Annotated in this window: 48 protein-coding genes and 3 pseudogenes; 32 read left to right on the top strand and 19 right to left on the bottom strand. The window is 63.6% G+C overall.

Annotated features, from left to right (window positions below):
* Window positions 1-41 precede the first annotated feature (41 nt).
* From AB0P23_RS22485 to AB0P23_RS22460, 6 genes are all read left to right on the top strand, one after another.
* Window positions 42-443 (top strand): DUF302 domain-containing protein, encoded by a 402-nt coding sequence (locus AB0P23_RS22485; RefSeq protein ID WP_363799467.1) that lies wholly within the window; start codon window positions 42-44, stop codon window positions 441-443.
* Window positions 443-1,216 (top strand): sulfite exporter TauE/SafE family protein, encoded by a 774-nt coding sequence (locus AB0P23_RS22480; RefSeq protein WP_032374051.1) that lies wholly within the window; start codon window positions 443-445, stop codon window positions 1,214-1,216. Before AB0P23_RS22485 ends, AB0P23_RS22480 begins: the two co-directional genes overlap by 1 nt.
* 79 nt (window positions 1,217-1,295) lie before the next feature.
* Window positions 1,296-1,565 carry a metal-sensitive transcriptional regulator gene (locus tag AB0P23_RS22475; protein ID WP_027494148.1) on the top strand — a complete coding sequence of 90 codons (270 nt, stop codon included), beginning with the start codon at window positions 1,296-1,298 and terminating at the stop codon, window positions 1,563-1,565.
* A gap of 56 nt (window positions 1,566-1,621) precedes the next feature.
* Window positions 1,622-2,983, top strand: coding sequence for an MBL fold metallo-hydrolase (locus tag AB0P23_RS22470; RefSeq protein WP_363799465.1), 1,362 nt, complete (start codon window positions 1,622-1,624; stop codon window positions 2,981-2,983).
* Window positions 2,984-3,056: 73 nt separating this feature from the next.
* Window positions 3,057-3,479, top strand: coding sequence for a DUF6153 family protein (locus tag AB0P23_RS22465; RefSeq protein WP_027494146.1), 423 nt, complete (start codon window positions 3,057-3,059; stop codon window positions 3,477-3,479).
* An 85-nt stretch (window positions 3,480-3,564) separates the two neighbouring features.
* On the top strand, window positions 3,565-4,209 hold the full coding sequence (locus tag AB0P23_RS22460; RefSeq protein ID WP_008720034.1) for a DUF305 domain-containing protein: 645 nt from the start codon (window positions 3,565-3,567) through the stop codon (window positions 4,207-4,209).
* A 106-nt stretch (window positions 4,210-4,315) separates the two neighbouring features.
* Here the strand turns inward: AB0P23_RS22460 and AB0P23_RS22455 are convergent, their stop codons facing one another.
* Window positions 4,316-6,421 (bottom strand): heavy metal translocating P-type ATPase, encoded by a 2,106-nt coding sequence (locus AB0P23_RS22455; RefSeq protein WP_230593579.1) that lies wholly within the window; start codon window positions 6,419-6,421, stop codon window positions 4,316-4,318.
* A gap of 1,046 nt (window positions 6,422-7,467) precedes the next feature.
* Entirely contained in the window at window positions 7,468-7,719 is a 252-nt protein-coding gene (locus AB0P23_RS22450; RefSeq protein ID WP_032401334.1) for a hypothetical protein, read from the bottom strand.
* A gap of 296 nt (window positions 7,720-8,015) precedes the next feature.
* On the opposite strand from AB0P23_RS22450, the gene AB0P23_RS22445 reads away from it, so the two are divergent.
* Together AB0P23_RS22445 and AB0P23_RS22440 are read left to right on the top strand one after the other, a co-directional pair.
* Window positions 8,016-9,311 (top strand): prolipoprotein diacylglyceryl transferase family protein, encoded by a 1,296-nt coding sequence (locus AB0P23_RS22445; RefSeq protein WP_230595438.1) that lies wholly within the window; start codon window positions 8,016-8,018, stop codon window positions 9,309-9,311.
* A 17-nt stretch (window positions 9,312-9,328) separates the two neighbouring features.
* The gene (locus tag AB0P23_RS22440; RefSeq protein ID WP_231578189.1) at window positions 9,329-9,805 is read left to right on the top strand and encodes a rhodanese-like domain-containing protein; all 477 of its coding nucleotides are present in this window, start codon (window positions 9,329-9,331) and stop codon (window positions 9,803-9,805) included.
* Between the two features lie 670 nt (window positions 9,806-10,475).
* Here AB0P23_RS22440 and AB0P23_RS22435 read toward each other — a convergent pair.
* The 4 genes from AB0P23_RS22435 to AB0P23_RS22420 all read right to left on the bottom strand — a co-directional run bounded on the left by AB0P23_RS22435 (window position 10,476) and on the right by AB0P23_RS22420 (window position 14,097).
* Window positions 10,476-11,438 (bottom strand): M56 family metallopeptidase, encoded by a 963-nt coding sequence (locus AB0P23_RS22435; RefSeq protein WP_032375712.1) that lies wholly within the window; start codon window positions 11,436-11,438, stop codon window positions 10,476-10,478.
* A complete protein-coding gene (locus tag AB0P23_RS22430) occupies window positions 11,435-11,791 on the bottom strand; it encodes a BlaI/MecI/CopY family transcriptional regulator (RefSeq protein ID WP_032375711.1) in 357 nt (118 codons plus the stop codon). The genes AB0P23_RS22435 and AB0P23_RS22430 overlap by 4 nt, the downstream gene beginning before the upstream one ends.
* Window positions 11,792-11,912: 121 nt before the next feature.
* Complete coding sequence (locus tag AB0P23_RS22425; protein ID WP_045841174.1) at window positions 11,913-13,418, bottom strand: multicopper oxidase family protein; 1,506 nt, start codon at window positions 13,416-13,418, stop codon at window positions 11,913-11,915.
* A gap of 91 nt (window positions 13,419-13,509) precedes the next feature.
* Window positions 13,510-14,097 carry a TlpA disulfide reductase family protein gene (locus tag AB0P23_RS22420; RefSeq protein ID WP_080733473.1) on the bottom strand — a complete coding sequence of 196 codons (588 nt, stop codon included), beginning with the start codon at window positions 14,095-14,097 and terminating at the stop codon, window positions 13,510-13,512.
* Between the two features lie 496 nt (window positions 14,098-14,593).
* Between AB0P23_RS22420 and AB0P23_RS22415 the strand changes: the two genes are divergently transcribed.
* Window positions 14,594-15,781 carry a M23 family metallopeptidase gene (locus tag AB0P23_RS22415; RefSeq protein WP_230593571.1) on the top strand — a complete coding sequence of 396 codons (1,188 nt, stop codon included), beginning with the start codon at window positions 14,594-14,596 and terminating at the stop codon, window positions 15,779-15,781.
* A 201-nt stretch (window positions 15,782-15,982) separates the two neighbouring features.
* Here the strand turns inward: AB0P23_RS22415 and AB0P23_RS22410 are convergent, their stop codons facing one another.
* Together AB0P23_RS22410 and lnt are read right to left on the bottom strand one after the other, a co-directional pair.
* Window positions 15,983-16,768: a M23 family metallopeptidase gene (locus AB0P23_RS22410; protein ID WP_231911468.1), complete on the bottom strand. Its 786-nt coding sequence runs from the start codon at window positions 16,766-16,768 to the stop codon at window positions 15,983-15,985.
* A gap of 163 nt (window positions 16,769-16,931) precedes the next feature.
* The gene (lnt, locus tag AB0P23_RS22405; protein ID WP_230595449.1) at window positions 16,932-18,467 is read right to left on the bottom strand and encodes an apolipoprotein N-acyltransferase; all 1,536 of its coding nucleotides are present in this window, start codon (window positions 18,465-18,467) and stop codon (window positions 16,932-16,934) included.
* Between the two features lie 305 nt (window positions 18,468-18,772).
* Here lnt and AB0P23_RS22400 point away from each other — a divergent pair, with 305 nt between their 5' ends.
* From AB0P23_RS22400 to AB0P23_RS22385, 4 genes are all read left to right on the top strand, one after another.
* The gene (locus AB0P23_RS22400; RefSeq protein WP_141215005.1) at window positions 18,773-18,973 is read left to right on the top strand and encodes a hypothetical protein; all 201 of its coding nucleotides are present in this window, start codon (window positions 18,773-18,775) and stop codon (window positions 18,971-18,973) included.
* A gap of 46 nt (window positions 18,974-19,019) precedes the next feature.
* Entirely contained in the window at window positions 19,020-19,439 is a 420-nt protein-coding gene (locus tag AB0P23_RS22395) for a hypothetical protein (protein WP_230593569.1), read from the top strand.
* 159 nt (window positions 19,440-19,598) lie between these two features.
* The gene (locus AB0P23_RS22390) at window positions 19,599-20,678 is read left to right on the top strand and encodes a PLP-dependent cysteine synthase family protein (RefSeq protein ID WP_230558241.1); all 1,080 of its coding nucleotides are present in this window, start codon (window positions 19,599-19,601) and stop codon (window positions 20,676-20,678) included.
* On the top strand, window positions 20,675-21,964 hold the full coding sequence (locus AB0P23_RS22385; protein ID WP_032375707.1) for an MFS transporter: 1,290 nt from the start codon (window positions 20,675-20,677) through the stop codon (window positions 21,962-21,964). Before AB0P23_RS22390 ends, AB0P23_RS22385 begins: the two co-directional genes overlap by 4 nt.
* Window positions 21,965-22,111: 147 nt before the next feature.
* Here AB0P23_RS22385 and AB0P23_RS22380 read toward each other — a convergent pair whose 3' ends face one another.
* Window positions 22,112-22,351: a DUF4396 domain-containing protein gene (locus AB0P23_RS22380; RefSeq protein WP_032375706.1), complete on the bottom strand. Its 240-nt coding sequence runs from the start codon at window positions 22,349-22,351 to the stop codon at window positions 22,112-22,114.
* Window positions 22,352-22,754: 403 nt separating this feature from the next.
* Between AB0P23_RS22380 and AB0P23_RS22375 the strand changes: the two genes are divergently transcribed.
* The 6 genes from AB0P23_RS22375 (at window position 22,755) to AB0P23_RS22350 (ending at window position 27,001) form a co-directional block, all read left to right on the top strand.
* Window positions 22,755-22,958, top strand: coding sequence for a heavy metal-associated domain-containing protein (locus AB0P23_RS22375; protein ID WP_032375705.1), 204 nt, complete (start codon window positions 22,755-22,757; stop codon window positions 22,956-22,958).
* A 32-nt stretch (window positions 22,959-22,990) separates the two neighbouring features.
* Entirely contained in the window at window positions 22,991-23,254 is a 264-nt protein-coding gene (locus AB0P23_RS22370) for a hypothetical protein (RefSeq protein ID WP_032375704.1), read from the top strand.
* Between the two features lie 29 nt (window positions 23,255-23,283).
* Entirely contained in the window at window positions 23,284-25,548 is a 2,265-nt protein-coding gene (locus AB0P23_RS22365) for a heavy metal translocating P-type ATPase (RefSeq protein ID WP_032401333.1), read from the top strand.
* 108 nt (window positions 25,549-25,656) lie between these two features.
* Window positions 25,657-25,824, top strand: a complete 168-nt coding sequence (locus AB0P23_RS22360) for a hypothetical protein (protein WP_155288777.1) — start codon at window positions 25,657-25,659, stop codon at window positions 25,822-25,824.
* Between the two features lie 23 nt (window positions 25,825-25,847).
* Window positions 25,848-26,186 carry a metal-sensitive transcriptional regulator gene (locus tag AB0P23_RS22355; RefSeq protein ID WP_032375786.1) on the top strand — a complete coding sequence of 113 codons (339 nt, stop codon included), beginning with the start codon at window positions 25,848-25,850 and terminating at the stop codon, window positions 26,184-26,186.
* An 86-nt stretch (window positions 26,187-26,272) separates the two neighbouring features.
* Complete coding sequence (locus AB0P23_RS22350; RefSeq protein ID WP_045841173.1) at window positions 26,273-27,001, top strand: TVP38/TMEM64 family protein; 729 nt, start codon at window positions 26,273-26,275, stop codon at window positions 26,999-27,001.
* Between the two features lie 16 nt (window positions 27,002-27,017).
* Here the strand turns inward: AB0P23_RS22350 and AB0P23_RS22345 are convergent, their stop codons facing one another.
* Entirely contained in the window at window positions 27,018-27,521 is a 504-nt protein-coding gene (locus tag AB0P23_RS22345; RefSeq protein ID WP_176457804.1) for a hypothetical protein, read from the bottom strand.
* Window positions 27,522-27,922: 401 nt separating this feature from the next.
* Here AB0P23_RS22345 and AB0P23_RS22340 point away from each other — a divergent pair, with 401 nt between their 5' ends.
* The 3 genes from AB0P23_RS22340 to AB0P23_RS22330 all read left to right on the top strand — a co-directional run bounded on the left by AB0P23_RS22340 (window position 27,923) and on the right by AB0P23_RS22330 (window position 30,156).
* A complete protein-coding gene (locus AB0P23_RS22340) occupies window positions 27,923-28,870 on the top strand; it encodes an NlpC/P60 family protein (protein WP_032375702.1) in 948 nt (315 codons plus the stop codon).
* Window positions 28,871-28,874: 4 nt separating this feature from the next.
* Window positions 28,875-29,393, top strand: coding sequence for a DUF6153 family protein (locus tag AB0P23_RS22335; protein ID WP_353852273.1), 519 nt, complete (start codon window positions 28,875-28,877; stop codon window positions 29,391-29,393).
* 205 nt (window positions 29,394-29,598) lie between these two features.
* The gene (locus AB0P23_RS22330; RefSeq protein WP_308051299.1) at window positions 29,599-30,156 is read left to right on the top strand and encodes a DUF305 domain-containing protein; all 558 of its coding nucleotides are present in this window, start codon (window positions 29,599-29,601) and stop codon (window positions 30,154-30,156) included.
* 316 nt (window positions 30,157-30,472) lie between these two features.
* Here the strand turns inward: AB0P23_RS22330 and AB0P23_RS22325 are convergent, their stop codons facing one another.
* Entirely contained in the window at window positions 30,473-31,294 is an 822-nt protein-coding gene (locus AB0P23_RS22325) for a cytochrome c biogenesis CcdA family protein (protein WP_032375700.1), read from the bottom strand.
* Window positions 31,291-31,923, bottom strand: coding sequence for a TlpA disulfide reductase family protein (locus AB0P23_RS22320; protein ID WP_080736598.1), 633 nt, complete (start codon window positions 31,921-31,923; stop codon window positions 31,291-31,293). The genes AB0P23_RS22325 and AB0P23_RS22320 overlap by 4 nt, the downstream gene beginning before the upstream one ends.
* Before the next feature lie 151 nt (window positions 31,924-32,074).
* On the opposite strand from AB0P23_RS22320, the pseudogene AB0P23_RS22315 reads away from it, so the two are divergent.
* Window positions 32,075-32,209, top strand: a pseudogene (locus AB0P23_RS22315) (DUF3703 domain-containing protein); the annotation flags it as partial.
* A 9-nt stretch (window positions 32,210-32,218) separates the two neighbouring features.
* Here AB0P23_RS22315 and ccsB read toward each other — a convergent pair.
* On the bottom strand, window positions 32,219-33,190 hold the full coding sequence (ccsB, locus tag AB0P23_RS22310) for a c-type cytochrome biogenesis protein CcsB (RefSeq protein ID WP_206498882.1): 972 nt from the start codon (window positions 33,188-33,190) through the stop codon (window positions 32,219-32,221).
* A 4-nt stretch (window positions 33,191-33,194) separates the two neighbouring features.
* Window positions 33,195-34,820: a cytochrome c biogenesis protein ResB gene (locus tag AB0P23_RS22305; RefSeq protein WP_032375698.1), complete on the bottom strand. Its 1,626-nt coding sequence runs from the start codon at window positions 34,818-34,820 to the stop codon at window positions 33,195-33,197.
* A gap of 255 nt (window positions 34,821-35,075) precedes the next feature.
* Between AB0P23_RS22305 and AB0P23_RS22300 the strand changes: the two are divergent.
* Window positions 35,076-35,267, top strand: a pseudogene (locus AB0P23_RS22300) (hypothetical protein); the annotation flags it as partial.
* On the opposite strand, the gene AB0P23_RS22295 reads toward AB0P23_RS22300, so the two are convergent.
* Entirely contained in the window at window positions 35,190-35,357 is a 168-nt protein-coding gene (locus AB0P23_RS22295; RefSeq protein ID WP_155288775.1) for a hypothetical protein, read from the bottom strand. The pseudogene AB0P23_RS22300 and the gene AB0P23_RS22295 overlap by 78 nt on opposite strands.
* A gap of 115 nt (window positions 35,358-35,472) precedes the next feature.
* On the opposite strand from AB0P23_RS22295, the gene AB0P23_RS22290 reads away from it, so the two are divergent.
* The 8 genes and pseudogenes from AB0P23_RS22290 (at window position 35,473) to AB0P23_RS22255 (ending at window position 44,839) form a co-directional block, all read left to right on the top strand.
* The gene (locus tag AB0P23_RS22290; RefSeq protein ID WP_155288774.1) at window positions 35,473-35,850 is read left to right on the top strand and encodes a hypothetical protein; all 378 of its coding nucleotides are present in this window, start codon (window positions 35,473-35,475) and stop codon (window positions 35,848-35,850) included.
* Between the two features lie 91 nt (window positions 35,851-35,941).
* Window positions 35,942-36,772 carry a GNAT family N-acetyltransferase gene (locus tag AB0P23_RS22285; RefSeq protein ID WP_363799451.1) on the top strand — a complete coding sequence of 277 codons (831 nt, stop codon included), beginning with the start codon at window positions 35,942-35,944 and terminating at the stop codon, window positions 36,770-36,772.
* A 20-nt stretch (window positions 36,773-36,792) separates the two neighbouring features.
* A pseudogene (locus AB0P23_RS22280) lies at window positions 36,793-39,114 on the top strand (penicillin-binding protein).
* Window positions 39,115-39,352: 238 nt separating this feature from the next.
* Window positions 39,353-40,192, top strand: coding sequence for a hypothetical protein (locus AB0P23_RS22275; protein WP_094656082.1), 840 nt, complete (start codon window positions 39,353-39,355; stop codon window positions 40,190-40,192).
* Window positions 40,193-40,575: 383 nt separating this feature from the next.
* A complete protein-coding gene (locus AB0P23_RS22270; protein WP_032401329.1) occupies window positions 40,576-41,385 on the top strand; it encodes a F510_1955 family glycosylhydrolase in 810 nt (269 codons plus the stop codon).
* A 449-nt stretch (window positions 41,386-41,834) separates the two neighbouring features.
* On the top strand, window positions 41,835-42,503 hold the full coding sequence (locus tag AB0P23_RS22265; RefSeq protein WP_141215302.1) for a hypothetical protein: 669 nt from the start codon (window positions 41,835-41,837) through the stop codon (window positions 42,501-42,503).
* A gap of 505 nt (window positions 42,504-43,008) precedes the next feature.
* Window positions 43,009-44,007, top strand: a complete 999-nt coding sequence (locus AB0P23_RS22260) for a NucA/NucB deoxyribonuclease domain-containing protein (RefSeq protein ID WP_363799449.1) — start codon at window positions 43,009-43,011, stop codon at window positions 44,005-44,007.
* 58 nt (window positions 44,008-44,065) lie between these two features.
* Window positions 44,066-44,839 (top strand): hypothetical protein, encoded by a 774-nt coding sequence (locus tag AB0P23_RS22255; RefSeq protein WP_141216253.1) that lies wholly within the window; start codon window positions 44,066-44,068, stop codon window positions 44,837-44,839.
* 51 nt (window positions 44,840-44,890) lie between these two features.
* Here the strand turns inward: AB0P23_RS22255 and AB0P23_RS22250 are convergent, their stop codons facing one another.
* The 4 genes from AB0P23_RS22250 to AB0P23_RS22235 form a co-directional block, all read right to left on the bottom strand.
* Window positions 44,891-45,691 carry a hypothetical protein gene (locus tag AB0P23_RS22250; RefSeq protein ID WP_052061711.1) on the bottom strand — a complete coding sequence of 267 codons (801 nt, stop codon included), beginning with the start codon at window positions 45,689-45,691 and terminating at the stop codon, window positions 44,891-44,893.
* Window positions 45,692-45,768: 77 nt separating this feature from the next.
* Complete coding sequence (locus tag AB0P23_RS22245) at window positions 45,769-45,972, bottom strand: hypothetical protein (RefSeq protein WP_141215061.1); 204 nt, start codon at window positions 45,970-45,972, stop codon at window positions 45,769-45,771.
* 257 nt (window positions 45,973-46,229) lie between these two features.
* Entirely contained in the window at window positions 46,230-46,394 is a 165-nt protein-coding gene (locus AB0P23_RS22240; RefSeq protein ID WP_155288773.1) for a hypothetical protein, read from the bottom strand.
* Window positions 46,391-46,801: hypothetical protein (locus tag AB0P23_RS22235; RefSeq protein ID WP_363799446.1), on the bottom strand; the 411-nt coding region annotated here is incomplete at its 5' end. The genes AB0P23_RS22235 and AB0P23_RS22240, both read right to left, overlap by 4 nt.

The raw sequence follows: 46,801 nt of genomic DNA, 5'->3' as shown, positions 1-46,801 counted from the left end.
TCCTCGGGAAATGCTTTCGGCATGGTGAACATCCTTCCACCGTGAGGAGCGATCCTCACAGATCAGATGTCAACCAAAGCTGGGGCAGTCCCTCCCTCGCAGATCAGGGCTTCGGTGTTCTCACCGAAATCGACATGCAGGCCACGCTGAAGGCCAAACTCGACGAGGACATGGAGCAGTACCTCATCCTCGGTGCCTGCAATCCCACCCTCGCGCACCGCGCCGTCGGAGTCATGCGCCAGATCGGCTTGCTGCTGCCGTGCAATGTCGTCGTCCGCGCCGACACCGCCACACCCGGATCGGTCATCGTCGAAGCAATGAACCCCGACATCATGGTCCAAGCCACCGGCGAACCTGCACTCTCCGACGTCGCCGCAGAGGCCACCACCAAGCTCCAGGCCGCCATCGACGCACTCGGTGGCCAGGACACAGCCCACAGCTGATGACCCTGACGCTGGCCCTGGTCCTCGGCGTCGCCGTCGGCATCCTGCTCGGCCTCCTCGGCGGCGGCGGGTCAATCCTCGCCGTCCCGGTTCTTGTCTACGCCCTCGGAATGGACCTGTCGGAGGCGATACCGACATCGTTGCTGGTGATCGGTGTCGCCTCGGCGACCGGGGCCATCCCCAAGGTGCGGGCGAAGCTCGTCGAATGGCGACTGGCTGCGATTTTCGCCGCCACCGGTATCGTCGGCACCCTGGTCGGCAGCACCCTGGGCAAGCATCTGCCCGAGGCCGCAGTGATGATCGGCTTCGCGATCGTCATGATCATCGCCGGGGCGCGGATGCTGCGCAGCACCGACGATGTTGGAACCGCCTGCAAGACAGGAAATTCCGGGATCGACTGGCGACGATGCGCACCACGGTCCATACCGACCGGGTTCGGTGTCGGTGTTCTCACCGGACTGTTCGGCGTCGGCGGAGGATTTCTGATCATCCCCGCTCTGGTGCTGCTGCTGGGAATCGAGATGAGTGTCGCTGTCGGAACGTCGCTGGTGGTCATCGTCGCCAACTCCGCCGCCGGACTGATCGCTCAGGCCGACGGGCTCGGCGGAAACTGGGCACTGACAGCCACGTTCGCCGGTGCTGCGATCGCAGGCTCGCTGGTCGCCGGAAAACTGAGCACACGCATCGACACCGACAAGCTGCGAACGTGGTTCGCCTACCTGGTGTTCGCCGTCGCAGGCTACGTACTTGTCGACACCCTCGTTCTGTCATGACCGACTGCACACACCGAACCGATGCCCCCGGGGGTAATCTGGAACGACTACCACCATCACACACCCTCAGGAGACCGCAATGATCGGCGACGAAGACAGCATCGCATTGGTACTCAACCGTCTGCGCCGCGCACACGGCCAACTCGCCGGGGTGATCGGCATGATCGAGAACGGACGCGACTGCAAAGACGTCGTCACTCAACTCGCCGCCGTCTCCCGCGCCCTCGACAAAGCCGGATTCAAGATCGTCGCCACCGGCCTCCGCGAATGCATGACCGGCGACACCGCAGACAACAAAGAACCCATGACCGAAGCAGAACTGGAAAAACTCTTCCTCGCACTGGCCTGAACGACACATTTCACGTCAGAAACGAGGCCGACCCGACAACACCGTAGGAGTACCCCATGAGCACGACCGATCCAGATATCGCCATCATCGAAACCTCGAGCCTGGGCGACCGCAGCTATCTCATCAGCCACGACGGCGTTGCAGTGGTGATCGATCCCCAACGTGACATCGACCGCGTCCTGGCACTGGCCGCGGAGAAGAACGCCACCATCACCCACGTACTCGAAACCCACATCCACAACGACTACGTCACCGGCGGACTTGAGCTTGCACGCGCCACCGGAGCCGAATACGTTGTCCCCGAGGGAGACCCGGTCGAATACGAACGGCGCGCAGTGGGGGACGGCGATGTCGTCGACGCGGGATCGGCGACGTTTCAGGTCATGCACACCCCTGGCCATACCCATCATCACGTCAGCTACGTACTGCAACTCGGAGACGAACCGATCGCGATCTTCACCGGTGGCTCGATGCTCTACGGATCGACCGGCCGCACCGACCTGCTCGGCTCCGAGCACACCGACAAGCTCACCCACGCTCAGTTCCATTCGGTCCGTCGAATCGCCGCCGAACTGCCCGCTGATGTCGAGGTCTACCCCACCCACGGATTCGGTAGCTTCTGCTCCGCCACACCCACCAGCGGCGACTCGTCGACCATCGGTGAACAGCAACAGTCCAACCCTGCGCTGACGCAGGACGAGCAGACGTACGTCGACGAATTGATCGCAGGATTGTCGGCCTACCCCGCGTACTACGCCCACATGGGCGTCATCAACACCGAAGGTCCGGCCCCGATCGATCTGTCCACCCCAGAGCCCGTCGACCCCGACGAACTACGCAGGCGCATCGACGACGGCCAGTGGGTCGTCGACCTCCGCGCACGAACTGCCTTCGCAGCCGGGCATCTCGACGGTTCCCTGGGCTTCGAGCTGTCGACGACATTCGTCACCTACCTCGGCTGGCTCTACCAGTGGGGTGCGCCGCTGACCTTGATCGGCGACACATCCGATCAAATCGACGAGGCCACAAGGGAGTTGGCACGTATCGGCATCGACCACCCCTCCGGCTCCGCTGTCGGAGAGATTCATTCGCTCGCCAGCGACGGGCGCGTACGGTCCTACGAAGTGTCCGACTTCGCCGGACTCGCCGCAGAGGACTCGGACATTGCAGTGCTCGACACCCGTCAACAGTCCGAATACGCGGACGGCCACATCCCCGGTGCGATCAACATTCCCCTCCACGAACTGCCGCACCGACTCGCAGAAGTTCCCGACGGCAAAGTGTGGGTGCACTGCGCCTCCGGCTATCGCGCCTCGATCGCGGCCTCACTACTCGACCGGGAACATCGCAGCGTGGTGCTCATCGACGACGACTACAACCGCGCAACAGATCTCGGACTCGACACCTCGAAGACATGACGAAATGCTTCGACGACCGAACGCGACGAGACAGGCGTACCCCCAGGGGGTATATGTTGGTATCATCGGCCGCATGCACTCAGTGAATCGGCACGGTCGACGGGGCACAGCTCCGACGGCAGCTTTACTGATTGCACTGACGGTGTTCGGTGTCCTGTTGATGCATTCGGTGACACCGATGTCGATGCCCGTGACCGGCTCGATGTCCACATCGATGAGCGGCGGCCATGCCTCGTTCGCAGCACCGTCCCACACGGACGCCACGGTTCCGGTGATGACCGGGGAACATGACTGCCCGTCGGGGCACCAGATGATGCATCCCTGCGTCGGCACGACGGTGTCGTGGCCCGCGCTGACGGTCCCGGCGATGAGCGCAGCCCTCGACCTGGCGCCGACATCGGTGAACCGGATCATTGGACGGGCCGACTCCACGCTTGAGCGTGCGCCGCCGTGGACGTTATGGGAGTTGGACAGATCGGTGACCTTGCGAGTGTGACAGGGAGCCCGGCAGACGCGTGTCTGTCGGCGGATCGAACGACATCCAATTCTCTGCACTACCCACTCTTGCAAGGAGTTTCCTCATGCGTACCAAAGTCATTGCCTCGATCGCTGCTGCCGCCGCGAGCGCGTTCCTCGTCGTCGGCTGTAGCGACAACGCGGCCGATTCGTCGATGGACGGCCATGCGATGGGATCGATGTCCTCGGCACCGATGTCCTCGGCCCAAGCAAGCGCGTCCGCAGAGTTCAACGATGCCGACGTGATGTTCGCGCAGATGATGTACCCGCATCACGCCCAAGCAGTCGAGATGGCCGACATGGCGAACGGCCGCACCGACAACCCGGAGGTGCTGTCGCTGGCATCGGCGATCGCCGCCGCGCAACAGCCCGAGATGGACCAGATGACCACCTGGCTCACCGAGTGGGGCCAGCCCATGCCCGACATGGACAGGGGTGACATGGGTGACATGGGTGACATGGGCGGGATGGACCACAGCTCCGGCAGCGGCATGATGACCGCTCAGGACATGGACGCGTTGATGGCAGCGTCGGGACCGGAATTCGACCGCCAGTGGTTGACGATGATGATCGCCCACCACACCGGCGCCATCGAGATGGCCAACACCGAAATCGCAGACGGTTCCAATCCTGACGCCCTGGAGATGGCCCGCACCATCGTCGCCACCCAGCAGCAGGAAATCGACACCATGCAGCGGCTGCTCGGCTGACCCGGCCCGCTATAGACAACGATGGCCGCATCCTCTCCGGCGGAGAAGGTGCGGCCATCAACGTTCCACAATTGTCAGGGCTGCGTTCCCGGTACGAGATCAGCTCTCACAGTGACGGTGTGCGCTGCGACGGAGGGTTGGAACTCCCCTCGTTCACCGCTCCGGTGATGGTGTCGGGTGTGAGGTCGAGTCGACGCAGTAATTGTGCGTTCGCAGCGACGATGATCGTCGACAGCGACATCAGGATCGCGCCGATCGACATCGGCAGCACGAACCCGACCGGCGCGAGCACTCCTGCCGCGAGCGGAACCGAGATGAGGTTGTATCCCGCTGCCCACCAGAGGTTTTGCTTCATCTTTCGGTACGAGGCGCGCGAGAGTTCGATCACCGACAACACCGACCTCGGGTCGTCGCTGGCGAGGATCACTCCGGCCGATGCGATTGCGACGTCGGTGCCGGCCCCGATCGCGATACCGACATCGGCCTGCGCCAGAGCCGGGGCGTCGTTGACTCCGTCGCCGACCATCGCCACCGTACGGCCTTCGCTCTGGAGTTCAGCGACGTTGTGCGACTTGTCTTCCGGTTTCACCCCGGCGAAGTAGCGGTCCACACCGAGCTCGGTGGCGACGGACTTCGCGACGGCGTCGGCATCACCGGTGATCATCACGACCGCGATTCCTCGCGCGTGCAGCGCGTCTACCGCAGTGCGTGACTCGGACCGGATCTCATCGGCGAGCGCGAGGGCACCGATCACGGCCCCGTCGGCGAGGACGTGCAGGATGATCGCCCCGTCCCCGCGCCACCGGTCGGCGACAGCGAGTTCGGATCCGTGTTCCTGCTCGAGCAGTGCCGGCCCGCCGACCTGGATCCGGACGCCGTCGACGTCGGCTGCGACCCCGACGGCGGGGGACGACTGAAAGCCGGCTGCAGCCGGGACCGTCAGGTTCCGCGCGCGTGCGGCCTCGACGATGGCACGGGCGAGTGGATGTTCGGAATCTGCTTCTGCGGCAGCGGCCAGCGCGAGAACGTTGTCGGCGGTGCGCCCGCCGGTCACCTCGACTGCGGTGACGGTGGGTTCACCCTTGGTGAGGGTCCCGGTCTTGTCGAACAGCACGGTGTCCACCGTGCGCATGGTTTCGAGTGCGAGCCGGTCCTTGACCAGAACACCGCCGCGGGCGGCGCGTTCGGTGGCGATGGAGACCACCAGCGGAATCGCCAGTCCGAGTGCGTGCGGGCAGGCGATGACCAGCACGGTGATGGTGCGGATGACGGCGTCGTCGGGCATCCCGACCAGAGTCCACACCGCAGCGGTGATGATCGCGGCACCGAGAGCGAACCAGAACAGCCAGCCAGCGGCGGTGTCCGCGATGCGCTGAGCGCGCGAGGTCGAGTTCTGGGCGTCGGCGACCAAGCGGCCGATGCCGGCGAGGGCGGTGTCCTCCCCTACTGCAGTGACCTGGACGCGCAGACCTGAGTCGGTGGCGACAGTGCCGGCGACGACTTGATCGCCGTCGCTGCGGCGGACGGTGCGTGATTCCCCGGTGATCATCGATTCGTCCATGCTCGCCGATCCGGAGACGATGGTGCCGTCCGCCGGTACGCGGCCGCCGGGGCGGACGACAACGACATCACCGAGCTGCAGCTCGGACGGGGGCACCGGCACCACATCGTCGCCCTCGACGCGTTCGGCGACATCCGGGAGCAACGCCGCCAACGAGTCCAGAGCGGAGGTGGTCTGGGCGAGTGATCTCATCTCGATCCAGTGCCCGAGCAGCATGATCACGATCAGCAGGGCCAGTTCCCACCAGAAGTCGAGCTGATGATCGAGCAGGCCGAGGCTCGCTCCCATCGACGCAATGAATGCGACGGTAATCGCCAGGGCGATGAGCAGCATCATTCCCGGTGCACGGGAACGGATTTCGCTGACTGCTCCGGAGAGGAACGGAGACCCGCCCCAGGCGTACATCACCGTTCCGAACACCGGAGAGACCCAGGCAATCCACGCTGCGTCGGGCAATGAGTAGCCGAGGAGCATCGCGAACATGTTCGAGGCAACGATCACCGGAACGGCAAGGACCAGCATGACCCAGAACAGGCGACGAAACATACCGACGTGATCACCGTGACCGGTGTGCCCGCCGTGCTCTGCGTTGTGCCCGCCGGTGTCGTGGTCCGACTGCGGAGTCGCCTTCTCTGCCCCGTCCGTGTGCATTTCGGGTCCTTCTTCATGCCCGCTGTGCTGCAGTCTGTTCGGCGGATCCGTCCGCGCGGAGTCGACGTCGGAGTGTGTGTGATCGTTCATCGTGCAGTCCTCTCATCCATCGAGTTCGATATCCATTCATCCCATGAACTCGTGGGTTCTGGTTCGGCTGTGTATTCGGCGTCGAGGGCGACAATGATCTGCGCCTGGACGAGCGCGGCTGCACTGGTGACCGTGAATGTCCCTGCCGCCGCCGATAACGCGACAGTGTCCATTCCGATCACGGCGTTGACGTCGTTGCGGACCGACGGCTCACAGTGGCCGTACATCAATACCGGCGTAACTGACAGTGCGTGATGATCATGCGTAGCTTTCGACATCTCGGACAACATATACCCCATAGGGGTATATGTTGATCAAGTCGAACCATACCCCTTCCTGATCCCATTGGGAAGAACCGTCAGGGTGTTGTCAACGCGTGAGCGCCAGTCGGCTGGCCACCAGGTGCACCCGCGGTCGCTGTCATGCTCACGGACGGGCATGGATGTCGATACCGATTCGGTCAAGGGGCGCATGCATCCGCGGCACAGCTGAGCCTTACAGCGACGGGCGTACCTGCACACGCGCGTGGATCATCGGCGTTCGCTGCGATTTCCGTTACGAGTCTTCTCACCGACTGGAGGCAGGGCAGGGCGAATTACGCCGTGTCACGGCGCGCATGGCGAGCCCGCGTGTCGACTCTCGAAGATCGCGGAACTGCTCGTTCGGTCGATCGCTGACGCCGCAGATCGGACGGTGGAGCGATACTGTCTCGTTCACCATGGGGCTGCGGCGCCGCCGATGTAGCGTTGAGTAAGTCGTAGATGGGTGTATCACTCACGTTCGGTTCCACTTTCGATCTGATCGTTTCGGTGCGCCTTCGAACGCGCCGACAGTTGCCGCTCACCGGCCCCGGGCGAGCCCTGCCCTACCGGCCAGCCGGCGCGCACCGACATATCCAGTCCGCAAACTCGGTCACATGCGGTGAAAATGCCTGCCCGTCACACCGCAGTTGCTCTTTACCGAGTGTCGGCACGCTTGCGCAGCGCAGCGGTCGCCAATTCTGCGACCGCTGCGCGATAGAAATCTCGATCTATCTCCCCGGCCGCGAATCTACGATCGAGGATTTCCTGCGCGTCCTCCCCCGATTGCGGGCGAGCGGACATCAGCCGAACCGCACCCCAGATCAACAGAGCGATCACGACCAGCCAGAACGCGGCCATTCCTGCCATCATCGTCCATCCGCCACTCATGGTGCCCATATTCATCATTGCTGCTCCTCACTCTCGCACCAGCCACCTGCTGACCTGCGGAGTGTGGTCATCCCGCAGCTCCTACTATAACGCTTAGTAGTTCAGCTACTATCGAGCATAGTAGTTGACTGCTGTCGAGACGCCGTCGCCCGGACAGGCGATGATGGAGGCAACCTGTGGGAAAGAAATCCAGCAAGTCGCGATCGAAAGCGCACAAACGACGAACCACGGCGACACGATCCGGGGGCGGCCCACCGGCTCCCCACCCCGGTGCCATACGTACTGAGCCCCAGCCAAGGCATCCCCTCTCAGCGGTGGCCCCACATTCTGCGGTCAGCGTCGCCGCCGCCGATTATCTTCGAAGCAGGGGCCACTCGCCCGGCAGCGGTGCACTCCATCCCACTGTCGCCCGGGCTTTCGCGCCGGACTCCACTACCCCACCGCGAGCGTCGGCCCAGGCCGCAGAACCGACGATCGATACTGCAGCGCCGCCGGAGCGCCCACGTGCCCGCACGCCTGAAGCTGTTGCGCCCGCACCGCAGAGTTACGCACCCAAGCGCTCACCAGCCACCAGTTGTACCGATGAGATTTCCCAGGTCGAGCCGCTGGGGCTTGCGGTGACGTACTGGGGTGTCGGCGGGGCCGATGCCGAGCCCAGCCACGACGTGGCGATTCGCTTCACTGGATCGCGGGTGGAAGTCGAGGGCCATGCATCGACCGAGAAGGTCGGTTTCGATCGGACTCTGGTCGTGAAATCACGTCCTGCCGCTGGAGGCCGGTTCGCCGCGACCACCCGTATTCAGGGCATTGCCAGCGGGGAGTGGGAGGTGAGTGCGCGACGCATCGACGGGGGCGCAGACAGTAGCGAACGGCAGCAGAACTCTGTGCTCACCGCGCGCACTGCGCTACTGACATACGGTCCCGCTGTGCGGGTGTGGAGTTGGCCGGCGTTGGTAGCCGCGGGAGCGGTGGTTGCATTGATTGTTCAGGGATTCCTGCTCTCACGCATGGATGCCAATGTTGCTGCTGCTGTTGCAATTTCAGCTCTGAGTTGCGTTTTGGGATATATCGGTGCCAAGGTTTGGTACTTGATCTTGCACCGTCGACCGATATCTACTTTCATCCGCGCAGGAGCGTGCATACAAGGCTTCCTCCTCGTTTCGCTCGGCACCTTGGTCATCGGCGGAGCACTCGGGGGTATGGACGTCGGCGCAGTCCTGGATGCAACCACCCCGGGATTGTTTCTCGGCATGGCGATCGGTCGTCCGGGATGCTTCTTGGCGGGCTGCTGTTCGGGGCGTCCGACTCGATCTCGGTGGGGCCTGTTTTCGTCCGATCGCACCCTGGCGACGAGGAGGATTCCGGTTCAGCTCTACGAGGCCGCTGCAGCCCTGTTGATCGCGGGAGTTGCGCTCGCCGCGGTACTTCAGGTCGACCTTCCCGTCGGAGGGCTGGTCTTCCTGGGGAGTATTGCCGCATACACATTGGTCCGGCAAGGCCTGTTTCTGTTTCGAGTGGACGCGCACACTCGTCGAGGCCGACTCACTGTCTCGCTCATCTGCTGCGCGGTCCTCATCGGCGTCCTCGCAGCGTCGCAGGTGCTCTCGTGATCACCGAACGTATTTTTATGCGTGTGCCTTTCGGTGATCACCTCGATGCGATGGCACCGCATTCGGTGTCCCGATCGACGCTCCGTAGTCCGGCATCGATACTGACTGTCCTCGTCCTTGCACTCGCTGGATGTACCGGCGGCGAGGTCTCTGAGCCCACCGCGTCGATGCCCGTTGCTACACGGGCGGAACTGCTCGATCCCGCTGACTTCGCCGCCGCAATCGCCGATCCCGCCCGAGTCACGATCAACGTCCATACCCCCGACGAGGGCCAGCTCCCGGGAACCGACTCGAGCCTTCCCTTCGACCAGATCCGACAACAGGCCGCGACGTTGCCGCCCGACCGGACCACGCCGCTGGCGATCTACTGCCGTACCGGGACAATGAGCGCCACCGCTGCGAAAGAACTGGCCTCTCTCGGCTACACCGATGTCGTCGAACTACAAGGCGGCATGCTCGCGTGGCGAAACACCGGACGAACCATCGGAGAATGATCACGCACGTTCCGCACCACCGCCCCCGAAGGTCGAGCACCAGAACCGATCCGGTGAAATCGAATGCCGAGATCGTCTTGGTCAGGGTTTACCAGGTCGGGACCGGACACTTCGCCGATGGTCCCGCTACTGCCGGGAAGTGAACCTATCGGTTTGCCAGCGGGCGCAAACGACGTCGAACGGGCCCCGGCCTGTACCGGCGAATCAGAACCTCGCCCGCTGTCACCCTCAGTGCTACCAGCGCAGGCGTGCCCTCGCCCCAGGTTGCCTTCTCCTCGGCGGTGGTTCGGCTCCGTCGGCCGACTCGCTCACGATCGACAACGTATGGACGTGCTGGCAGCGCGCGATGTCAGGCGAAGAACGAGACGGCCGGTCGTCGGAAGACGCGGGCGGCCCCTACACCGAGGCGTACAAGCGTGAGCGCCGCCGTCAAGGTCGGGGTTGGGTGGTCCTGATGGCGGGTGTCGTGATCGGTGCGACCCACGTCGTAATTCATCTCGGGCAGCTTCGGTTTCTTCCGAGCGCCGGATGGCAGGATCTCGCGGTCGGCTATCCGATGGCGATGGTCCTCGCGCTCGTCGGTCTCATGATGATCGCTTCCCGCACCCGAAAGCCGAGGGGCGAGTATTGCGGACTCGCTCCCGTGATCTGTAGTGCCGCGCGGGGCATTTCATCCCACCGCGCAGGATGCCAACGTCATGGCCCCCAGCAGGGCCACTACTGGTAACGCAGGCAGGGCAACGGCGGTGCACGCTACGAACGCCCGCGCCCACCGGAGGGGAGCATGCGGGATCACTCGGTCCACGGCGAGACGATCGAGCCGCACAACGGTGGCATCGGAAACCATACCGAGGGCGGGCAGAGGAACAGGGTGCGGGCGCAGCGAAGTCAGAGCGCGCCGCACGGGGTCTCGTCCGTGCGAGCGGGCTGCGCGGGCGTCCGCGTCGAGTTCGACCAGAGCGCGCACGAGCGAAGGTGACGCTCGCATGATCGGTAGCCACGGAAACGCATAGGCCACCGACTCGGCAATGCCTACGAGCAGATGATGCCGGCCATCGATGTGTGCACGTTCGTGTGCGAGGACCGCCTCGACTTCAGCAGGCGTCAACTGCGTACGCAGCCCCTCGCTGGCCACGACCATCGCCGGTCGTCCCGCGACGCTGTACGCGAGAGGACTGTCCAACGGAAGCCACAAGGTCGACGCGGGTTGATTCGAACCGGAAAACCCGACGCCTCCAGCGATGATGCGCAGCAGATCGATGTGCCGCTCGTACACTCGCCGTCGCTCACACACTGCGCGCCTCAGGTGGACGATCCAGCGGACTGCGCCGCAGCCCAACATCGCAATCCCGACAACCCCGACGATGGCCTCGACGCGGGCAGGTATGTCGCCCTGAAGGGCGAGCCAGCATTGGTGTGCGATGTCGACCAGGGTCGTCACGCCCCCATGACTGGGGATCGCACTGAGCACGACCGGTACCGCAATGCTGACCAAGGTGCCCACAACGAGCGCCGACCACGTCAAGAGCGTGACGTGCGCATCGATACCTCTGTCGATCATCGACCTCATCAGCAATGGCGCGGCAGCCGCAACCAACAGCCCACCGAGGGCCCACAGGAGTACGGCAGTCACCTCTGACGCTCTTTCAGACCGCGGGTGAGCACCTTCGATTCGTCATCGGAAGCGCCGCGGGCGAAGTGCAGCAGCACGCTCGTCGGGTCGCCGGTCGATTCGAGAAGTATTCGCAAGGCGTCGGAGGCGGCTTCTTCCCTGCTTCGGGTGGCTTCGTACCAATATGCCCGTCCGTTGCGTTGTCGGTGTACCCAGCCTTTACGGTGCAAATTGTCGAGCACCGTCTGAATCGTGGTGTACGCCGGTTCTCGACCGTCCTCGAGTTGATCGATGACATCACGAACCCGGACTGCGGCGCTGGTATTCCACACCACGTCCATCACCAGAGCTTCGAGCTCTCCCAAACCCTGCATGAGTGCCTCCTAGGCGCGTGTTCACTCTATCCCGTCGAACGAGCCAGCTACGTGATCCTTCGGTAGCGAGCACCCTGGTCCGAGAGGTTTGCATGCCTCGAATACGAATGCGGCCGTAGGCTCACGCCAGGTAGGACACCGATGTCATCATTCCCGCTTCCCCGTGATAGAGGTTGTGGCAGTGCAGAAGCCACTGGCCGGGATTGTCGGTGTCGAAGTCGACTTCGACAGTTTGGTTCGGCAAGACCAGCGAGGTGTCCTTCCGGGGGCCTGATCCGGCACCGTTGACAACCTCGAAGGTGTGTCCGTGCAGATGCATGGGATGAAACATCGTGGTGGCGTTGACGAAGCGAAGTCGTACTCTTTCGCCTTCGCGAACGTCGAGGGGGGTGTGCTGCTCGTACGTCTCACCGTTGAGCGTCCAGGTGTACCCGCCCATCTCCATCCCGAGAGCGATGTCGTACGTGCGATCCGGCTCGCGTGCGGACAAGCGGACCGTATCGAGCGACATCAGTTGATCAGCCATCACCGGGGCTGCAGAGAGTTCGGCAGGCCGGACTGAGGACTGCGGCGCGGCGCCTGGCCCGGTACGCAACACAGCGAACCCGCTCCCGTCCTTACCTTCCGCGGCGGCGACAATCGGAAACGCCCCGTCCTGCAAGGTGATGATTGCGTCGTAACGCTCTCCCATCCCTATCAACAAGCATTGCGCCTGCTCGGGCTGAACCGGAAATCCGTCGCTGTGAGTAACAGTGAGAGGATGCCCCCCCACTGCGAAACGGAAGGCCGTGTCGGCAGCTGCGTTGATGATGCGCAGGCGCAGCCGCTGGCCCGGCCGTCCGCCGAGCACGATGGGGTCGGCGGCGATCTTGCCGTTGATCAGGTAGTACGGGTAGCTCACGTCGCCGGTGTCGCCACCGAGAGGCGACTGGGCGGTGGGCGCGCTCATCGACATGCCGCCCATCGACATGCCCTCGCTGCGCAGCCGTTCGAGTTCTCGATCGGGGTCGCCGGCTACCCCGTCGAGCCAGTCGTCCAGGACCAGGACGGCTTCGAGGTCGTAGTCCGAGCCGTCGGCGGGGTCCTCGACGATCAGCGGTGCATACAGTCCTCTGTCGAGTTGGGTACCGACGTGAGGGTGAAAGAAGTACGTGCCCGCGTCGGGCACGGTGAAGTCGTAGCCGAACGAGTCACCGGAAGCCACAGCCGGCTGAGTCAGGCCCGGCACTCCGTCCATGTCGTTGCGCAAGGCGATTCCGTGCCAATGGATCGTCGTCTCCTGCTCGAGGCGGTTGTCGAGCTGTGCGCGCAACACATCACCTCGGCTCAGGCGAATCTCGGCACCGGGGAGTCTGTCGCCGAAAGTCCAGGTCTGTACCTGCACTCCGCCGAGGTCGATCGTGCTCGACTGAGCTCTCAAGGAAATATCGACTTGTCTGCCGACGGCCGAGCGCCGCGCGTCCTCGGCCTGTCCCACCACATCGGAGTCCGGTCCGACAACTGTCGCTGCGGACGAGCCATTGCCGCATGCCGCCAACACGACGGCACTCGTTCCGGCCGCGCTCAGCGCGAGAAAGTTGCGGCGCGTGAGCGAGAACGCACCTGCCCGCTGCCTGGTCATACACATCTCCCAATTCTGTAGAAGTCCGTCCGCCGGCGGGCGTTCGATCCTCGCCGCGTTGCTGGTGCTGGTGCTCGTGCTCGTGCTCGTGCTGAGATCAGCGCACAAGCGCTGTTACCGCCTCCCGCACCTGACTCGGGTCGTAGAACACCGGCGTCGAGGTGATGCGCTCGATCGTTCCATCGCTCTGGACCAAGAAACTCAGGGGCAGGACAGGGGGCGCGTCAAGTGTCTGCAACGCCGCGTCGGCCTGATCGAACGAGGGATAGTGCACTCCCAGCTCGGTGAGCAGGCTCAATGCCGCATCGGCATCGTCTTGGACGTTGAGACCGACGACCCGAACCGCATCCGGTTCTGCGGCGTACTGGGCCAGAACCGGAATCTCCTGTCTACACGGACCGCACCACGACGCCCAGACATTGAGCAATGTGGGTTGCCCAGCCAGGGAGGTCCCCAGATCGGATAAGTCCGACGTTCCCAAGCATCGTGCGGACGTACCGACGAGCTCGCCAGTTACGGGGGACGGAACCGGCGACGAGGTCGGGCACGGCTCGAGGGCAGCACGGGTAGCGATCACTGCCGACGGGAGATCCTCGTCCTCGACGTGAGGTGCCGATCCTGCGGACCCCACCGACTGGGTCGAGGGATCTCGAGACCACAATGCCAGCGCTCCAACAACTGTCACGATGACGATGATCGCAAGTAGGGACCAGCGTGTCGTCACCCGCTGCACCCTGCACCTCTGTCTCGTTCACCTCGACGATGTCTTCCGGTCTGTCAGCGTCATACTACACGATCTACTATCTTCGATAGTAGCAACGTGGATCCTGCACGCCGTCAACGCTTTCGCGGCCCCTTCACCCTCGGGCCTCACAGTGCCAGCACACAGCTCTCCGGCCGTTCGCCGAAGACGACCGTCCCCATCGAGGCGCACGATGAAGGCCGTCCAGCGACGCCGAGTCCTTCTGGCGCAGAAGATATTACGTACATGAACTTCGGCTCCCGAGAAACAACCCGACGATCGAAATGGGTCGCAGGGTGCGAATGTTACCGATGTAATTCACTGTGACTGATGGTGCTTGTGCGGAAAGGGTGTAATAGTGATGCGGCGTGTCGCCTTGACTCGAAGGCGACCTGAATTACTGCCAGGTATGCAGTTGCCGTCCAGGAGGACCACCGACATGAGACCTCTGCCCTCGTCCTCGTACATGGCGCACCGAACTCGGTGGGGTACTCGCATCCTCGTCGGTACCGCGTTCGTGGGAGGCATCCTCGCGCTGGCACCCACGGCGTCTGCAGCCCCGGACGCCGATCCGGCTGCGCCGCCGCCTGCCTTCCCCGCGCAGGCCCAATCGGACCCGCACGTCCAACAGGAGGTCCTCGATCTCGTCGTCGGCGCACTACGCGAGATTCGCGCCAACGGCGCTCTCGACGACCTGGCCGGCCCACAGAGCCGCATCGTCTCCTGCCTCGTGGGCACGATCGGAGCCACCGATACAGCTGACGGACCAACGGGAGCCCTTTCGCGACTGATCCCCTGTCTCGCGCCGATCGACGACATCGACCCCACAGTTCTCCCCCGACTGGTGTCGTCGATGGACGTCGCCACACTTGCATCCACACTCGCGGCCGCCGAGACTCCCCACGATCCGGCCACCCCGCACACCTCGTCGCGCGGACATGCGGCGGTCCCACCCGGCAGGTCGAACGCCGAGCCCTCGACCGAACAACCGACCGCCCAAGGCACCCAGGACACTCAGGACACTCAGGACACTCAGGACCCCGAGTCGGCCGCCGACCCGTCGACGCCCGAACTGCCCGCGCTCGAACCCGACGCCACTGTGCCTGAAACGTCGGCACCCGGCACGTCATCTGAAACAACGACACCCGAAACCACGACACCCGAGGCGGGCGATCATCCGTCGGCCGCCCCGCAATCCCCTACCGGCACAACAGGGTCGAGCAACGGAAAGTATCGTGCGCCGACAACAGGAACGTTGACCTCGACCTTCGGCGACGGCCGCGCCCATCAAGGAATCGACATCGCCAACTCCACCGGTACACCGATCGTCGCCGTTGCGGACGGCGACGTGATCAGCGCAGGACCGGCCCAGGGCTTCGGACTCTGGGTGCGCATACGCCACGATGACGGCACCGTAACGACCTACGGGCACAACAACGACAACCTCGTGACCGTAGGTCAACGCGTCACTGCTGGTGAAGAAATTGCGACGGTAGGAAACCGGGGTATCTCCACCGGTCCACATCTGCACTTCGAGGTCGACACACCCGCCGGCAACAAGGTCGACCCCAGACTTTGGCTCGCGGAACGCGGAGCCACCATCACCGGTTCGGACCGTGACTCGTAGTCGAGCCTCGACCGCACGGCCCGCCGATGGGAACGAATTCCGCACTGTTGCACTGACTTCGGATGCGTCTCTGCGGTCTCGTTTTCACCATCAGACCTGAACCCTCGGTGCCTCGACATGTTCAGCGGGCGCGCAGTACGATCGCCCGCATTCCGGTAAGTTCGCCGTACCTACTGCGAGCCCGAGAGGTGAAACGGGGGCCTACGACCGAACAGCCGCGTCGGACAGCGCGACACCCCGAGAGGCGAGCCACTCCTGAGGATCGACCTTGCTCCCCGCCGCGTCGACGACCTCGAAATGCAGGTGAGGCCCGGTCGATTGGCCACGATTGCCGACAGTGGCGATCTGCTCACCGGCTTGCACTCGTTGCCCCACGGTCACCAAGGTTTGATCGATGTGCCCGTAGACCGTTGTCGTTCCATCGTCATGCTGAAGACGTACCCAGAGGCCGAAACCGTCTGCAGGACCGGAGTCGAGCACGGTAGCGTCGGCTGCCGCGTAGACGGGAGTTCCGATAGCGTTGGCGATGTCGAGCCCGGTGTGCGTAGTCCCCCATCGTGGACCGAAATCCGAGGTCAGGGTCCCGGCGACCGGACGAACGAACAGTGGTCGCAGCGCCGCTGCATCACGCGCAGCGCTCTCCTCTGCCCTTCGTTGCCCCTTCGCCAACTGCTCGATCGCATCGTTGATATTGGAGATCTCCGGTATGGCGAGGATCTGAGGCAAGTATTCGGCCACCGGGTCCTGCATCGGTGTCGCTTCGTGCACGGGGACTGCCTGCGCCTGGGCGGGACTCGCATATTGGGCACCCGCCGTGACCAGAGCGCCCGCTGCCACCGCAATACCGACAGCGACACTGCCGCGGCGCTCGGTGGCGCGCGCCCGAGCGCGATGCCGCCCTCTCGGCGTCACCGCCACTCCCGGCACGTCACAGTCCGACAACTGTCGACGTCGGTCGGTCATGCGGGTCATACGGTGTTGTGCCACAGCAGAGTCCTCGGTAATCGAATGGAGCGAGGCGTAATCATCGACGTGCGCACCTCACTGATGTATCGAACGGATCACGACGCGATAACGAAAAGATACACGACGAGTGGGGTAATTACTATCATGGTTAGTAGTTCGATGTCCCCCGCAGTGGTTTCGTGCCTCACAGCGCGGTAGCACCGGACGTCGACGGTCGGAGACCATCGGCCGGCGAACGCTGCCTTCTCCATGCGAGAGCACACCCCACGACAGCAAGAACGACCGCGGCGTACTCCGGAAGCGGTCCCAGCTTTGTCGCCCACGTCGATCTCGTTTCCAGGGCAACATCAGCGACCAACGTCTGCGCAGCGAACAAGCCCGAACGATCTGCGACCTTCCCCTGTGGGTCGATGACGGCACTGACCCCACTGGTCGCCGCAACGAGAACAGTCCTGTTGTGCTCGACCGCCCGCAGCCGCGACATCGCCAACTGCTGGTAGGTCATATCGGTGCGCCCGAACGTCGCATTGTTGGTGGGGACCGTGATCAGCTGCGCCCCCGCACGCACGGAGTCGGTGACCAGCTCGTCGAACGCGACCTCGTAACAGGTGGCGACGGCCGTCGGAATTCCGGCGATATCGACGACACCGTCGCCCGACCCGGGAACGAAGTTACCGGCCTGCGAGGCGTAGGAGGACAACCTCGTCATCACAGATCGCATCGGGAGATACTCTCCGAAAGGAACAAGTTTGCGTTTGTCGTGTCGCTCCCCCGGTCCGAGTACCGGATCCCACACGATCGAGGTATTCATCGAGGTGCCGTCGTCGTTACCGAGCACAGCTCCGACCAGAATCGGCACCCCGACCGACCGCGCTGCAGCGTCGATCCCGGCAGTGGCGTCGGCGTTGCGCAGTGGGTCGATATCGGATGCATTCTCCGGCCAGATCACCAGGTCGGGAGCGGGCACCCTGCCGGCGGTGATGTCGTCCCCGAGCTGCATTGTTCGCTCGATGTGATTGTCGAGAACTGCTCGACGTTGCGAGTTGAAGTCCAGACCCGACCGCGGAACGTTGCCTTGAACAACGGCGACCGTCGCACGCGCTGCGCCTGCATCGTCAGCGGGAGTGAGCGCGAAAGCCAGAGCCGGCACGATCACCACAGTGGCCACCGACCCGACTGCGAATCGCGGCGTCGGCGGGCGTACCTGGCGGACCACACTGGCCAGTGCCGCGCCGATCACTGCGACTGCAAAAGATACACCGGGCGCACCGGCGAACGCGGCAAGCGAGAGCAGAGGGCCGTCTGCTTGGGCGAAAGCTAGTTTCCCCCACGGAAATCCCCCGAACGGAATCCGTGCGCGCAGACCTTCGGTGGCGGTCCAGATCGCGGCGATCCACAGCGGTTCGAAGCGCAACCCGGACACTGCGGCCGCTGCAGCGCAGAACAGTGCCACTGCTATCGCTTGGATCGCCGCGAGCGCCAGCCACGGCGGGGCACCGACGTAGACACCCACCCAGGGCAGCAGAGGCAGAAAGAACGCCAATCCCGACAGATACCCGTAGAAGAACGCCGCCCGGATGGAACGGCCGCGGATGACGAGAACAAGAACCCCGACACCCAACGGCGCGAGGAACCACAGCGACCGAGGTGGAAAGCCCGCGTACAACAGCACACCAGCAGATACCGCACACGATGACCTGCCTGCTATCGCGGTGAACACACGGCGACGTCGGGTTCGTCGGTGACGGTTCACTGTTGTTGCGCTGGACTCGATATCGAGCATGCCTGCATGGCTCTTTTCTCATGTACGGCATAGCGCCACCTGACCACCCTCGGTTACTACTATGCACGATAGTAGTAACAGCGGTGAGCCCGGACCGGCTCCCCCGCCGACACCGCGCCTCTGCGACGTCGATGCATACCCCGGGATATCGACCGCGCACCTTCGCTGTGCCCTTTGTCCTTCGCGGTGCCCTTCGTGGCCGGGCATCGACCGGTGCACGGACCACCCTCGGCTCGCACAAGATGCGTGCTGGACCCCGGGATGGAGACTGGCTTCTACCGCGCCGCAGCACGCCGACATATGCGGGTGCATCTGCTCTGGCGGCCATCATGATCACCGCCCCGATCGTCCTGGCCGTGTTCGACGTGACCAGAAACATGTGGTGCCTGCGGGCGGGCGGTGTGACCGCCCGATTCGGCGGCGGCACATCAGGGGCACCCTGAATGGGTTTGGGCCAACCCAGTTTCCGGCTGCTACCGTCGAGGCGTTGTGAGAATCTCTGCGCTGGGCCCGCCGCGCCTGCGGACGGTTATCGCAGTCGCCGCTGTCCTGTATTTGTTGGCTCACACCATCGCTCAATGCGGCATCGCCTGGGAACAGGACCATCACAGCGACGGCGTACACATCGTTTCGTCCTCGTCTCAGGCCGCCGCGGAACTCTCCCCCAACCACGCGCACATCGACGACGGATCGCCCCACATGGCGCACGATACGAACACCGTCATCGCAATGCCCCGATCCGACAACCCGCCCCGCCCATCGACCATCGCCGCGGTCGCAGCGATGGCCTTCGCTGTGGTGTTGGTGGCGATGTCTGCCCCGCGCATTTCGCGAGCCCCACCGGATCTACCCATTCCGATCCGGCACGGCCGAACCGTCTTGAACGAACTCTGTATCAACAGGTGCTGATCAGCAGCCCGCGGGCCATCCGAGGACTTCTCCTCTCATGGCCCAGTTCGTGCTGCCCATCACTCACTTACTGCGCTCCTCGCAGATCACATACAGGGACTACTCATCATGAACAGTGCTGTTCGCTCCACACTCGTGCCACCGTCCTCCGCCGGCCACATGTTGGCGACCGCCAAGAACTGCCCGGAACCGAGCACAATGGTCGGCAACACGCCCGTTCTGTGGATCGGTGAACCGTTCGCGGACTCCGGCCGCGGCTTCTGGGCGAAACTCGAAGGCAGCAATCCCGGTGGGATGAAAGACCGCCCCGCGCTGCACATGGTCGAAAAAGCCAAGGCCCGCGGCGACCTCGCTCCCGGCGCGATGATCATCGAATCCACCAGCGGAACCCTCGGCCTGGGTCTGGCCCTGGCCGGGATCACCCATCACCACCCCGTCACCCTCGTCGCCGACCCGGGACTGGAACCGATCGTGCACCGGATGCTCGCCGCGTACGGTGCCCGCGTCGAACTGGTCACCACACCGCACCCCGACGGCGGCTGGCAGCAGGCCCGGCGTGAGAAGGTCCGTGAGCTCCTCGATACACATCCAGGGTCGTGGTGCCCGGATCAGTACACCAACCCGGACAATGTCGAGGCGTACGAGTCGCTCGCTCACGAACTCATCGCCCAGCTCGGACGCGTCGACACCTTGGTTTGCTCGGTGGGCACCGGAGGGCACTCCGCCGGGGTGGCCCGGGTGCTCCGGCAGTTCTGCCCCGACCTGAAACTGGTCGGTGTCGACACCATCGGATCGACGATCTTCGGGCAACCCGCCAGCACTCGGCTCATGCGCGGGTTGGGTTCGAGCATCTATCCCGACAACATCGACTATCCCGCCTTCGACGAGGTGCACTGGGTGGCCCCGCACGAAGCGGTGTGGTCGTGCCGCACCCTGGCGGCGACGCACCACGCCAGCGGCGGCTGGAGCGTCGGGGCCGTCGCCCTCGCGGCCGGCTGGATCGCTCGCACCAGCCCGCCGGAGACCCGGGTCGCGGCCGTCTTCCCCGACGGACCGCAGCGCTACTTCGACACCATCTACAACGACGACTACTGCACCGAGCACGGCCTGCTCGACGTTGACCCGCCGACCGAGCCGACGACCATCGCCCACCCCACCGATGAGACTGTGACGTCGTGGACGCGGTGCGCCACCGTCGTCGATCCCACCGTCGTCGATCCCACCGAGAGCGTTCGATGAAAACTTTTCTGACCAAGTTCCGTAGCTTCGACCGGCCCAGCCAGGTGTTGATGGTCAACCAGTTCTCCATCAACGTCGGTTTCTACATGCTGATGCCGTACCTGGCCGGGTATCTGGCCGGTTCCCTGGGCCTGGCGGCGTGGGCGGTCGGGCTGGTGCTGGGGATGCGGAACTTCTCCCAGCAAGGGATGTTCCTGCTCGGCGGCACCCTCGCCGACCGCCTCGGATACAAACCCCTGATCGTCGCCGGCTGCCTGCTGCGAGTTGCCGGTTTCGTACTGCTCGCGGCCGTGGAATCGCTGCCGGCGATCCTGCTCGCCTCGGCCGCGACCGGGTTCGCCGGTGCGCTGTTCAACCCGGCCGTGCGGGCGTATCTGGCCGCCGACGCAGGGCCACGGCGGGTCGAGGCGTTCGCGGTGTTCAACGTGTTCTATCAGGCCGGGATTCTGCTGGGCCCGTTGATCGGTCTCGCTCTGACCACCCTCGACTTCCGAGTCACCTCACTGGCAGCGGCCGCGATTTTTGCTGTTCTGACGATCGTGCAGATTTGGACGCTCCCCGCGCACCGGGCCGAGACGACCGGGGCCACGACATCGGTACTCGAGGACTGGCGGGTGGTGATGGCCAACCGACCCTTCGTGCTGTTCGCGCTGGCGATGATCGGATCCTACGTGCTTTCGTTCCAGATCTATCTTGCGCTGCCGCTGCAGGCTGCGGTGGTAGTCGGTAACGGCAGGTCCGACACCGCTCTGGTGACCTCGTTGTTCGTGGTCTCCGGCGTGGTCGCGATCGCCGGGCAGTTCCGGATCACGTCCTGGTTGTCCCGCAGGTGGGGTTCGGGGCGAAGCGTGGTGGTCGGTATGGCAATCATGGCGCTGGCGTTCCTCCCGCTGATCGTGCTGCCGAGCCCGGCCGCGCTGGGCGGGTGGGCCGCCGCCGGTGCCCTGGTGTTCACCGCTGCACTGTTGGCGGTCGGCACCGCCGCGGTGTTTCCGTTCGAGATGGACACGGTGGTGACCCTGTCGGGCGGGAAGCTGGTGGCCACCCATTACGGGTTCTACAACACCATCGTCGGGGTCGGCATCCTGCTCGGCAACCTGGGTACAGGAGCCGTCTTCGGGCTTCTCAGCGACGCGCATCTGGGTGCACTGATCTGGGCGATACTGACCCTGGTCGGGGCGGCATCTGTGGCCGCTCTCTATGCGCTCGATCGATCCGACCGGCTCACCCCACCCCCCACCGAGACCACGGTGACCGAAAGCGGCGAGGTACCGGCCACCGGCTAGCGGCAGTGCACGCCGAGAAGTGGCCTGCATTGCCCACACCCGAGACCTCGACGATGATTGCCGAACACGAGGGTATCGACGCGGCACCGTTCACGACTATCCACCGACCGGTGGCCCGCATTCACACGAATGCGGGCCACCCACACCTCAGGCGGGGGTACTGCGGTGACGTTGGAGGCGACGGACGACGGGGTAACCCGTGACCACCCCGAGGACGATACCGATTTGCATGAGCATCCAGAACGCAGCATCGGTGGCCGGTGGCATGGTCTCGGTGTAGTACAGCAGCAGCATCCAACCACCCATCCCGAGGTCGAACGCCAGTACGGTCAACGCAGCGACGCCGACCGCAGCCAGGACAGAACGCCGAATGGATTGCCTGCGCACCGACTACCGGTGTGATGGCCGAACGCTCGTATACGAAGAGCATGATCGTGGCCAGTATGGCGATGACGATGATCATCGCCCAAAGAACACTCTGTCCGCACGAGATTCGACGTCGGCAAGGACGGAAGCGACATCATCGAGAAGATTGTGGGCATCTCTGCGCGCGCGTAATCCGCGTTCGTAGTAGCCGGAGTCGAGGACGCCCGCCGATGCAGGCTCTGGTGCGACGTTCGATTCTGGGTGCCGCTCCCGCATCCGAGGGCGGTGTTCCGGTCAGTGCCCAGGGTCATGCCGTAGCACCGGTGCGGCACATCTCGTTGCATACCGTAGGGGGGTATGGTAAATCTGTAAGTGGGTCGCGACGACCTCGATCACATTCCGAATCGAAGAAAGAAGGGCATCGATGAACACCACCGTCACCGTCACCGGAATGACCTGCGGGCACTGCGTCTCCTCGGTCCGAGAGGAGATCAGCGGCATCCCCGGTGTGACCGCCGTGAATGTCGACCTCGCGAGCGGCCGAGTCGATATCGACTCGGACACCCCGATCGAGCAGACGGCCATCGCCCACGCAGTCGACGAGGCCGGCTACCAGCTCGCCTCCTGATCGACACCAGACCCGGACAGGAGATTCGCACGATGAACGCATCATCGAAGTTCGTCGGATTCACCATCGCCCTAGCCGCGGTCTTCGGGCTCGCCTTCGGAGCCGGGGACGCCTTCGGCCCCGAAGGTGCCGCACCACCCGACACACACGACACCTCGACTCACGACGCCGCCGCGGTGTCCACTGCGGGCGGGCCCGTCGCCAATCAGAGACCTGGAGGATTGATGGTCACCGACAGCAGATACGCCGCGGTGCCCGCCGCCTCGGAGCCGATGCCCGCCGGGCACGGACACTGACACACCACCACACCCCGAGAGGAGCGACGATGAATCCCGTCACGCACCACCCCACCGCCGACGGCCGGGTCGAACTCGACATCAGTGGTATGACCTGCGCCTCCTGCGCGAACCGGATCGAGAAAAAGCTCAACAAGCTCGACGGTGTCACCGCGACGGTGAACTACGCCACCGAAAAAGCACGCGTCGACTACGTCGGTGATGTCTCGACCGAGGATCTCGTGGGCACCGTCGAGCAGGCCGGCTACACCGCCACGGTCCCCGCGCCCGCCGCCTCCTCCACCGACCCCGACGCGGCCGGGCCAGCCGAGATCGACCCCACCGCCTCGCTGCGCCAACGCCTGCTCATATCGCTGGTGCTCAGCGTGCCGGTGATCGCGATGGCCATGGTTCCGGTACTGCAGTTCACCAACTGGCAGTGGCTTTCCCTGACCCTCGCCGCACCCGTGGTGGTGTGGGGGGCATGGCCGTTCCACAAGGCCGCCTTCACCAATCTGCGGCACGCCACCTCAACGATGGACACCCTGATCTCGATGGGCACCATCGCAGCACTGGGGTGGTCGTTGTATGCCCTGTTCTGGGGCACCGCCGGAACGGCCGGCATGACACACCCGTTCGAGCTGACCATCTCCCGCTCCGACGGGGCCGGCAACATCTACCTCGAGGCCGCAGCCGGAGTCACCACCTTCATCCTCGCCGGCCGCTACTTCGAAGCACGCTCCAAGCGACGCGCCGGTGCCGCCCTGCGTGCCCTGCTCGAGCTCGGTGCCAAGGAAGTCTCCGTCCTGCGCGAGGGTGTCGAACAGCGCATCCCCACCGATCAACTCATCGTCGGTGACGAGTTCGTCGTCCGCCCCGGGGAGAAGATCGCCACCGACGGCGTGGTCGCCGACGGCTCTTCCGCGGTCGACAATTCGATGTTGACCGGCGAATCCGTGCCCGTCGAGGTAGGACCCGATGATCTGGTCGTCGGCGCGACGGTCAACGTCGGTGGCCGAATCGTGGTCCGGGCGACCCGCATCGGCTCGGACACCCAGCTCGCACAGATGGCGAAACTCGTCGAAGACGCTCAGACCGGTAAAGCCCAAGCTCAGCGTCTGGCCGACAAGATCTCCGGAGTCTTCGTCCCGATCGTGATCGCCCTTGCCGCGGCGACACTCGGCTTCTGGATCGGCACCGGCGGTGGGATCGCGGCCGCGTTCACCGCAGCCGTCGCCGTCCTGATCATCGCCTGCCCGTGTGCCCTCGGCCTGGCCACCCCGACCGCGCTGATGGTCGGCACCGGCCGCGGCGCTCAGCTCGGCATCCTGATCAAGGGTCCCGAAGTGCTCGAATCGACCCGCCGTGTCGACACCGTGGTACTCGACAAGACCGGCACCGTCACCACCGGCAAGATGACTCTGCTCGACGTGATCACCGCCGACGGCGAGGACACCGCGCAGGTGCTGCGCCTGGCCGGTGCACTCGAAGATTCGTCCGAGCACCCCATCGCCCAGGCCATCGCCAAAGGTGCCCGCGAGAAGGTCGGAGCCCTGCCACCGGTGGAGCAGTTTATAAATATCGAAGGCCTCGGGGTGCAGGGCATAGTCGACGACCACGCAATGATCGTCGGACGGGCCCGCCTCCTCGCCGACCGGGCGCAGCAGCTGCCGGACGAACTCGAAAGTGCGATGCGTGCAGCCGAATCCGAGGGCAAGACCGCCGTCGCAGTCGGTTGGGACGGTCGGGCTCGCGGAGTACTGGTCGTCGCCGACGCGGTCAAACCCACCTCCGCCGAGGCGATCGAGCAGCTGCGGGGCCTGGGTTTGACGCCGATCATGCTCACCGGCGACAACGCAGCCGCCGCGCGTGCCATCGCCGACCAGGTCGGCATCCACGAAGTGATCGCGGAGGTGCTGCCCGCAGACAAGGTGGACGTCGTCAAAAAGCTGCAGGAGCAGGGCAAGGTAGTGGCGATGGTCGGCGACGGCGTGAACGACGCCGCCGCGTTGGCGCAGGCCGACCTCGGTCTGGCGATGGGCACCGGTACCGACGTTGCGATCGAAGCCAGCGATCTGACGTTGGTGCGCGGTGATCTGCGCGCAGCAGCGGATGCTATCCGCCTGTCCCGCCGAACGTTGGGCACCATCAAGGGCAACTTGTTCTGGGCGTTCGCCTACAACGTGGCCGCCCTCCCCTTGGCTGCGGCCGGGCTGCTCAATCCGATGCTGGCCGGTGCAGCGATGGCGTTCTCGTCGGTGTTCGTGGTCAGCAACAGCTTGCGGTTGCGCCGGTTCAAGTCCCTCACCGGATAACCGCGCGGGTAGAACAAGCACCCAAAAGGCTGGGGTGGGCGTGGCATGCAGGCGCGCCACCCCACCCCACCGCTACAACCCCGATGCAGCCTACGAAAGGAGAGGGCCATGTCCTTCGTGACAACGACCTTGGTGCAGATCACCCGGCACCCGGCGACCCGAGCGGTGGCCCGCTGCGCGGTGATGTGCGCTGCGGCGGCGGCCCAGCGACGACTCGACGGACCGACCCTCTCGCGCCATACCCCGGGCGGGCATAATCGAGGATGCTCGGCATGACACTCGGATTCCAGGAGGACACCATGGCCACTCCCGCGGCCGCGCAGGCACCCGCCGAGACCGACGGCCATGATCACGCCGCGCACGGCTACATCACCGAAAAGGACGCCTACCTCAAACGCCTCAAGCGCATCGAAGGCCAGGCCCGAGGACTGCAGCGCATGGTCGAGGAAGACAAGTACTGCATCGACATCCTCACCCAGGTCTCGGCGATGACCAAAGCCTTGCAGGCGGTGGCCATGGGCCTGCTCGAAGCTCACATCAGCCACTGCGTGGTCGACGCCGCCATCGCCGGCGGTCCCCAAGCCGACGCGAAGATCAAAGAGGCCACCGACGCGATCTCACGGCTCGTCCGCTCCTGAGCACCGGCAGTGCGAAGCCATTCCTCGCCGTCCACTCCCGCGTGCTTGTCGGAAACCTCGGCGAGGCGGCGCAGGCAGAGACCGTCATGACCGAAACCGTATCGGCGATTCTGCGCGATCGCCGAGTCCTCGCCACCGTGGCAGCGCTGGCAATACTGGCAGTGGCTGCCGCCCTCGTACCCCGCCCGTCGATCATTGTGGTGCGCGAGTGGGCGGAGTCGATGGGCCCGTCGTTCGTGGTGGTGTTCTTTCTGACCCAGGCGGTGTTGACGATTGCCCCGGTACCGCGCACGGTGTTCACCCTCAGCGCCGGACTGTTGTTCGGTCCCGCCACCGGGGTCGCCGTCACGATCGCCGCCACAACTGTCAGCGCTGTGCTGGCGTTGCTGCTGGTGCGCGCGCTCGGGCGCACCGCGGTGCAGGAGCGGCTGACGAATCCTGCGGTCAAGTCCATCGATGCCCGGTTGGCTCGGCGGGGGTGGCTGGCCGTCGGGTCCTTGCGGCTCATTGCCCCGGCACCGTTCGCCCTGGTCAACTACTGCTCCGGACTCTCCGCGGTGCGCCTGCTGCCCTACACGACGGCCACTGTCGTGGGGATTCTGCCCGGTACGATCGCCGCGGTGCTGTTCGGGGACGCTTTGACCGGGCGAACGAATCCGGCATTGATAGTGGTGACGTCGGCCTGCGTGGCCGCCGGGGTGGCAGGATTGCTGGCCGACGCCCGCCTGCCGGTGTCGCAGGCACAGCCCAACACCGCAGATGGCGCATCGAGAAGCGGTCGCCTTCGTCGTCTGTTGCTGCCGGACCGCGGATAGGACGTGGCGAGAAATCCTACAATTTTGCTGCGCCTGCACCGCCAAAGCCAGCGGAGTTGCCGAACTCCTGACCTACGCGAGAAGTAGGGCACGCGCGTTCCCCGCGGATTCGCAGTCGAAGAGCCCACACCATCACCCCCACCGACATCACTCCGATTACGGGCTGCACGGGTGCCCATAGATCCAGAGCACCGCTCACCCCGACCGCCACCACTACCAGTTTGTTGCATATCGGACATCCGACTGCCAACAACGACAACGCATTCGCACTGACCCCTACACGGGAAGAAACCGACGACGCCAGCCCAGTGCTCACGTATGTCGCAAGAATGAGGCCACTGAGAACTGCGGTGGCAATCCACACCGGATAGTTCCACCACAACACCGGGGTCATTCGAACGTAGAACGCAGTGTGGATGATCCCGGTGGGGATCGCCACGACCAGCGCGGCCACCGTCGCGCCCAGTAACGCGGCCACCCAACGCCGCGCCGGCCAGTCACGCATCGTCACAGTCGTCATCCCTCTCCCGGTCAGCGGATACCACCCCACCATCTACTATGAATGATAGTAGTTTGCAGGTGCGGTGAGTCGGCGTCAATCGACGCCGACTCGCCGCCCATACGGCACAGGCGTCGAGCGTCGACGCGAGCCTCAGCCGACCGTGAGGAACCGTCTACGACTGCCGATACCCGACAATGGTGACCGGCGAGGCCGGACACAGTCCCATGCGGCTCTCGCCGCGCTCCGTTTCCTTCGCTGGTGACGCAGGGAACCCACACCGACCCCAGAGGATTTCTTCTGTGCATTCTTTTTCAGGCCCGACGCGGCGTGTCCGCGCTACCCTGATCGCCTCGATCATCGTTGTTGCCGCGGCATTTTCGGTAAATGCTCCAGCTTCGGCGGACCCTGCTGCACCCCCGGTGAACGCATCCGAAGCCGTACGACAACTCGCTGAACTCAATGCGACCGCCTTCACTCTCACCGAGAGCATGTACGCCGCGCAGGACACCCTCGATCGTCGCCGCGGCGAACTGAGTACCGCAGTTCAATTCGCCCACGAGACCTCGGCGGCGGCTCGGGAAGCCGAAGTGGCCGCATCTGCCAACCGTCGAGCACTGGCCACAGCTGTCGACGCCGCGTACAAAGGTGTACCGCAATCCCCTCTCGGGGCCGTTCTGGTCGCGGACAGCCCACAGCAACTACTCGATCAGATGGTGTTGTTGGACCGGATCCTCGCCGATCGAGCCGCTGCACTCGCCGACTCGACACAGATCGACGACGAAGCGCGAGACCAGCTCGAACAAGCCCGGCAAGCACAGGCGTCCGCTGCGGTAGCCGAGGCGGACGCCGCACGTACACAACGCGACCTCGAGCAACGCCAGACCGACCTGGCCGATCAGATCGCCAAAATCACCGACCAATTCGCCGCCCTCACCGATGCGGATCGAGCTGCCATCGTCAGCCCCGGCACCACGAATCCTTCCGAGCTACCCGCCGCCGTCTCGGCTGCGAGTGGAACATCAGCGGAGGCGATGCGCATCGCCCTCGACCAACTCGGCAAACCCTATTCCTGGGGAGCTACCGGGCCGGGGTCCTTCGATTGCTCCGGACTGATCTACTTCGCCTACAAACAACTGGGACTGACCGTTCCACGCGTGGCCGCAGACCAAGCACGAGCGGGCACACCTGTCTCCCGCGAATCAGTGCAACCGGGTGACTTCATCTCTCTCTACTCACCGATCGGACACATCGGGATCTACATCGGCGACGGGAAATACGTCAACGCCCCCACCGGCGGCGACGTCGTCAAAGTCGCGCCCGTTCCCTGGGATGAAGTGACCGCAATCAACCGGCCCATCGCCACCTGATTCGATGTCCACGGTCCGGACGCCGCGACTGCGAGGAGACCGGATGCCCGTGTGGCAGACCGGTAAGATCGAACCGGTGAGGACTTCAGCCACGGAACCTATGAACCAGAAGTGGCTCCTAGGTGCTGTTTGCGCTTCGATAGTGCTGTTCGGAGTCCTTCTCATGCATTCTGCGCCGATGTCGTTCGCAACGGCGACGAGTATCGGCGAACACTCGATGACCTCGACGGTGAGCGCTCCACCTGCCGTCGACGAGCATTCGGGAGCATCATCTGCGACAGCATCGGAGAGTGGTTCCGCAGCACACTGCGGGAACGGCTGTGGCGATCACAGCTCGGTCATGCATCTGTGTCTGGCTATCATCGGTGCTGTCGCGGCGTTGGCCGTCTTACGGGCAATCGTTGTGGGCTTCGCCGGTTCTCTCGTCCACGCTGCGCGGCTGTCGGCAGTTCGTCGTCGAACCGGGCACCCGCCGCCCTGGACCATTTTCACTCTCTCCGAATTGTCTGTGCTTCGGATCTGACAGGTGACTCACCGTTGTGTGAGACACAGATGTCGACGGGTCAGTGTGCCTGTCGATCCGAACCACCCCACCATAATTTCAGGAGTTTGTTATGCGTTCGAATCGATCTACCCGTTTCACGATCGCGATAACGGCGGCTTCCGCTGTCGCCGCCGCAGTTCTCGCTGGCTGCAGCAGTAACGACGGCGAAATGAACATGCCCGGCATGTCGAGCAGCGATACACCGGCCTCGTCGTCCTCCGAGAATTCCGCCGAAGCATCGGCCGAATTCAACGATGCCGATGTCACGTTCGTCGAAGGGATGTACCCCCACCATGCACAAGCGGTGGAGATGGCTTCACTTGTCGACGGCCGAACCGAGAATGCTCAGGTCATCGAGCTGGCCCAGGCCATCGAAGCAGCTCAAGCACCGGAGATGGAGCAGATGAATGCCCTGCTCACCGCATGGGGACAGCCCGCAGCGTCCGCCGACATGGGCGGAATGGACATGGGCGGAATGGACATGGGCGGTATGGACATGGGGAGCGGTGGCATGACCGGCATGATGAGCCAGGAAGACATGGACATGTTGTCGGCCGCTAACGGAGCGGAGTTCGACTCCATGTGGCTCACCATGATGATCGAGCACCACAAGGGGGCAATCGAGATGGCTCAGATCGAGTTGGCCGACGGCTCCAATGCTGATGCCAAGGAGCTTGCCTCCACAATCATCGATGCGCAGCAGAGCGAAATCTCCACAATGGAAAGTTTGCTCGCCCAGTAACTCTCAATTCTGGGAACTATCAACCGTAGGGCGGGGCTCGGCTAATACCGAGCCCCGCCCTTCGGTTTCGAAGGACCTGGCCCTTTTAGCTGCCACACCGATCAACACGGCCCCGGAAACATGCCCTCCCCTGCTGATGCACCCGCCTGCGGGGTCCTTGGGACACGCAGATCCGCGGTAGGGACAGGGGGCGGCTCTCGGATCGGGTCATCGCGGCCCGGCGGGGGCGCGCCGTCGACAGAGAGTGGGTTCGATACCACCGGCACTGGCAGTTGGGGAGGCGTGGTCTTGCACGTGCGGCTGCTCGGTTTCCTTCTCAGATGGGTAATACAACCGAACTGACGAATTCATTGCGTATCCAGGCAATGAACAGACCCCACACCCCCGTCAGCAGGGCGACACCGACGGCGATCATGATCACTCCGCCTGCCACTTTGATTCTCTGCGAGTTCCGCCGTAGCCAGCCGACACCGCGCATCGCCGAACTCGAGCCGAACGCGAGGACCACGAACGGTAGACCGAGTCCCAGACAGTAGGCGACGATGAGAGTGACGCCGCGCGCTGCGGTTGCGCCTTCAGTGCCAGCGGCAACGGACAACACCCCGGCGAGCGTGGGGCCAAGGCACGGCGTCCAGCCGAGCGCGAACACGCCACCGAGCAGCGGCGCTCCAGCAAGAGACGAGATGGTTTGCGGCGCGAATCGAGTGTCGCGTTGGAATGCGGGAATGAACCCGATGAACGTCAAGCCCATGATGATCGTGATGGCACCGCCGACCTGCTGAAGCACCTGTTCGTTGATGCGCAGGGTGCCGATGACCCCGAAAATCGAGGCGGTGGCGAGGACGAAGACGATGGTGAAGCCGGCGACGAACAACCCCGCTGCACCTGCCACGCGCCAGCGGCTTGCCAGCTTCGGCGGTGCTTCACCAGTCGAGGCGGCGGCGAGCGACGGCACGTCGGCACCTGCGATGCCCGCCAGGTACGACAGGTAGCCCGGCACCAGGGGCACCACGCACGGTGACGCGAACGAGACCAGCCCGGCGAGCATACATGCGGCGATCGCCAGTACCAGAGGTCCGCTCGATGCCAGATTTTGGAACGTCGAGCCAACGCCGCCTTGGGCAAGAAGAACAGTCATTCGTCTGCTATCCGTTCGACGACAGGGAGCAGGTCTTCGGCGAGGAGGGCACGCATGAACACTGCCGCCACCCGGTGCTCTCGATCGAGTACCAGCGTCGAGGGAATCACGCTGGTCGGGTAGTTCCCGCCGAGGGCGATCAGCGTCCGCATCGAGGGGTCGTAGATCGAGGCGTAGGAGACATTGTTGTCGACAACGAAGTCCTGCGCTTTGTCCTTCTGCGGATCTCGAACATTGATACCGAGGAACTGCACACCGCGCTCGCGGGTTGCTTCGTAGACCTCTTCGAGGTCGTCGGCTTCGCCGCGGCAGGGGCCGCACCACTGACCCCAGAGATTGATCACGACCACCTCGCCGTCATAGTCCGACAGAGCGGTGTTCTTACCTTCCTCCATCAGATCGGGTCCGGCGAGTTCACCGATGGTTCCGCGCGTTTCGGGGGGATCGTAGACGATGTCGGTTTGACCACCGGGTGCAACGAAATCGAAGCTACCTCCGGAGGGCACGGCGTCGGCGCCTGCGGAACATCCGGAGACCAGGAGTACAACGGCAAGGATGGATGCCGTTGCCGTGGCGGGCAGACTGCTCTGTTCGCGTGTGCGAGCCCCCGTAGGGCGGCCGAGTCTCATGAAGTCGACGCCTTTGCTGCAGTACGGATCTGCGCCGATGTCTCGAACATCGTGGGATCGGTGACGCGGTCGATGCCCCAGTCTTGGCCGGTGACGAAGCTCGGGGCACTGTGACTTCCCTCTCCGGAATGCACTACGGACACGAGGCAGTCAGTTGATTCGGATCGTGGTCGTGGCTCCTGGATCCTGGTCCGGTCGATACCCGGTCGGCAACACCGGCCGGGTCGACGCGGGATTGACGCGACCGGTGCCGCATGACCTCGCCGAAGCACAGGGCGGCGGCTAGCAGGCGACATCAGTTCAAACCCGCGTACGAATGCAGTCCGGAGACCACCATGTTGATGATGAACAGGTTGAACAGCATGGCCACGAATCCGGCGATGTTGATCCACGCGGCCCGGGTGTCACGCCACCCGCTGGTGGCCCGGGCGTGCAGGTACGCGGCGTAGATGATCCACGCGATGAATGAGACCGTCTCTTTCGGGTCCCAGCCCCAGAACCGACCCCACGCGGCCTCGGCCCAGATCGCGCCGAGGATGACACCGATTCCGAACAGGGGAAACGCGAAGATGGTGGTCTTGTACGCCAGCACGTCGAGCGAGTGCGCCGAGGGGAGACGAGCGACGATCCGGCCCACTCTGCTGTCGGGGACGGCGTTGTTGTTGGGATATCGGATCCGGATCAGGAACAATGTGCTGGCTGCACCGGAGATCAGGAACACCCCGCTGCCGAGCGAGACGACGGAGACGTGCACGGGGAGCCAATACGACTGCAAGGCTGGTACGACGGGCGCCGCGTTGGCATAGAGCACAGTTCCGGCAATGAAGAGCAGGATCAAAGTCGGAACAAGGACGAACAACCATAGTGTGCGCAGTTGCTCCGAGCGCAGCACAATCAGTCCGGCAAGTATGCCGGCCGCGCATGTGACGGAGACGAATTCGTACATGTTTCCCCACGGCGGGCGGCCAGTGGCGATCCCGCGCAGGACGATCGACCCGACATGCAAAGTGAGTGCGAGCATTACCAGGGCGAGTCCCGTGCGGCCCAGGCGTTCGGACGGGGCTCTTCGCTCGGGGACCGGCACGTATCCCGGTGTCGATGATGTCGCTGCGATCAGTTGCGGATGCAGACTCGAGGCCCGGCTCAAAGTCGCTGTTCGCGTCGTTGCGAGTTGTGCGATGAACAGGATCGCGGCGAGAAGGTAGACCACAAAGGCGGTCTCGAAACTGATGTCGCTCCAGCGGGCGAGGTTGTCGTCGATCGGCATGGCGCTACACCGTTTCTGTATCGAGGGTCTCGGAGTGGTTCTTTGTCCGCGGCGTCCAGATTTCGGTGCGGAGGGTCTCGAATTCGGGTCCCCATCCGGCGTGATCGGTACGGGCGAGCCCGCCCATCTCCACGCTCGATCGGCCTGTTTCGGCCGGGAGTACACGGAACCAGACTCGACGTCGCTTGATCACCAGCGAGACCAACAGTCCGGTCATCATCGTGATCGCGAACACGAGCACCCACAACTGTGCGGGGTCGTATCCGACCTGCAGGTTGGCGAACTCCTTGGCGCCGTTGAATCGAATGTTGGTGCCGTCGGTGAGGGTCGTCGATTCACCGGGACGCAGGTTCACCCGATCCTGCTTGACAAGTCGGCCCTGGTTGATCATCTCCTGGTCCAGGGAGAAGATCGACTGGGGTATGCCGGTGTCGAGGCCGGTATCACCTTTGTAGATATCCACTGCCACAGCAGGATCGACCAAGTCCGGGAAGCGGGAGGAGAGCAGGGTTCCGTTGAATTGCGCAGTGGGAGCGAAGAGGCCCTCGATGGCGATCTGGCCGCGGCGTCGCTCATCGGCGGTGGCATAGGTCCCGCCGGGTGGATCGAAACGCAACGCCCCGCTACTCAGGAACGTGGTGGCGTCGTCGGGCCGGAACTGCAGGGCCTCGGTTCGACTCTGACCATCGGGGAAGGTCACGGTGAATTCCGGGGCGTACCCGTGGCCGGTGAGGTAGATGCGTTCATCTCCGAGCCGGAGGGGTTCGTTGACTTTGAGTTGATAGTCGCGCCAGGTGTCTGCGGCGATGTCGTCGGCGCTCTGGTAGGAGATGTTCGAGGTGAACATCTCTGCCTGGCCGTTCTCGAGGTAGTCGGCGTTGAAGTCCTTGACTCTGATGCAGAACGGCTCCAGCCCGGTTCCGTCGGTGCTGTTGCCGGCCCGGAAGGAGTCGTAGATGGCGGGCGAGGTGTTGCAGAAACCGGGCCCGTTGTCGGCGATGACGATGACCGATCCTTCGTAACCGAAGAGCTTGCCGATGGCGATGGCCGCGAGCAGACCGATCAGCGAGAAATGAAAAAGTAGGTTTCCCGCTTCGCGGGTATAGCCCTTCTCGGCGGAGAGGGTGAGCGCCCCATCGGGCTCGGGCCTAACGGCAGTACGCCACCCTCTCAAGTGGGGCGCGATGTCGTCGATGACGGTTTTCGGGCTACCGGCGAGAGCGCCCGAATGATGAAGCGGTAGTCGCGAAAGGTTTCGGGGTACGCGAACTGGCTGTGCGCGAAGGGCTTTACCGTGTTCGATCATTCGGGGAGTCAGGCAGCCGATCAACGACACAAACAGTAGGACGTAGATGGCGGTGAACCAGAAGCTTCCGAATACGTCGAACAATTCCAGCGTGTCCATGACGGCCCCGAGAGCCGGGCGCGCTGCGATGTAGGAATCAACCGCCTGGGTGTTGAGATTGCGCTGTGGCAGCAGGGCGCCTGGGATTGCTGCGATAGCGAGCAAAAACAGCAGCACCAGTGCCGTTCGCATCGAGGTCAGTTGCCGCCACCTGTTGCGCACCGCAGCGATTGCTCTGCGTAACCGTCCCTGCGATGTGAGCGCCGGGGTTTGATCAGCTGTCACACCGCCACACCCTTTCGACGATTGCATCTCAATTACTATGCAACATAGTAGTTGATGGGCCGTGTGCAGTTGTGCGCGGTAGTCGCCTGGGCGAGAGGGTAAGTGCTGCAACCACAAACGTGGTACTTGGTCCATCCGGAACGCTGCCGGGCTGCGGTTCGGTTTAGGCCGCTTTCGGCCCCACGGTAGGCGCGGATCGGTTCTTCTACTCATGCCGTCCAAACGCGTTTCATCCCGCGGAGTAATACCTGTGCGGTGAGATCAGGCACACTTGCACTAGCTGTTTTGCGTGCCGAGTACGAAGCGGCGCGGTTCCCTCTGCAGTTGATCGAGGATGTCGCGATGTCCCAACTCGATGAGCGAGCGCCACTACGACTGGCCTACGAGGATGTACTGGTCACCGTGGATCGCGCCGCCGCGCACCTGCTCGATGACGGGCCCGCCGCCCTCTGGGTCACCACGGCCCTGCGCCAACGTCGAACCCAACAATGCCTGGCAGTTGAGGGTGCGGCCCGCATGGAACGCTGGAGGCGTCACCGCACACGGTATTCGTCGCTAGCGCGGGTAGACGGCGACATGGATCTGCTATTTTCGTCGTGTGTGTCCGATTCGGTTGAGCGAGTGTATTCGCCGAATTCTGCTCTGGTCCATCATGGCGGCCACGGCAGTGGCGGTGCTGATGATGTCGCAGGTCGCACACACCACCGCAGAGCCCGGCCACGCTCCGCTGGCTGCGGTCATCGAGAGCGTCCCGGAAATCGAGCACACGTCGGCGCCGGAGCAGGACGAGGGGATCGGCGGTAGCGCGTCCAGTCATCACGACAATCACGGATCCCTGATCGGGTCCGTCCACATAGCGGTGGCGATCCTTGCGCTAGGGCTGGCAATGTTGCTGCGCCGGACCGGATGGACAGTGCTACTGCACCAGCTTCGAGGTCTACAGGCATCGAGATCGTCGCCAACTGAGAGGTCGGTCTCTCCCCCTGCGCCGATGTCCGTGCTCGACGCGGCATGCCTTCTGAGGGTGTGAGAGGTCTGCGTTTGCGCAGATCGGTCCACCTTTCTTCTCGCGCGCCGCCTCCGCGGTGAGGGCGCGAGCCTGCCTCGTCGAGGACAACGCCATGCATATCTTCTTCAACGTTTCATCGTCTACGCCGCACCTTTGTTTCCCTCATCCCAACCCCGCCGCGCCTCCTCCCGGAGTCGCGATCGTCCTTCGCGAGGCCGGGCCGCACGATCTACCGCAGAGCGCGCAGTTGCACCTCGACGAGCTACCGATTGGCCTGTTCCCCGAGCTGGGAGCACGGTTCCTGCGCCGGTGGCACCGCAGCTTCGTCAACCGACGACACGCCATCGCTCTTGTCGCAACCGATAGCGAAGGCGCCGTCGTCGGATTCCTCCTCGGCACCCTCGATCACCATGCCCATATCGGTGATCTACTGCGCGAGAAGATGACCGTGCTGCCGTTGGCTGCACACGCCGGTGCGGCGATGGCAGTCCGCCCGCGCACCGCCATGCGGTTCGTTCGTACGCGTCTTCGCCCCTGGTGCAGAGCGGTGGCGCGCGCTCGGCCCATCCCACTGCCGAACGGCGAACCTCAGACTCCCCCGGCCGACAGTGTCGCCGTCGTCGTTGCGATAGCGGTGAGCCCACGGGTGCGAGGGATCGGAGTGGGTGCACAGTTGCTCGACTGGTTCGAATCCGACTCTGCGCGGGCAGGTGCACGTTGCGCCGAGCTGTCCACCGATCTCGGGGTGGCCGACAATGCAGGCGGCTTCTACGAGCGCCTCGGATGGCAGAAAAGCGGAAACCGTCTCGATCGAGATGGCCGGACCATGCAGACCTACCGGCGAGAGCTAGACGGCCGCTGCGGCCGTGCTCCGCTCCCCTTGTCGGTCCCACCAACCCGGACGACCGCGAGCACTGCCCCGTCGACAGAAACGAGACGATGATGTCAAGCACCCGACGAACGGTGTTCGAACTCGTGGGATGCACTGCGCTCGCAGGCGTGCTGCTTGCAGGAGTGTTGTTCCCCATCGTCGGTGGCCTGGGATACGTCTCGAACCGCGCCGCTGACACCGACGACAACGTTTCCGGCGAACTCGCCGAGGGCGTAGTTCCTGCCATCTCGACGATGACGGACGTGGCAGGCAACCCGATCGCGTGGCTATACGAGCAACGCCGTTCCGAAGTGCCGAGCGCGAAGATCTCCAACGAGATGAAGCTTGCGATCGTCTCCGTCGAGGACCGGCGCTTCGCAGAACACCAGGGCGTGGACTGGCAGGGAACGTTGCGAGCGTTCTTGACCAACACCACCAGCGGGCAGGTCGAGCAGGGCGCATCGACACTCGATCAGCAGTACGTGAAGAACTATCAATTACTGGTCGTCGCTGACACCGACGCCGAGCGGCGTGCCGCGATCGAGACCACGCCGGCTCGCAAGATCCGCGAGATCCGAATGGCGTTGTCCTTGGACAGAGAATTGACCAAAGACGAGACATTGACCCGCTATCTGAACCTGGTTCCGTTCGGCAATGCCTCGTTCGGCATCCAAGACGCCGCGCAAACCTACTTCGGTGTCGATGCCAGCGAGTTAACGGCGACGCAATCAGCGATGCTGGCAGGGATGGTTCAGTCCAGTTCGGCACTGAACCCGTACACCAACGTCGAGGGAGTCACAAGCCGCCGAAACCTTGTCTTGGACAACATGATCGAAACCATCCCGAACCGAGCCGCAGAATTCGAGGCCGCCAAATCCGAGCCATTGGGGGTGCTGGCCGAGCCCAACACCCTCCCACGTGGATGCATCGCCGCCGGTGATCGAGGGTTCTTCTGCGACTACGCACTCCAATATCTTGAGGACGCCGGTATCAGCCGCGAGCAGATCGACGAGGGCGGTTATCTGATCAAAACGACTCTCGACCCGGCGGTGCAGAACTCGACCCAGGCCGCACTGACCGCGAACACAGATCCCGACCTCGACGGTGTCGCCACCGTGATGAATGTCGTCGCACCCGGACAGGACGAACACCGCATCCTCGCCATGGGCAGTAGTCGCACCTACGGACTCGATGCCGACGCCGACGAAACGGTTCAGCCGCAACCGTATTCACTCGTAGGCAACGGCGCCGGGTCGATCTTCAAGATATTCACCACTGCCGCCGCGATGGAACGCGGACTCGGCACCAACGCCACACTGCAGGTTCCCCGGCGCGTCGAGGTCAGGGGGTTGGGCGACGGCGGCGCGCGTAACTGCCCGGCGGGCGCTTACTGCGTGGAGAACGTCGGAAACTACCCACCGGCGCTGACGGTCACCGACGCACTGGCGCAATCACCGAACACGGCGTTCGTGAAGTTGCTCGAGTCCGTCGGTGTCACACCGACAGTCGACATGGCAGTGCGGCTAGGGCTTCGCTCCTACACCCTCCCCGGCTCGTCTGGATTCGACGAGCAGAGCATGGCCGACCTCCAGAAAGAGCAAAGCCTCGGCTCGTTCACACTCGGACCTACCTGGGTCAACCCGCTCGAGCTGTCCAACGTCGCAGCTACCCTCGCCTCGGGAGGTACTTGGTGCCCGCCGAACCCGATCGACTCCATCTCCGACCGCGAGGGTGTAGCTGTACCGGTCACACAACAAGCGTGCGAGCAGGTCGTCGAACCCGGCCTGGCCAACACACTCGCCAACGCGATGAGCAAGGACGACCAACCCGGAGGAACCTCGGCATCGGCGGCCGGGTCCGTGGGCTGGACGCTGCCGATGTCCGGGAAAACCGGCACTACCGAATCCAACCGATCCTCGGGCTTCCTCGGCTTCACCAACCGCTACGCCGCCGCCGTCTACACCTACGGTGACTCACCGACACCGGGCCAGATCTGCTCCTTCCCACTGCGGCCCTGCAGCTCCGGGAACCTCTACGGCGGTAACGAACCCGCACGAACCTGGTACGACGCGATGGACCCAATCGCCACGAACTTCGGCCCCATCGAGCTGCCACCGGTCGACGACAAATACGTCCGCGGCTCCGCCAACGGCCAAGTACCTGAGGTCAGCGGCATGAGCCAGTCGTCGGCCACATCGAGATTGGAAGCAGCAGGATTCTAGGTGACCGTCGTCACCACCACCGGTCAGGGCGCTCGCGGTACCGCTACCGGCACATCCCCATCCGGCGCGGCGATCCCGGGATCGCTGATCACGCTGTACATCAGTGACGGCTCCCCCGCCCCCGACCGCACGCCCACGCCAGCGCCGCCCAGTATCGACATTCCCGGCCTGCCGCTACCGCCGCCGCGGTGATCACCCACGACACTCACCCTTGAGACCCCCGCGCACGAAAGGAAACGCCATCACAGTCAGCCGTCGACAACTGCTCACAGCCGCAGCGGTTTTGCCGCTCACAGTCAGCTGCACCATCAACACCGCCGACAGACAATCCCCCAGCCTCGCACCGAGCAGTAACGCATCTCCCGCACGGTCCCCGGCCGTGAGCGCACCGAGCAGTCGATCATCGGCCCCGGTGAATCCGGGGCGGTGGATGCCGACAGCTGGCGAAGTGATGCCCGAGATCAAACGCGCAGCGACGAGCTTCCTCGAAGCAGGTGGCAGCTGGAGCGAGGGAGGAGGAGTACTCGACAGCTTGCGCACCGCAGGGGTATCGCTCGAAGTCGCGGCGACGGCAGCACTGCTTCAACCCGACGAGGCCCTCGCCAGCACCCTGCGAGTGGTGTATCCGCAGTACGCCGGAATCGGTCCAGAGAGTGCTGCAGTGATCGTGCTGTTCGACCAACTCCTACAACGCCCCACGCTCGCGCAGCCGGCTGAGACGACCCGGCAGATGGCACTCGATATCCGGCTCAAGCGCGACATCGCCGCTGGCGCGGCCTGGACGGTGGAAAAGATCAACCCTTTGACCTCTCTTGGGTCCCCAGTACCACTGACCGCCGCTGCGTCGTCGGTGCTGAGCAGCCCTCGCATCACGCTCTCCGAGCCTGCACGACTCGACATCGGAACCGGACGCATCAACAACAATGTGCTCCAGATCATGCTCGGACTTGCCGATCGATTCACCTACGCAGTGCAGGTGATGCACACCGGTCACATCCAGACCGTCTTCCCGCACCCGCGCTTGTCCAACCACGCAGTGGGACGAGCGGTGGACATCCGAGAAATCAACGGTCGGCGCGTTGTCGACGATCCCTTCAACAACCCAACGATCTCCGAATTCGTCACTGCGGCAGCCCTACTGGGCGCAACCGAGGTCGGAGGTCCGACCGACCTCAACGGTGACCGTCCAGGATTCTTCACCGACGACGTGCACAGCGACCACGTCCACGTCGGCATCACCCCGGGCGACGCACCGGCGCATCTGCGATGACACCGAACCGGATGGGCACTTCGGCCTGACCTGCCCGAAATACTATGCTGGTTAGTAGTTGAGTGCTCGCCACGGCGAGGCGGGTGAAGGTGTCGGAATTGTTCGCACTCAGCCGATACCGATCGTCGGTGCGATGTCGCTGCCACGGCTGTTCGCCGCCGAACGATCCGCGCTCGTACATCGCCTCAGTGATTGGAGATTAAGTGAATGGAGATGAAGGTCGATGCGTCTACGTCGTCCCGCACATACCGCCCGAGCAGTCACGTCCACCTCAGCCGCCGTATCCGGTCATGTTCACCGCGCCTGACCGGGAGATCACTTGGCGTTGACGCTCAAGCGATTACATCACCGAGCCCTCATCGACAGAACGAGAACCGCACTTTATGTCCATCTCGCTTTCCCGCATCCTGCTGCCGTCTCTGATCGCAGCTCTGTCCCTCGTTGGATGTTCCGCTCCGGCAGCGACTGACGGCGCGGCCGATCCGGCAGTGGTCGACTTCACCTCCTCACTGGCTCATGTGCACGGATTGCACGTCAACGCCGATGGCACCGTCCTCGCTGGTAGCCACACAGGACTCTTCGCCATCGGTTCGTCCGGAAACCTGACCAGGGTCGGCTCTTCCGACGATGACTTCATGGGTTTGTCGGGTGTACCGGCCACCGATACCCTCTTCACCTCCGGTCATCCCGGCGAATCCAGCACGGCGGCGAACCCACTGGGACTGCGTAGCAGCAATGACGGCGGAATGTCGTGGTCGGATCGGTCACTGGAGGGACAAGTCGACTTCCACGCGCTGGCTGCCGATGGACGCATCCTCGTCGGATTCGATGGCAGTACCGGTCTACTCGTCTCCGCCGACAGCGGCTCCACCTGGACTCCCGGCGCCGCTGCGCCCGCGGCGTCGTTGGCGATTACGAGCTCCGGAGTATGGGCGGTGACACCTGATGGACTTCAGCACAGCACCGACACGGCCCGAACATTCTCTCCTGTCCTCGACGCACCGAACTTGGTATTGCTCGCCGGTGCCGGCGATGCACTGTGGGGGATCGACACCGACGGATACGCCTGGCGTAGTCGCAACGGCGCCGATTGGCAGAAGCGTTCCGCAACCGGGTCCGTCGAGGCATTGACCGCGGTCGACTACGACACCGCCTACGCAGCCAGCCCCCAGGCGTTGTACACACTGACGTAACTCGGCCCGGTCGAGACCAGCCCGACAACAGATAGCGACATTTCGACGCGACCGCAGGCGGTCACCCGCGCGGCTGATGCGGGCGCTTGCCGCTGTTGAGCGGCTTACTCCCTCTTCCTCCCCTGGGGTTCGGCCCGCCACGAGATCCCGCGATGACACCGGGGTCCGACTCCGAGATATCCAGGAATGAGGACAACCGAAATACTTGGCGTAGAGATTCCGAGGCCGTACTGGATGCTGTCATGCAGGTGTGCCGAAATGGGAGCCCTGTTCGGTGTAGTCATGGTTCGCGGACGGTTGGCGTTGATCCGATTGCCGACGATGTGTCTGGTCGCGTTCATGGCGTGTGGGTTCAGGTTGCTAATCGTCTGGCTCCTCTGCGTGATCGGCCCTCGGCGTGGGCATTCGAGTGGGACTTGACCTCAGGGGTGGCCCGGCGCAGCCCGATCGTGAGCGCGACTCAGACGTGGGCTGAGCTCGGCGTTGATCTGAGTCGGCCGATTCCGGATGGTTTGGCGAAGCTGGATCTTGGGGACGCCACAGCATCGGTGCTGGCGCAGCTCGTTTCCGGTGGGCCGGGAACTGTGCTCCAAGAGGTCGGTGTGGAATGCCGTCCATCGGGTGCACATCGGCGTATGCAGTTCACGGCACACTTTCTCCACGACGGCATCGGCCCTACTGGTGAACCTCATCGGGTTGTTCGGGGAGTGTCTGTGGATATTGGTCCTTCGGAGGGTACTGAACACATCGATCGACGTAACGCGGGTCTGGATACGCTGGTTGCACGGTCGCTGTCCGATCCCTCGGAGTATCGCGCGATCGCTGACCCCGATTCACTTCAGCTTTTGTACTGGTATGGCGACGCTCCGACTGGCATTGCATGGCAAACAAGCCACTTACCCGGCGCTAAACCGGTTCTACACCCCGGTGACATTCCTGATGCAATCCGAATCGGACAATCCTTGAAAGTTGCGCAAGCCGGGGCTGTGGAATCGGCCGAATTTCGTTTTCTGACACCCTATTCGGATTATGTCGCGGTGTCGGTGTCTGCGAGAGCTATCGACCTCGATGACCGCTCCAGAGCAATCCTGGTGACGCTCCGACCACAGGTTCCGTAATTTCTGTTTCCGTTGCCAAGACAAGCCAGCTGTTGGTAGCGTTTGCCTACGCTCACCGAGCGCCTGTGGCACGCACCTTGTAGTAGTCGGGGCGGCCTCCACGTCTTTTTCGGACGTTCCACTCTCCTGCCCGAATTCTGCCTGACGCTGCTTTTAAGCGTAATGGCGTCTGGGCAGACGGACCTTACGAGGAATCAGTGCGGAAGAAAGTCGTGAAGAAGCCAGCAGTTCGCTCGTTCGCAAGGTTGTTGGCTACTGGTCTTACCTGCTTGGTCGTCATCGCGGCACCTAGCGTCACCGCCAGCGCGCAACCAGTCGAGCCCAGCCCCTCGGGGGGCGACTCCGCTCCGGTGGAGGTTCAGGTGCCGTCGATAAACGAGGCGCGCCGGGCGACATAGAGGGCACTCCACCTGGCCAGAATGCGCCTCCAGTCGAGGTGCCACCGGACTCCGGAGCGACGACCACCTCAGGTCAGAAGGTGGTCGAAAAGCGGAGTTCTCGCGAAGTGACCGACCCTGCCGAAGCGGAGGAAATTGCACAAAGGCTGACACAGAAGCATGCCGAGGAGTCGGGTATATCTGCACGCCAATCCGGTCCTATATGTTTCCAAACACGTTTTCAGTCGTGCAAAACATATTCGACCATCGTCGAGCAATTCATTCAACCCAATTTCCCTAACGGCCCGTTGGAGCCGATCGGAAACTGGGTCATCGACGTCACTCTCCAGGTCCGTAGCCCTCTTCAGACACAGACCAAAGAAAACGTGATCCAATTCTACGGCGATGTCTCGTCGATTTCTCCAACAACCACCATTCCGGGTACGTACTCTTTCCAACTCGTTGTTCTCGATCTCGCCAACGACAGCACCACTACCTATCCCGCCTACGTTTTTCCGATGGTCATCGGAGGGACTGGGTACCAGCAGTACGAGCATTATGTGACGAGAAACGCGACAAACGCGTTCGACAAGCGAACGCTTCAATTCATATACATTGGAGACTCGCCGGCGAACGACTTGGATGGTACTCCCGTTCGCACGCGCACCACCGGCCAGCAATTCAGGTGTGATGCTGCTCAATCAGTCAACTACGGCACCGGCTGCGTCAACCCGAACGAGAAGCCGACTGTCCAGTACACCCAAGCAGCGTTCCCGAACATATCTCAGACAGTTAAGGCTGGCCAGGCTGCCTTTGGTTTCGGAATTCCTGGTACTGGCGCGCCGCTGACTCGTGGAAATTCTGCTGACAATCAGGCAAATCGGGACGCCGCATGCCCACGGTCGTCACAACAGCGGTTGGATCTACTCGGCGAGAAACCTCTCAACATGAAAGACCCATCCTGCGATGAATACCCTTTCGCATCGACCGTGCAGGGCGGCTACGGGTCGACCGTCCGATGGGTCCCTCTTACCGAGAACAATAAACAAGGCACCCTTATGGTCGAATTTTACCGCGGGAACAGAGTGATGCCCGGTGACGACTACTTCGTTTCGGCAATCGGCTGAACGAGCCCGTTTCATCTTCAGAATCCGATAAAAGGTACCCAACGGAAAGGCCTCGAACATGAGAACTCGACCACTACGTAAAACAGCTACCATCGCCGCCCTGCTAGGAGCGTTGGTGCTCGCCGCTCCAGGCGCTGCTAGCGCGGACGTTGTCACCGGTTGGGTCGGCCCAGCAGGAAGTAACGGCGCAGGTGTTCAGTTCCTGAACACCTCCACAATCATCAATTCGCCCAACCTGACCGCACAGTCGAAGATCTACTCTGTCTTCGGCCAGCAGGTCGCACCCGGTGACATCGGCGTGCGAGCTCGACTGTTCAAGAGCGGAGCATTGTGTGAGGCTGTCGGCTACAAGTACAGCTCCACCGGTACAGCTTCACTGACACTGGGCACGACCGCGACCTGCGGGACAGGTTCGTACAACAGTCACGGTTTCACTGCGGTATGGGATGGAAGCAAATACCGCGAAGCCCTGACTTTCCCGAGCAACCCGCTGGACTGGACCGCCCCGGCTGCCCGGTCCGCGACCACCTCCGAGTCCGAAACGACCACTGTCGAGTCGGGAACCAATGCAGCGGGTCAATCCTTCGGACCGGGCGACACCGCACCGTCCGACGCGGAATTGCCCGACCTCGTCGCTGCGATCGGCACCGACGGAGTGCAGGGATACATCCTCAAGCAGGACCTCGACAGCGGAGCCACGTCGCCGGCCGAAGCTTCTAAGCTGCGCAAGCAGAACATCGACGGCACCGAGGTGTTCGGATCTGCCCCTAAGACTGTTCCCGTGTACGCGGAGGACGGAACGACTCAGGTCAGCGAGTTCGCGATTTCCTGACACCGTCGATGGCCGGTCCCGGCGTTCTCGGGGCCGGCCATCGAGCTGCGGTTATGCCGGGCGTCGCCGTGGGGCGGGTTGCGGCGGATAGAAGACTTTCATCGCGGCCTGTAGATCCAAACTCGATGGATCCAAGAAGATCGTCCAGTAACTGTCGATCAGGGGCAGATGAATGCCATACCCCCTCCCCCCGTGCTCGAGGACTTCCAACATTTCGTCGCGACCGACTTTTAGATCAGGTCGGTGGGTTTGACCAGCCAATACGGTGTATGTGTCGTACAAATCATTATTGAGTCTCGCGGTCAGGGTGGGTGCGTGGTTCGCCTCGAGATCTTGTCGTAGTTGCTGAACGACTGGTGTCTCCTCTGCGCGGTTTGCAGCACCGACCAAATCCTCATGGTTCACGCTCCGTTCCGCCGGAAGCGGCTCCGCGGGTGTACCGCGGTACACCCCGTCAGGGTCGGCCTGGGAGCGCAGCTCGTCGAAACTCAGGTTTGCTATGGACAGGTTGTTCTCCACCACCGCGAGTCGACTGGGAATCACGCGGAACGAGGCAGGTGCGACGCCTTCTGCAATATCGAGGACGAGAACGGGATGCTCGGGCTGTTCACACGCTTGTCGGTCGACCACAAACACGTAATACGGCGGTGGTGACGGGATCAATTCGGCAAGATCGGTTGGTGTCAGGTCACTGAACTCGCTGTCGTCGACCACGGTAAGGAAAGCCTGTGCCTCGGTTCCGTCGGCTTGTCGGTGAGAAGCTTGGGCATCAGCTGCAATCTGCTGCCAGACATCGTCGGCGGCGAAATGGGTACGAACGAGCAGGGATTGACCTTCCGGGAGAGTAGGCATAGCTCGACACTACCTCTCCGGCCTGTCATCGGACGGCCAGTTGCTTTGTCTCGCTGAGTAACCCGCACATATAAGCTTTAGTCAGCGTTCATACGTTCGGCAGCTGACGGGGACGGATATTCAACTGCGCTGGTGAGCGCGTCAAGACCACCCACTGCGGTGTTGTTCCCGTTGATGGAACGTCTGGCGGCGTGGTGTAGCTGCGTCAGAGCGATTGCGCGGGCGGTCATCTCGGCGATTTCGGCGGGTAGTGGTGGTCCGTCGATGGTTCGGATTCTCATGGCTTCGAGTGTGGCATCGGGTACCGACAGATTGTGTTGCGCTGCAACGGGTTGAAGCCTGAACCGCGCGTGCACGAGCGGCCCGTCTGCGCTGTGGTCGGGGTGTAGCAGTGCGGAGCGCAGCGGAGTTCGATTCGGCGGACGCCCGCAGGGTGGCCCGACCCTGCTCCCTCACGCTTTCCCGATCCCAGGCAATGGAGAAGGCCCGCACCCGGTGTGGGGTGCGGGCCTTTCGGTCTACGGGCTGTGAGCCGGTGTCAGGGCTGTTCGGCTGGTGGGGTGGTCGGGCGCCCTTCGGCGGCGTCACGGATCCACTGGGGTACCTCGAGGCCGTCGCGTTCGTACAACGCGACCGATGCCCGTGCTGCGGCCCGCGCGACCTGTGGTCGGGCTGCGGTGGTGCGCTTCTCGGTGGTGGTCATCGTGGGTCCTCCTGCTCGTTCTGGTTGTCAGTGTCCTCGGTTTGTGCCGGTGACGCCAGTGCTCGCCACAATGCCCGGGTCGCGACGGCGCGCAGGACGTCTCGTTCGGTTCGGGTGATGAGCGGCGAGTCGGTCACCGGTGTGTAGATGTCCCATCCCAGGGCGGCTTCGGCTTCGTTGTCGCTGGTGGTGCGTTCGAGGCACCAGGTGATTCGTTGCCAGGCTTGGGCGCGTTTGTCGGCCACGGTGCGTTGGCGGACGGTCAGGGCGACGCCGACGACGGCGAGGACACCGACGATCAGGGTGACCCAGGACGGTCCTATACATGTCAAGCGATCCGTGGGCGGGAGCAGTGAATCGTCTGTCAGTCGAGCATGTGTCAGTCGTCGAGTTCGCAGAAGCGCAGG

It is taken from the genome of Rhodococcus sp. NPDC077669, assembly GCF_040686915.1.
GTDB lineage: Bacteria > Actinomycetota > Actinomycetes > Mycobacteriales > Mycobacteriaceae > Rhodococcoides > Rhodococcoides fascians.
Note: the sequence above shows the minus strand (reverse complement) of the source record. Positions and strands in the feature narration are given on the sequence as shown.

Excerpts from the sequence above, each read along its gene's own strand:
- AB0P23_RS22245 (WP_141215061.1), bottom strand. The coding sequence starts at position 45,972 with ATGAGAATCCGAACCATCGACGGACCACCACTACCCGCCGAAATCGCC.
- AB0P23_RS22400 (WP_141215005.1), top strand. The coding sequence starts at position 18,773 with ATGCGTGCTGGACCCCGGGATGGAGACTGGCTTCTACCGCGCCGCAGC.
- AB0P23_RS22320 (WP_080736598.1), bottom strand. The coding sequence starts at position 31,923 with ATGAGACTCGGCCGCCCTACGGGGGCTCGCACACGCGAACAGAGCAGT.
- AB0P23_RS22360 (WP_155288777.1), top strand. The coding sequence starts at position 25,657 with ATGTCCTTCGTGACAACGACCTTGGTGCAGATCACCCGGCACCCGGCG.
- AB0P23_RS22415 (WP_230593571.1), top strand. The coding sequence starts at position 14,594 with ATGAGACCTCTGCCCTCGTCCTCGTACATGGCGCACCGAACTCGGTGG.
- ccsB (WP_206498882.1), bottom strand. The coding sequence starts at position 33,190 with ATGCCGATCGACGACAACCTCGCCCGCTGGAGCGACATCAGTTTCGAG.
- AB0P23_RS22370 (WP_032375704.1), top strand. The coding sequence starts at position 22,991 with ATGAACGCATCATCGAAGTTCGTCGGATTCACCATCGCCCTAGCCGCG.
- AB0P23_RS22335 (WP_353852273.1), top strand. The coding sequence starts at position 28,875 with ATGTCCACGGTCCGGACGCCGCGACTGCGAGGAGACCGGATGCCCGTG.
- AB0P23_RS22425 (WP_045841174.1), bottom strand. The coding sequence starts at position 13,418 with ATGTGTATGACCAGGCAGCGGGCAGGTGCGTTCTCGCTCACGCGCCGC.
- AB0P23_RS22240 (WP_155288773.1), bottom strand. The coding sequence starts at position 46,394 with ATGACCACCACCGAGAAGCGCACCACCGCAGCCCGACCACAGGTCGCG.
- AB0P23_RS22465 (WP_027494146.1), top strand. The coding sequence starts at position 3,057 with ATGCACTCAGTGAATCGGCACGGTCGACGGGGCACAGCTCCGACGGCA.
- AB0P23_RS22470 (WP_363799465.1), top strand. The coding sequence starts at position 1,622 with ATGAGCACGACCGATCCAGATATCGCCATCATCGAAACCTCGAGCCTG.
- AB0P23_RS22385 (WP_032375707.1), top strand. The coding sequence starts at position 20,675 with ATGAAAACTTTTCTGACCAAGTTCCGTAGCTTCGACCGGCCCAGCCAG.
- AB0P23_RS22355 (WP_032375786.1), top strand. The coding sequence starts at position 25,848 with ATGGCCACTCCCGCGGCCGCGCAGGCACCCGCCGAGACCGACGGCCAT.
- AB0P23_RS22430 (WP_032375711.1), bottom strand. The coding sequence starts at position 11,791 with ATGCAGGGTTTGGGAGAGCTCGAAGCTCTGGTGATGGACGTGGTGTGG.
- AB0P23_RS22290 (WP_155288774.1), top strand. The coding sequence starts at position 35,473 with ATGGCGGCCACGGCAGTGGCGGTGCTGATGATGTCGCAGGTCGCACAC.
- AB0P23_RS22460 (WP_008720034.1), top strand. The coding sequence starts at position 3,565 with ATGCGTACCAAAGTCATTGCCTCGATCGCTGCTGCCGCCGCGAGCGCG.
- AB0P23_RS22450 (WP_032401334.1), bottom strand. The coding sequence starts at position 7,719 with ATGATGAATATGGGCACCATGAGTGGCGGATGGACGATGATGGCAGGA.
- AB0P23_RS22330 (WP_308051299.1), top strand. The coding sequence starts at position 29,599 with ATGTCGAGCAGCGATACACCGGCCTCGTCGTCCTCCGAGAATTCCGCC.
- AB0P23_RS22325 (WP_032375700.1), bottom strand. The coding sequence starts at position 31,294 with ATGACTGTTCTTCTTGCCCAAGGCGGCGTTGGCTCGACGTTCCAAAAT.
- AB0P23_RS22350 (WP_045841173.1), top strand. The coding sequence starts at position 26,273 with ATGACCGAAACCGTATCGGCGATTCTGCGCGATCGCCGAGTCCTCGCC.
- AB0P23_RS22285 (WP_363799451.1), top strand. The coding sequence starts at position 35,942 with ATGCATATCTTCTTCAACGTTTCATCGTCTACGCCGCACCTTTGTTTC.
- AB0P23_RS22375 (WP_032375705.1), top strand. The coding sequence starts at position 22,755 with ATGAACACCACCGTCACCGTCACCGGAATGACCTGCGGGCACTGCGTC.
- AB0P23_RS22365 (WP_032401333.1), top strand. The coding sequence starts at position 23,284 with ATGAATCCCGTCACGCACCACCCCACCGCCGACGGCCGGGTCGAACTC.
- AB0P23_RS22345 (WP_176457804.1), bottom strand. The coding sequence starts at position 27,521 with ATGACGACTGTGACGATGCGTGACTGGCCGGCGCGGCGTTGGGTGGCC.
- AB0P23_RS22390 (WP_230558241.1), top strand. The coding sequence starts at position 19,599 with ATGTTGGCGACCGCCAAGAACTGCCCGGAACCGAGCACAATGGTCGGC.
- AB0P23_RS22455 (WP_230593579.1), bottom strand. The coding sequence starts at position 6,421 with ATGCACACGGACGGGGCAGAGAAGGCGACTCCGCAGTCGGACCACGAC.
- AB0P23_RS22270 (WP_032401329.1), top strand. The coding sequence starts at position 40,576 with ATGTCCATCTCGCTTTCCCGCATCCTGCTGCCGTCTCTGATCGCAGCT.
- AB0P23_RS22250 (WP_052061711.1), bottom strand. The coding sequence starts at position 45,691 with ATGCCTACTCTCCCGGAAGGTCAATCCCTGCTCGTTCGTACCCATTTC.
- AB0P23_RS22275 (WP_094656082.1), top strand. The coding sequence starts at position 39,353 with ATGCCGACAGCTGGCGAAGTGATGCCCGAGATCAAACGCGCAGCGACG.
- AB0P23_RS22255 (WP_141216253.1), top strand. The coding sequence starts at position 44,066 with ATGAGAACTCGACCACTACGTAAAACAGCTACCATCGCCGCCCTGCTA.
- AB0P23_RS22440 (WP_231578189.1), top strand. The coding sequence starts at position 9,329 with ATGCGTGTGCCTTTCGGTGATCACCTCGATGCGATGGCACCGCATTCG.
- AB0P23_RS22480 (WP_032374051.1), top strand. The coding sequence starts at position 443 with ATGACCCTGACGCTGGCCCTGGTCCTCGGCGTCGCCGTCGGCATCCTG.
- AB0P23_RS22475 (WP_027494148.1), top strand. The coding sequence starts at position 1,296 with ATGATCGGCGACGAAGACAGCATCGCATTGGTACTCAACCGTCTGCGC.